Below are 55,821 nucleotides of genomic sequence, written 5' to 3'. Positions count from 1 at the left end.
AACAGTTGTTTTAGGAAATAAAATAACTAGTGCAGATACCTATACCCTTCAAGAAGGAGATTCATTTTTCAGTGTTGCTCAAAAATATAATATGGATGTTTATGAGCTAGCAGCACTTAATGGAAAAGATATTACTAGTCTAATTTTGCCGGGGCAAACCTTGACTGTTAATGGAACAACAGCACCTGACAATACTCAGGCAGCACCAGCAGATGGCAGTCAAAATCAGGCCACTACACAAGCAGCACCAGCTGATGGTAATACTTATCCCGTTGGTCAATGTACTTGGGGAGTAAAAGAAGTCGCAACTTGGGCTGGCGATTGGTGGGGCAATGGCGGTGACTGGGCTGCCAGCGCAGCAGCACAAGGTTATACTGTCGGCAACACGCCAGCCGTAGGATCAATCATGTGCTGGACAGATGGTGGTTATGGACACGTCGCTTATGTCACAGCTGTTGGCGAAGATGGTAAAGTTCAGGTGCTGGAATCAAATTATAAAGATCAGCAGTGGCTTGATAATTACCGCGGCTGGTTTGATCCAAATAACAGCGGAACGCCTGGTACTGTCAGCTATATTTATGCTAATTAATGATAAAAAAAGATTCAAGACAGTTCAATGTTGCTGAGCAGCTAAGAACTACTTGGATCTTTTGTTTTTATAAAACTGAAAAAACGAGGCTGAATAGACCTCGTTTTAAATTTAATGTTTGTCAGGAGTTAAAATCATAGGGATGATAATAGGTTCGCGCTCAGTCTTTTCATAAAGATAAGGTCTGAGTGCATTAACGATAGCTCCGTTGACGGATTGAATGCTGGCTTCTTTATTTTTTAAAGCGATACGAATAGCATTGAAAAGAATGCGTTGGCTGCTGCGAATAAGGTCGCCAGATTCCCGCATATAAATAAAGCCGCGGCTAAGAATATCTGGACCAGCCAAAATCATTTTAGTTTTGAAATCAACAGTGGCTACGGCTAAAACGACACCGTCTTCAGAGAGATCGCGGCGATCGCGCAGGACAGCTGCACCGATATCACCGATACCGTTTCCGTCAACATAAATGTCCTGAGCATTGAAATGCCCGGCTCTTCTGGCAGAATTTTTAGTTAAGGCCAGAACATCACCGTTTTCCATGATAAAGATATTATCCTTAGGGACACCTGTATCAATAGCCAGTCCAGCATGAACTTTCTGCATACGGTATTCTCCATGCACGGGCATGAAGTATTTTGGCTTGATAAGACGCAGCATTAACTTTTGTTCCTGTTGTCCGCCGTGTCCAGATGTGTGGATATTGTTGACTTTGCCATGGATGACTTCAACGCCAGCTTCTTGGATAGTATTGATCAGCTTATTGACGCTGGTTGTATTACCAGGAATAGGGCTGGATGAGAAAATGACAGTGTCACCGGGCTGCAGCTGAACCTGCCGGTGTGTACCATTAGCAATTCGCGACAGAGCTGCCATAGATTCTCCCTGGCTTCCTGTACACATAATCATAATCTCACTAGCATGGTATTCTTTGATTTCGTTAGGTTCTATGAAGGTTCCTTTAGGTACTTTTATGTAACCTAGTTCAATGCCGTTGACAATAGCTTTTTCCATAGAGCGGCCAAATACAGCAATTTTACGGCCTGTTTTTACAGCTGCTTCAGCGGCCTGCTGCAAACGGAAAATATTGGAGGCAAAAGACGCAAAAATAATCCGTCCATGAATCCCCTCAATGATATTCATAATAGACTGTCCAACAACTTTTTCAGAATTGGTAAAAGTTGGAACCTCAGCATTGGTTGAATCTGATAATAGGCAAAGAACTCCCTCTTCGCCAAGAGCTGCCATACGATGAATATCTGCTGGCTCACCAACTGGTGTGAAATCAAATTTGAAGTCTCCGGTACAGACAATTTTTCCTTGAGGGGTATGAATAACAACGCCTAAGGGCTCTGGTATGGAGTGAGTAGTCCTAAAGAAAGTAACACTGAGATTTTTAAAGGTCAATTCAGTATTGTGATTGATTTCGTACAATTTTGCATCGCGCAAAAGGCCGTGTTCTTCCAATTTTCCACGAATAAGCGCAAGCGCCAAAGGCCCCGCATAAATAGGAATATTGGCCTGTTTTAGAAGAAAGGGAATACCACCAATGTGGTCTTCATGGCCGTGGGTAATAACAAGAGCCTTGATGCGGTCAATGTTGTCTACAATATAAGAATAGTCGGGAATGACATAATCAATGCCAAGAAGATCTTCCTCAGGGAATTTTATTCCGGCATCAACAATAATAATTTCATCTTGATATTCAATTCCGTAAGTATTTTTACCAATCTCGCCTAATCCGCCGATAGCATAAACACCGACTTCTTCAGCTTTTAAATTAATATTTGCCATCTTAGAACTCCGTTAGCTCAAAGGCACCTGTTTCTTTTTCATATTCTAGGTGCTTATCGGAAAGAGGTTCTATGAGTTCAATGTTGTAAGCAGTATTTTCTTCAACTGCCTGACGAGCCTTAATGCGACCTTCAAGCTCATCCTTAGCGTCAATATCGAGATAGAGAGCTTTTGTCTGTTCACGACGTGGACTGCGATCTTTGGTTTCTTGATAAAAAACTTTGTAAATCATTTTATTCCTTTCTGTTATATCATGATTAATCCAAACTACAAAAAATCGGTCAAATATGAGACCTTGCTATATTTGACAAGAAACTATGAAATTTTTATGAGTAATAGATTTAACCTTGATTCGTTGCAATTATTAAGATTATACCATAATTTGAGACGTTAGTAAAAATATTGAGATAAATTGTTTGTGTCTGTAGATAACTTAGGCAGAAGTAGCTTAACAACTTATCTTTTTATAGTTAATTTGATATTTAAACAAAATACAGACACTAACTAAGCCTATCGCTGATTTCGCTTAATTTTTGCAGGTCAGCTTCTGTCAGCCTAAAGTTTTGTGCTTCAAGATTGCTTTGGGCTTGTTTGAGAGTGCTGGCACCAGAGATAGCAAAAACGGTGCTGCCATGTGCATGGATCGGCCAGTTAATTCCACCTTGCAAAGAAGCCTTAATGATATCATAAACCAAATGACTGCTAACAGATCTCCACCAGTTTTTGCCCTGATTGCTGAATTGCCAAGTTCCCAGTCCTATAGGAGATAAAAGAAGGTTTGAGTGTCCCAAAGGTCTTAAGTTTTCCATAGAAAAGCTCCTTTTAAATATTAGTTCAGATAGCCATGATTGCGGTACCAGCGGACAGTATCTAACAAAGTTTCTTCAAACGGTCTGAATTGTCCACCCAGTTCCTGTTCAGTTTTTTCATGGTTAAAATATGTCCGAAGATATTCTTCTGCTGTAATATCTACAACCTCCTTGCTGACTAGAACAGGTTTACCAGTAACTTTATGATAAAGCTCATTCCATTGTGCTAAGATTTGAACCAGAAAAATTGGGATATGGCGTTTGGGAGCAGGAATGCCTGTAGTTTCTTCCAAAGTTTTGACAATGGTTTCCATAGTCATATGACGGCCTGCTGCCAAATAGCGTTCGCCTCTGCGTCCGTATTTTAGGGCTAAAATATGAATGGCAGCAACATCTCTGGCATCAACGACACTATAACTAGCTTTGGTGATAATACCTGGTAATTTTTGCTGCATGTAATCCAAAATCAGCTGTCCGGTAGCTGTCGGTCCCATGTCCCCAGGACCATACATAGAACCAGGCAGAACATAGCAAATAAAAAGATTAGGATGCTTGTTTAGGAAGTCATCTACAGCCTTCTCACTTAAAATTTTGCTGCGGTAGTAATTAAGCTTGGTATCCGCATTTCGTGACATGGTCTCATTAATAAGCTGATTGCGCTCACCTTTTAGTACGGCAATAGATGAAGTATGAACTATTGATCTGATGCCGGCGTCATAAGCAGCCTGCATTAGATTAATAGTTCCTGTGATATTGGTATCGTAGAGTTCCTGCCAATGCTTTCCACCTTTATGGTTATCCCGGAAAAAAGCTGCCGTATGAAAAAGACTATCGCAGTCGGATAAGTAAGAACGATAGCTTTCCGGATCAAGAATGTCTCCTTTAACATATCGGATTGGCAAATCGCCAAATTGCAGCTTAGCTTTTTCTATGGAACGCACTAAAGCAGTGACTTTTATACCTTGCTCAAGTAAAGCACGAACAAGATTATTGCCTAAAAGACCAGTAGCACCGGTCACGAAAGCATGTTTAACAGTTCTTTGATTTTTTGATACAGCAGTTTCTGTCATGATAAGTTCCTTTTCTGATTTGAATAATTTAGAAAACGTAAAAAGGTCATTCAAAAATAGATGACATGTCATCTATTTTTGAAGTCATTTTATATTTTTAATAATTAATTGTCAACAATTTAGCCAAACTAGTGTAAAATAGAAAAGAGATTAATCTTATGTTTAAAAAGGAAATGCGTAATGTCATTAAAAGGTTCTCAGTTTAGGTACTTGTTTAGAAGTGCAGAAAGAAGTGCCATGAAAGAGTTAAGCAGGCTATTGGAGCCTTTGGGGATAACTCCTAATCAGGGAGAAGTCATTGTTGTATTAGGAAAACACGCCCCCTTGTCCTTGAAAGGATTAGGAAATCTTCTTATTTGCGAAGAAAAAAGTCCTAGTCGGCTGGTACAATCGCTTATTAAGAAAGGCTTGATCACTAAAGAAAGATCGGCTAATGACGGGCGCAGCTCCCTTCTTTCTTTAACAACAGCAGGTCAAGAATTACTTCCTAAGGTTGAAGAGTGCGAAAGTGCTTTTGACCAAAAACTAGAAAAGCAATACCCAGAAATTGAAATGCTCACCCAATCCTTGAAAGCTTATATCACAGGCAGCTCTTATGAAGAAAAGCTCAAGCGCCGTTCACTCTGGGATGAAAAGGAATGAAAGGAACCCTATGAAAGTTTTATCCTTTGACACATCAAGCAAGGCTCTGTCAGTTGCTCTTTTGGAAAACGAAAAGTGTTTGGCAGCTATGACCTTGAATATTAAGAAAAACCACAGTATCAGTTTGATGCCGACAATTGATTTTTTGATGCAATCCGTTAATCTGACGCCTCAGGATTTAGACAGGATTGTAGTTGCTGAGGGTCCCGGATCTTATACAGGTCTGCGCGTGGCTGTAGCAACAGCTAAGACTTTGGCTTATGCACTGGGGATTGATTTGGTAGGTGTCTCTAGTTTGAAATCACTCGCTCTTAGCGGTGCCTATGAAGGGCTGACTGTTTCTATTATGGATGCTAGACGGCATAATGTTTATGTTGGCTTTTATGAAAATGGCAGAGCTGTGGAAGCTGATAGACATGCTTCATTTCAGGATGTTTTAGAGCATTTGCAGGGAAGGCAAAAACTGACCTTTGTAGGAGAGGTGGCTGCTTTTCGTGAGGAAATTTTACAGAATTTTCCCCAAGCCCAGGTTCTGGAAGTTTTACCGTCTGCTGTTGAAATTGGTAAAGTCGGTCAGTATCTGCCGGCAGTTGATGTCAATGCCTTTGTTCCTAAATATCTTAAAAGAGTAGAAGCAGAGGAAAATTGGCTCAAGACTCATGAGGATTCTGATTCTTCTTATATCAAGCGGGTGTAATGATGAGAGATGAAAAGAATCAAGAAACAGCCGTTGCTGTCTTTACTATCTTAGAAGATGTTTACAAGATTTCTCCTTGGACCCAAAAACAGATTCTGGCAGATATGAACCGTCAGGATGCAGACTACTTTTTTGTTTATGATGATAAGGAAATTGTAGGCTTCTTATCCATTCAGCACTTAGTGGGAGAATTAGAGCTGACAAATTTGGCTGTTAAAAAGGCTTACCAGAAGCAGGGTTTAGGCAGTCAGCTTATGACTGCATTTATAAAAGATGAACAGCTTCCTGTCTTTTTGGAAGTCAGAGCTTCCAATCAAGCAGCTCAGGCTCTTTATCGAAAATTCGGTTTTCAGGCTGTTGCTAAAAGAAAGGATTATTATCACCATCCTAGAGAAGATGCTATTTTGATGAAACGTGAAGGTTTAGTAGGTTATTAAAGTAAAAAGAAAGAAAACTAATGACAGATACATATATTTTAGCTATTGAATCATCTTGTGATGAAACCAGTGTTGCTGTTTTGAAAAACGGCAACCAGCTTTTAAGCAATATTATTGCCAGTCAGGTAGAGAGCCACAAGCGCTTTGGCGGGGTAGTACCTGAAGTAGCCAGCCGTCATCATGTGGAGGTTATTACGCTGTGTATTCAGGATGCCTTAAAAGAAGCTGACATCAAGGCAGAAGATTTGTCAGCTGTTGCTGTGACTTATGGACCCGGCCTTGTAGGAGCCCTGCTGGTTGGAATGGCAGCTGCCAAGGCTTTTGCCTGGGCGTACGGGCTTCCTTTAATTCCGGTCAATCACATGGCTGGCCATCTCATGGCAGCGCAGAGTATTGCTGATTTACAATACCCGCTTTTGGCGCTTTTGGTATCAGGCGGTCACACTGAACTGGTTTATGTATCAGAAGCAGGACAGTATAAAATTATCGGTGAAACACGTGATGATGCAGTGGGAGAAGCTTATGACAAGGTAGGTCGTGTCATGGGACTGACTTACCCTGCCGGACGTGAGATTGACGAATTAGCTCACAAGGGACAAGATATTTACAATTTCCCGCGTGCTATGATTAAGGAAGATAATTTGGAATTTTCTTTTTCCGGACTGAAATCGGCCTTTATTAATCTTCATCACAATGCTCAGCAAAAAGGAGAAGAGCTGCCCGTGGAAGATTTATGTGCTTCATTTCAAGCAGCAGTTTTAGACATTCTTTTAACAAAAACGAAAAAAGCTTTGGAGCAATATCCTGTCAAAAACTTGGTGGTGGCAGGTGGTGTAGCCGCTAATCAGGGACTTCGAGAGCGTTTGAAAGAAGAAATAAAGGATGTAACTGTTCTGATTCCGACGCTTCGTCTTTGCGGAGACAATGCAGGCATGATTGCTTATGCGGGAGCTGTTGAGTATGCCAAAGGAAATTTTGCAAAACTGGATTTAAATGCTCAGCCAAGTTTGACTTTTGACAGCTTGCAATAAAATAATATTAAAATAGGGAGCCCAAATCACTATCGTTGATGAGTTGATTTTGGGCTGTTTTTATTTTTCTTTTAATACTCTTTAAAAATCATATAGGTTCTTGCCTTCACTTTGCCCTACCCTAGTACAGCCAGCAGCTTGTCGCCTAGTCTATTTTTTGAATAGGATTTGGCAAAATACGAAAATATTTGAAAAAATATTAAAAAAAATGACAAAAAATGATTGAAAACGTTTAATAAAAAGATTATAATGAACGTGTAGCTACATAGAAAGGAGATATGATGAAATTAGCCACACGTATCAATTCGTTTTTGCCAGTAAACAATAACGATATCAAGAAAGTTTTCAAACATTTCAGAAAGCTTGGTCTAGGATATGTAGACCTCAACTATCCAGAACATGTGAAAGGTTATGAGGCAAAAGAGATGAAGGCTCTGTTGGCTGACAATAATTTAAGGCTAAACGGGCTTGCCCTGCGTTTTAGAGAACAGTTTATTAATGGCGAATTAGGGAATGCCAACCCTCAGATTGCTCAAAAAGCTTTGCAGCTGTGCAAGGATGCTGCGGATTACTGCCGTCAAGCAGGAGGTAAAGTCATTACTATTTGGCTGGGCTTTGATGGATTTGATTACAGTTTTCAAATCAACTATCAAAAAGTTTGGCAGCAGCTGACAGCTGCCTATCAAGCGATTGCTGACTATGCTCCTGACTTGCAAGTCAGCATTGAATACAAGCCTTTCCAACCCCGGGCTTATGCTTTTATTGACAGCATGGGTGTGACGGGCATGATGCTGAACGATGTCAACAGAGAAAATGTCGGTGTGACACTGGACTATTGCCATATGCTGATGAAACATGAAAATCCAGCCTTTGCTGCGGATATTTTTGGCAGTCGAAAGAAACTCTACGGCATTCATCTCAATGATGGCTATGGTCTTAATGACGACGGGCTTATGATAGGAACCTCGACACCTTTTAAGACGCTGGAACTCTTATATTATTTGAAAAAGCACGACTTTGATGGGGTTATTTATTTTGATACCTTTCCTGTTATAGAGGATGCTTCAAAGGAATGTGAACAAAACATAAAGATGATTGAGCATTTTGAGCATTTAATCGATAAGATGGGGTTGGAATATATACAGTCTGTCATTGATAAGAATGATGCAGTGGCAGCAAGCCAGCTGATGTTTGATTTTTTTAAGGGAATTTAGCCTTTCCTTCAGATTAAAGGAGAAAAAGATGGTCGATTACAAAAAAACAGCTAGAGACATTTTAAGTCATATTGGCGGTCCTGAAAACATTTTGAACATGACACACTGTGCGACAAGGCTGCGTTTAAACTTAAAAGATAGTTCTAAAGCGGATGATGAAGCAATCAAAAATGTTGATGGAGTCGTGGATCTTATCAACAAGGCTGGCCAGTATCAGATTCTAATTGGAACGGAAGTTCCGCATGTTTATGATGAATTTGAAATCTTGGTCAAAGGAAATGACAATAATAGTCTCGATGAAGGAGGGGAAGAAGGAGGCAATCTTATCAGTAAGATTTTCGCGGCAATTTCTGGAATTTTTGCGCCTCTCTTGCCGGCCTTAGCTGGTTCTGGTATTTTAAGAGGTCTGCTTATTCTTGCAGTGCAACTGGGATGGGTGAGTGAAAAAAGTGGAACCTATACCATCTTATTTGCTGCGTCGATGAGTGTTTTCTACTTTCTGCCTGTTTTGCTGGCCTTTACTTCTGCCAGACGCTTTGGTGCCAGTCCTTATATTTCTGCCTTGATTGGTGCCGCCCTTTTGCATCCGGATTTTATTGCCCTGATGGGGAAAACAGGGAACGGTGCGATGACTGATTTCTTTGGAATTCCAGTTGTTCTGATGAATTATAATTCAACGGTTGTGCCTGTTATTTTAACCATCTGGGCTTATTCTTATCTTTACAAATGGCTGGATAAGCACATTCCTGAGACACTGAAATTAGTTATGGTGCCCTTGATTTCTCTATTAATCATGGTGCCCTTAACGGTAATTGTTATCGGACCTATGGGTGTGTATGGCGGTGAATTAATTGCTAATGGTGTGAACTGGCTGATTGAAAGAAGCGGCCTCTTAACAGGAGTTGTCATCGGCGGTGGCTGGAGTGTGCTGGTAAGTTTTGGTATTCACTGGGCAGTCAATCCGATTATGATTAATAATATCTCTCAAAACGGCTTTGATTATATTTGTCCTCTGACCTTTGCTTGTAACTTTGCCGTTATTGGAACAGCTATGGGTGTTTATCTCAAAGGAAAAGATAAAAATCTGAAAAATTTCGCCCTGACTGGTGCGGTAACCATAGCTTTATCAGCCATTATTGAGCCAACTTTGTTTGGTTTATTGGTAAAAAATAAGAAGCTGTTTCTGGCTCAAATTATTGGCGGTGCTGTTGGTGGAGCATATCTAGGCTTCACAAAGGTCGTAACAAATGCCTTTGTGTTTGGCAGCGTTACAACTTTCCCAGCTTTCATTGCTGGCAATGTGAATGTTATCAACGGCATTATTGGTCTTGGAATTTCAGTGATTGTTGGCGCCATTTTGGGTTACATTTTTACAGACAAAGAAGATAAGTTGGCGTAAATGAAAATGCCAAGCAATTGTGGTATCATTATTATTATGAGGTGAAGGTGACTGATAATGATACCATATGAAAGACAGCAAAAAATATTAGAAGTTATTGAAAATAAAGGAATTGTAAAAATTGATCAATTGCAAAAATGGATAAGCGGTGTGTCAATTTCAACTTTAAGACGGGATTTAAAAGAATTGGAAAAAGCTCGTAAGATTGAAGCTTTGTCAGGAGGAGCAGTCAAACTCAATTCGACAGTCAGGGAATTACCGATTTCACAAAAGACTACTTTAAACAGTGATAAAAAGGCTAAAATTGCTGAAATTGCTGCTAAAGAGATTGCAGACGGTGATATTATTTATCTTGATTCGGGTTCCACTTGCTCTGCTCTTTTTGAACAGATTTTTGACAGGAAAATAACGATTTATACGACCAACACGGATATTTTGGGCTTTCATGACTCGATTGCTGCCAAAATTATTCTGCTGGGAGGCGAATATAATCCTAAAACATCTTCCTTGAAAGGAAGTCTGACTGAGGAAAATTTAGGTGGTTTGTATTTTGATAAATCTTTCTTGGGTATAAATGGCTTGTCAAAAATCAGTGGTGGAACGACTCCAACATTGGCAGAAGCGGTTAAAAAAAGAATTGTCAAAGAGCACTCTAATCAGTTATTTCTCTTGTGTGACAGCTCGAAATTTCATAAAACCTCAAATGTTAAGGCATTTGATCTGAAACATCTTACTGTGATTTCTGACCGATTTGATCCCTTGATTGATGAGATTGTTTCTTTAAAAGTCAATTGATACCTGCTTATAATGATTAGAATCCAATTTCTGAAATTTTCAGGAGTTGGATTCTTTGCTTTAAAAGGGAGGAAAACTATGGCAAAATTACTGTGTCCCAGCATAATGTGCGCTGATTTCGGAAAACTCCGACAGGAAGTAAGAGAACTTGATCAGGCTGGTGTGGACATCTTTCACTGCGATGTGATGGATGGCAGTTTTGTCCCTAATATGGCAATGGGAATGATGGCTATTGAAACGGTTCGCCGAAATACTGACAAAATGGTGGACTGCCATCTCATGATTGAAAATCCCAGCAGCAAGATCGACTGGTTCATTGATGCCGGTGCTGATCTGATTTATATTCATCCTGAAAGTGAGCGCTATGTTTCAAAGACGCTGGCCTATATCAAAAGCCGAGGGAAGCTGGCCGGGCTGGCTGTTAATCCTGATACGGCTCCGATGGCTGTAGCAGAAGTCTTGCATCTGTGTGATTATCTGTTGATAATGACAGTAAATCCAGGCTTTGCTGGACAGCAATTCCTTGTGACAGTTAAAGAGAAGATTAAAATGTTTCTTGAAATGAAGAAGAAATACCATTACAAAGTCATTATTGACGGCGCCTGCAGTCCGCAAATAATAGCTGAACTGTCAAAAATGGGTTGTGATGGCTTTGTTTTGGGAACCAGTGCACTTTTTGGTAAAGAAAAAACTTATCATGAATTAATAAAGGAGCTGCGAAAATTATGAAAATAGGAATTGGCAATGACCATGTCGCTGTAGCTTATAAAAAAGCTATCAGCGATTATATCAGAGAAAAGTACGGTTATGAGGTCCTCAATTTTGGAACAGACAGTACAGAGCGTTTTGACTATCCTCTATCAGCTCAGGCAGTTGCTCAAGCTGTCGTCAGCGGTCAAGTTGACAAGGGCATTTTGATTTGCGGCACGGGAGTCGGTATCGGAATCTCAGCCAATAAAGTCAAAGGTGTTCGTTGTGTCATCTGTAGTGAACCTTATTCGGCTAAGCTTTCCCGCGAGCACAACAATAGTAATATTCTTGCTTTTGGAGCGCGTGTCGTAGGGCTTGAATTGGCCAAGATGATTGTAGACAGCTGGCTGAATGCAGAATACGAAGGCGGCCGCCATCAAAAAAGGCTGGATATGATTGAGGCAATAGAGGAAGATAAGCTCTAAAAGGAAGTAGGTGAAAATACTCTTGATTTCGTATTCAAGAGTATTTTTATGTGCTATAATGAAAAATATGAGATAAATTGTGAGGGATTTGATGCACGAAAAAGGATTTTGGGAAGGAATGAAGGCTGCTGCACCGACAGCACTAGGCTACATTTCAATAGGACTGGCCTTTGGGATTGTGGCAGCAGCTGCCGGTCTGTCTCCTTTAGAGGTTGGTTTGATGAGCCTCTTAGTTTATGGTGGTTCAGCCCAGTTTGCCATGGTTGCGATGTTTGTTTCAGGTGCAGATTTGGGAACGATTACTCTGACTGTTTTTTTGGTTAACTTGCGCAATATGCTTATGAGCCTGCATGCAACGACGATTTTTACCAAGTCCAGCCTTTGGCAGAATATTGCTATTGGCACCCTGATTACTGATGAAAGTTACGGTGTCTTGCTGGGAGAAAATGTCCACAATAAAAACATCCAAACAAGCTGGATGCATGGCAATAATCTTCTGAGCTATTCGGCCTGGGTGGGAGCCAGTATTGCAGGAACTTTACTGGGCAACACCATTCCCAACCCAGAAAATTTCGGTCTTGATTTTGCCTTGATTGCCATGTTTATCGGGCTTTTAGTCAGCCAGTTTGATGCTATGGTGCTGACAGACAGCGCCAAAAAGATTTTTCTTGTTTTGGCAAGTGTCGCAGTGAGTTTTGTGCTGCTTTCGATGCTGCTGTCAGAAGCCTTGGCAGTGCTGTGTTCAACTTTGGTTGGCTGCGGAGTGGGGGTAGTGCTGGATGAGTCTTGATTCTTATGTCTTAACTGCTGTTTTATTGGGATTTGCGGTCAGTTGGCTGCCTCGGATTGCGCCTTTTATTCTAGTCAAATATAAGGGGCTGCCGGATATTGCGGTGCGTTTTCTTAAGTACCTGCCTGTTTGTATCCTCTTTGCGCTGACTTTTTCTAGTCTTCTTGATGAAAAGGTCGGGCGCTTCCCGCAAGTGCACTGGCTGGAAGTCTTAGCCAGTCTGCCTGCTTTTTACATTGCCTATAAGTCCAAAAATTTACTCTATGCTGTCTTAACAGGAATTGCGGCCATGGCCGTTGTTCGTCTGCTGTTTTAAATAAATTGAAGCCATGTATCTATTATTTTTCATGTGAAAACATTAGTTGAGGTTTGTATGTTAAAAATTATTCAAGGGGATATTACCAAGGTCACAAACGTTGATGCTATCGTCAATGCAGCCAACCAAACATTGCTGGGCGGCGGCGGTGTAGATGGAGCGATTCATAGGGCTGCGGGCAAAGAACTGCTTGAAGAGTGCCGCAAGCTCGGAGGCTGTAAGACCGGTCAAGCAAAGCTGACCAAGGCCTATAAGCTTCCTTGCCGCTACGTTATTCACACTGTTGGTCCTGCATGGCAGGGAGGCGGAAAAAACGAAGCTGAACTGCTGGCCTCTTGCTATCGGGAATCGTTGAAGCTGGCGGCTCAGAATGGTATCCGCAAGATTGCTTTTCCTTCCATATCAACAGGCGTCTATCATTTTCCTCTTGATGAAGCGGCCAAAATTGCCTGTTCTGAAGTTAGATCCTATCTTAAGGAACATCCAGACACGTTTGACCTTATCGAATGGGTCTTGTTTGATGAAAAGACTTATGCTGCTTACGACACTTATCTGTGAAATAAATACCTGATAAGAAAAATGTTTGGCACTCATAAAAAGAAAGCGGGACAGATCTGTATGATGACATTTAGAAAGCCATCATGCAGGTCTGTCCCAATCTCTTTTTACTTTAAAAATGAAAAAATATGCTAGAATAATCTCATAAATATCTAGAAAAGGAAAAGTTATGACCTATCGTAAGCTCATATTCAATACAGCTATTGCCAGTCAGAAACCTAGCAACAAGGACGTTTGTCCTTTTTGCGACCAGACAGAGCTTGGCAAAATTTTAGATACGAAAAAAGACATGATTTGGGTTGAAAATAAATTTCCAGTTTTGCAGGACAGCTATCAGACCTTGATTATTGAGTCCAGTTGGCACGATGGTGACATTTCTGCTTATGATTTGACCGTTAACCATCAGCTTTTCACCTTTATGTTTGAAAAATGGGCAGAACTGGAAGCTTGTGGGAAATACCACAGTGTTGTTCTTTTCCGTAATTTTGGTCCCTTATCGGGCGGAAGTCTCAGACATCCGCATTCACAGATTGTAGGATTTAAGGATGTGGATGCTTATGCAGCTTTAGATAGAAGAACTTTTGACGGTTTGGAGATATGCGGAGAATCAGAAGAGGAAGCCAAAATAAGCATTTCCTTGTATCCTTTACAGGATTTCACAGAATTTAATGTCAGCATTTCTAACAGCAAGGGCCTAAACCGTCTAGCAGACAGTGTTCAGCTGCTCAGCGATTATGTGCTCAATGATTTTGCCCAAGGCCGCTGTAGTTCATACAATCTTTTCTTTTATCGCTTCGAAGAAGAAATCTGCTGCAAAGTTGTTCCGCGCTTTGTCACCTCGGCCTATGGTATTGCTTACGGTCTTCATCAAGTCAATCAACTAAAAAGACTGGAAGCTATTAGAGATGAAGTGAGGATTAAGCTGGCAAAAAAAGCTAAGCAGTAAACTTTATCTGGCATTTAGTAAAAACTGCAAAAGTTTGCTTGCTAGCTAGTTTTTGCTGCCCTGTTTTAATCACCAAGATGTGCTGCCAGCCACCCAGCCAGTACACAGGGCTGACGTGATGTTGAAACCACCTGTGTGAGCATTGATATCTAAGACCTCGCCAGCAAAGAAGAGATCTGGTACTTTTTTGCTTTCCAGTGTTTTAGGATTGATTTCTTTAAGATCGACTCCGCCTTTGGTAACAAAGGATTTGGCCAGAGACATTTTGCCGGTAATCTTGATAGGCAATTTTTTAAGCTTATCTGCAAGTTCTTGTGTTTGGGCTGGAGACAAATGTTTAATCTTGTCTGGCAGGTCTGCAGTCAGAAAGTCAGCCACGCGTTCGGGCACCAAACCCTTGAGAGCATTTTTGCAGGACTTTTCACGATTTTTCTGAAAATAGCTGAGCAGCTCAGCAGGCATCATCTGTGGTAAAAAGTCCAGATTAGCTGTCTCACCGCCGGAGACAAAGCTGGACAGGCGAAGTGCAGCAGGACCGGACAGACCAAAATGCGTAAAGAGCAGATCATGAGTTATACGGTGTTTGCCACAGCTAAGGGTGATGTCATCAAGTGAAATTCCCTGCAAGGCCTTATGGGGGAAGTCTGTCAGCAGCGGACTTTCAGCCGCTTCAAGGGAAGTCACTTCCAGCTTGAAATGGCGGGCAATTTCATAGCCAAATCCTGTTGAGCCGGTCGATGGATAAGATTTTCCGCCGGTTGTAACAATCAGTTTCTGACAGGTAAATGCTGCATCTTTTGATTTGACCTGAAAGAGACTGTCCTTTTTCTTGACTGAAGTGACTTCTGTATTAGTCAGAACAGTGCCGCCAGTTTCTTGGATTTTTGCTTCCAGAGCGCGGATAATAGTCTGTGATTTATCTGTCGTTGGGAAAACGCGCCCGTGATCTTCAGTTTTCAGGGCTACCCCATTTTCTTCAAAAAAATGGATAATGTCATGATTGTCAAACTGGGAAAAGACGCTGTAGAGAAAGCGTCCATTGCCAGGAATGCCTGCCATGAGGTCATCAAGAGTGCCGTTGTTTGTAACATTGCAGCGACCGCCGCCAGTGCCGGAGAGCTTTTTGCCCAACTTGCGGTTTTTCTCAATGAGGAGAACCTTTTGGCCGTAAAAACCGGCAGAGATGCTGGCCATCATACCGGCAGGACCGCCGCCGATAACAATAGTATCAAAATGTGTCATACATCCATTCTAGCATAATTTTACTGGCTTTGACAGATTCCTTAAAAGTGTTGGTTTTCCTGCCATAAATTGACAGATTAAGGGTGATGTGATACTATTTTCATAGTATAAATTCTGTAAAAATGAGGATATTATGGCAATTGAAAAGACAGTCAGCGAATTGGCTGAAATTCTGGGAGTGAGCCGACAAGCGGTTAATAACCGTGTTAAATCTTTTCCTGAAGAATACGTTGAAAAAAATGATAAGGGGGTTACGGTTGTTAATCGTGCAGGCCTTATCAAATTAGAGGAAATTTATAAAAAGACCATCTTTGAAGATGAGCCAGTCAGTGAAGAAGTTAAGCAGCGGGAATTTCTTGAAATTTTAATTGATGAAAAAAATACTGAAATTACACGCCTTTATGAGCAGCTGAAGGCCAAAGACAGCCAGCTGCAGTCAAAGGATGAGCAGCTGCGCATCAAGGATGTTCAGATTGCTGAAAAGGATAAACAAATTGATCAGCAGCAACAGCTGACCCTAACAGCTATGCAAGATAAGGAACAGCTGAAACTGGAGCTGGATGAGGCTAAGGCAGAAGTTGAAGAAATTCAAAATCAGCAGGAAGGCATCAAAAAAGGCTTTTTTGCGAGATTGTTTGGCAAATAAAAGAGGAGGCTGGGACAAAAAGTCCCGCCTCCTTTATACTCTTCAAAAATCAAAACTATAGGTTGTTGCCTTCACTTTGCTCTACCCTAGTACAGCATGCAGCCCGTCGCCTAGTCTATTTTTGATTTTTATTGAGTATTGACCCGATAGACCCAAGTAGTGGCAGATAAACAGTCACTGTCTTATTTTTCAAGCCCTATTTTGCCCAGTTGGCTGGGCTTTTTTTATACTATCTTTTTGACGAATTTTAAAATGGTAATTTTCCAGCAAAGGCGCCCATTGTTTTTTGTGTTGCCTCTTCAATTTGGCTGAGAGCATCATTGACAGCCTGAACTGTCATATCCTGTAGAGTCTCAATGTCCTCAGGATCAACAACGGCTTCTTTAAAGTCGATAGAAACAAGCTTCTTGTCACCTGTGAAGCTAGCTGTCACAAGTTCTTGGGCCGACTTACCAACAAAAGTAGTATCAGCTAATTCAGCTTGTTTTTTCTCCATTTGTTTTTGGAGTTTTTGCGCCTGTTTCATCATGTTTTGCATATTCATCATAAGATTTTTAAGATTCCTTTCGTATCAAGGGATTAGGCCTTGTTTGTAAATTTTCGTTGCCTTATTTCAAAAGCAGAGGCAACTTCTTGTTGTTGAGTTGGAAATAAATGTGAGTAAATATTTATTGAACGATGTTTAAATCTAAAGAAAATACAGTTCTTTTCAGTAGAGATAACAAGATAGGTTTATTATATCATTTTTTATATTGAATTCAAAACCATCTCTGATGAATTTTAGCTTTGAATTCTACCAGTTTCTTAAACTGAATTTAAATATTAAAAAAACATTTAAATTATGAAAAAATAAGCAAAAAACTGTTGACAAGTGATTTGATAAGGAATATAATCAAAAATGTAAACGATAACAAACAAAAAAGAACAACATTTTAAAACATTTTTAAACAATCTGCTGTTCTCACTTTGTAATTCAAAAAGAAAGGAGACAAAGTGTTTCGCAACATTTTATTAACAAAAGCAGAATCACAGAAAGCTTTGTTTGAAACAGTAGCCGACAAACTAAAATCAGAAGGCTATGTCACACAAGGATACTGTGAGGCGCTGAAGGAAAGGGAAAAGGAGTTTCCCACAGGATTGAAAATTGACTTAGGCGATGGCTCTGATATCTTGTATGCTGCTATTCCGCATACTGAGGTTGAGTATTGCTTGAGAACTCAAGTCGTTTACGTCAGAAATGAGTCTCGTCTAAACTTTAAACACATGATTAATCCTGAAGAGGAGTGTCAGGTCAGTGATTTCTTTTTTATCATCAACAACCGAAATGATGGTCAAACAGAAGTTCTTTCTCAATTGATGGATTTCTTTGTTACCAAAGGGAACTTGCCGCATCTGCAGGAATTAACTGATGAAGATGCTATTGAAAATTATTTAAAAGCAAAAGGAGTATTTTAACATGATTAAGATTTTAGCTGCCTGTGGTGCAGGCGTAAATTCAAGCCATCAAATTAAAGATGCTATTGAAAATCAGCTTGGGGAACGTGGCTATGATGTTCACTGTGATGCGGTTATGGTTAAGGACATCACTGAGGAAATGGTAAGTAAATATGATATTTTCACTCCGATTGCTAAAACGGATTTAGGCTTTACCTTACCGATTCCAGTTGTTGAAGCAGGACCGATTCTTTATCGGATTCCAGCTATGAGCGAGCCTGTATTTACAGAATTAGAACGCGTTATCAAGGAGAATCATCTTGCCTAAGATGGTTCTCTGTTTTAAAGAGCAGTCAATACTTGATACAAGTCAAAGCATTTATCAATGTTTTAAGTAAGCAGGTGGACAGTGTTCATTTTGACTGACAAATAGGATTGATTAGACAAAGAGAAGATTGAAGGAGTAAGTAGACATGCAGGGATTTCTTGATATAGTAAATCATATTTTCACCCCGATTATTCAAATGGGGTCTGGTGTTGTCATGCTGATTGTTATAACTGTTTTATCTATGGCTTTCGGTGTAAAATTTTCGAGAGCTTTAGAAGGGGGTATTAAACTTGCCATTGCCTTGACAGGGATTGGTGCTATTATTAACATTTTGACAAGTTCTTTTTCGGAATCGCTGCAAGATTTTGTTAAGCATACAGGCATTAGTTTGAATATTATTGATGTCGGTTGGGCTCCCTTGGCAACTATCACCTGGGGGTCGCCTTATACACTGTATTTCTTGCTGGTCATGCTGATTGTCAATATTGCCATGATCGTGCTAAATAAAACAAACACCCTCGATGTTGACATTTTTGATATTTGGCATCTATCCATTACAGGTCTGCTGATTATGTGGTATGCTAATCAAAACCATCTTCCAGCTGCTTTGTCTGTAGTGATTGCGACTCTTGCCATCATTTTAGTTGGGGTTTTAAAGATTATCAACTCAGATCTGATGAAACCGACCTTTGACGACTTGTTAGGTGCAGGATCAAACTCACCAATGACTTCCACGCATATGAACTATATGATGAATCCTATTATTATGGTTCTTGACAAGATTTTTGATAAATTTTTCCCAGGCCTCAATAAGTATGACTTTGATGCTGCCAAATTAAATAAGGCTATCGGCTTTTGGGGTTCGAAATTCTTTATTGGTATGCTGCTGGGATTTGTCATTGGCATCATGGGTGACCCGCATGTCAGTATTGAGTCTGTTAAAAATTGGTTCAGCTTAGGATTTACAGCTGGAGCCTGCTTAGAACTGTTCTCTTTAATTGGTTCTTGGTTTATTGCAGCTGTAGAACCTCTTTCTCAAGGAATTACTAATTTTGCCAATAAAAAAATGGCAGGCCGTCGCTTCAATATTGGACTTGACTGGCCTTTTATCGCCGGACGTGCAGAAATTTGGGCTTGTGCCAATATTCTTGCTCCCATCATGCTTTTAGAAGCTGTACTTTTATCAAAAGTTGGTAACGGAATTCTTCCTCTTGCAGGAATTATTGCAATGGGAGTTACGCCTGCGCTTTTAGTGGTCACGCGCGGCCGCTTGATTCGGATGATTATCTTTGGTACACTTCTTCTTCCTTTATTCCTTCTTTCTGGAACAATGATTGCACCGTTTGCTACTGAACTGGCTAAGAAAGTTGGAGCGTTTCCGGCTGGTGCTTCTGCCGGTTCGATGATTACGCATTCCACTCTAGAAGGCCCTATGGAAAAAATCTTTGGTTATGTGATTGGTCAGGCAACAACAGGACAGATTGCAGCCCTTATAACACTAGTTATTTTCACTGCTGTTTACCTTGCTCTGTTTGCTTGGTATGCAAAAGAAATGAAAAAGCGCAACCTTGCTTATCAAGCAAGTACAGATAAATAAAGAATTGCTTCAGCTCAATCAGTTTTCTGACTAGGCTGAAGCTTTTTTCTTATCATTGTATTTTTCATGGGATAGGGATATCAGGAAGCTTTCAATTTAACAGAAATTTTAGTATATTAGTATATTAAGAAGGTGAAGTAATGTCTGAAACAAGTACACAAGTAACTCCTAAGCCTATTGAATTAGGTGATTATAAATTTGGCTTTCATGATGATATCGAGCCTATTATTTCAACTGGAAAAGGTGCGACGGAAGCTGCCGTACGTGAACTTTCCCGAGCTAAGGGAGAGCCCGAATGGATGCTTGATTTTCGTCTTAAGGCTCTTGAGACCTTTCATAAAATGCCTATGCCGGATTGGGGACCGGATCTTTCTGAGCTTGATTTTGATGAAATTATTTATTATCAAAAGGCTTCAAAGCAGGCGGAATATCCTGATTTGTTTAAGAAGTATTTTGCGAAATTGGTGACGCCAGGAGACAATAAACTGTCAGCACTAAATGCTGCTTTTTGGTCAGGCGGTACCTTTATCTATGTTCCTAAAGGTGTCAAATGTGATATTCCTTTACAGACCTATTTTCGGATGAACCATGAAGAGACTGGGCAGTTTGAACGGACCTTGATTATTGTTGATGAGGGAGCCAGCGTCCATTATGTTGAAGGCTGTACGGCACCCATTTATTCTACTGCCAGTCTGCATGCTGCTATTGTTGAAGTTTATGCTCTGGAAGGTTCTTACATGCGCTATTCAACCATTCAAAATTGGTCGGATAATGTCTATAATTTGGTGACTAAGCGAGCCAAAGCTGATAGGAATGCCACAGTCGAATGGATTGATGGCAATTTAGGTTCCCATACGACGATGAAGTATCCGTCTGTTATTTTGGATGGAGAAGGTGCGCGTGGAACCATGCTGTCAATTGCTTTTGCTAATGGCAAACAAGTTCAGGATACTGGCGGCAAGATGATTCACAATGCTCCTCACACCAGCTCTTCAATTGTTTCCAAATCCATCTCCAAAGGAGGTGGAGAAGTTAATTATCGAGGTCAGGTGACCTTCGGCAGAAATTCTCAGAAATCTGTTAGTCACATTGAGTGTGATACTATTATTATGGATGAACTTTCTCGGTCTGATACCGTTCCTTTCAATGAAATTCACAATTCTCAGGTGGCCTTGGAGCATGAAGCCAAGGTGTCAAAAATTTCTGAAGAGCAGCTCTATTATTTAATGAGCCGCGGTTTGACAGAAAGTCAGGCTACCGAAATGATTGTCATGGGCTTTGTTGAACCCTTCACCAAGGAGCTGCCAATGGAATATGCGATTGAACTCAACCGCCTGATTTCTTATGAAATGGAAGGCTCTGTCGGCTGATAGTCTTCAAAAACTATAGACTGTTGCCTTCACTTTGCCGTGCTCAGTACAGCCTGCAGGAATCCTAAATTTTATTAACTGTAAAAGCGGTGAAGCAGTTGTCGGTTAAAAACCGATTGTTGCTTCACCGCTTTTGTCTGTTTGCAGTTTGAAAATATTTACTTTGAAAGTGGCGTATGCGGAATGTCCAGCGATGACTCGGCTAAGTCCACCGTCAGAGCGTAGTTGCTGTTGTCACGAATAGTATGTTCAAAGTCAGTGGTATAAAGAATGACCCTGAGCGTATCTCCTTTTTTGAGCTGGTAAATACTGGCTTGCAGCTTAAACTGCACAGTCATCCATTCTCTGGGGGTGATGTCCTCGATTTTTAACAGGTCTGTGCGGTTTTGTAAATTTAAAATGCCTTTAGTGATAACCCGGTAAGGTGTTTTCTTGTAGGGCAGTTCACGGAGAGCTTCAAGAGAGAAGTTCTGGCCATTATCGATGCTGTTAAGTTCGATAACACTTGGAGAATCAGCAAAACGTTTTTTCTGACCGAAATCTAAGACTTGGGCTGAGAGAATTCCCTTGTTGCTACTGGATTTGAATCTGGCATTTAAGGTGATTTGGCCGTTGATAAGGAGGTCTTCCTCAATCGGCAGATCAACAACAATTTCATTAGTCTTTTTAGTGAAAAGATCAGTTTTAAAGCAGTGATAGTCCTTGCTGTAACGTTTAAATTCAGCAGCAGGATAATGGTTGTCAATTAGCTGTTTACCCTGTCCCAAAGGAAAATGAGCTGTCTCTTGACTGCCAAAGTCTGTTAAATTCTGCCAGGTGTAGGGCTGTGAATTATTTTGCCAAATGATAGTTGGCAGCTGAAAATGATTAGAATAGCCCAGTAATTCCTTAGTCAAAAGGGCATTCATGCTTTCACGGAAATCAATAGACTGCCAATTGTGCATGTAGACATGCTCGCCATGGTGCAAAAAGGCATGCTTTTCTACATGAGAAGGCAAAGCATTTAAAATATCATAGACGTGATTGGGCTTGACATTCCAGTCCTGCAGGCCGTGTGTATACACCACATGTGCCTTGACTTTGTGCGCATAAGGTAAATAATTGCGATCCTGCCAAAATTGATTGTAGTCGCCGCTGGTACGGTCTATTTGTTGGGACTGTTCCTTGAGCATCTCTTGGTAATGGGCATTGTTTCTCAAATAATCACCGGCTGTTAAATTGCGCGAATAGGTCAGCTCGGTGAGCACATCCAAATCTTCGCCTGGATAACCGCCAGGACTACAGACTAGTCCATTTTCCCGGTAATAGCCATACCAGGAGGAAATGGCGGATTCTGCAATAATAACCTTAAGGCCGTCAACTCCTGTTGTCGCCAAGCCAGTAGACATGGTACCTAGATAAGATTTTCCACTTGTAGCAACCAGTCCGTTTGTCCAGTCGGCAGTCACCAGCCTATCACGATTGTGGTTGGTATAAGCAGCTGCTCTGCCATTTAACCAATCAATGACAGCTTTGAAAGATTCAATTTGAGCATAGTCGCCGCTGGTCATGAAGCCATCGGAGTCTTTGGTGCCGACACCGGACACGTAAATATTGGCAAAGCCGCGAGCCAGAAAATAATCATTGAGAGTATAGCTGCTAATGTGAGAGAAGCTCTCTTGAGCTGGACTTGTCGGCAGGTCAGGAAGGTTTGTTTCAAGCGGCTGAAAATCGTGTTGACTAACCTTGATAGACCCTGCCTGTTTGACAGTCAGCTCACCTTCCATTTGATGCAGCTTTTGGTCGGATTTCTTTTCATTTATACCTTGATGATAGGGGCTGGCGGTCATGATAACAGGAAGCCGTTCCTTGGTTTTAGGGCGGATAATATTGACCTTAATAAGGTCTAATTTCCCATCCTTATCTGTATCAATCGGTGCCTCAACATAAACAATTTCGCGAATCACATCAGCCGTATCAAAGGTTGCTAAGCTTTTGCCGTTAAAATAATGGTAACTATTGTCAGCTGAAAGAAAACTTTGGCTGACTAAGCGGTCAATGAGGGTCATGCCGTTTTTGGTGCGGGTTGCCAGCAGCTGATAGAGATTCAGCAGAAAACCATCAGAATCAAAAGTCAGCGGAAAATGGATTTCTTTGACAAAAGACTTGCTGTCTGTGAAATCAACATAGGGAACAAACTCTAAAAGCTGCAGAGCTATCATATAGAAAATATGATCTGTCAGTTCTTGAGAAGACTGCAGAAAAGCAGCAAAATCTGTCTCACTGTCTGTAATTAAGCTTTTAAAAACATAATTCTTATCTGGATTTTGGAAATAAAGGCAGCTAACAAACTGGGCTAAGTTTTCCTTATTTGTTTTATGTCGATCTATACCAAATCCAAGTTCTTGTAGTTCTTTTTCTGCTTGAGCGCTCGATGTCTGAATGTAACTGTATTGATTGTATTTCATAAGAACCTTTCAAAGTAAGCGTTTTTTATTTTCCGATAGGCTTTACATTATCTATTATACTTGATAAAATGGTACATGTCTAAAAAATTTTAATTCGGAGGAATACGAGACAAATGGATGTTACATGGACTGTGAAATATCTCACAGAATTTATTGGTACAGCTCTGCTTATTATTTTGGGGAATGGTGCCGTTGCAAATGTTGAATTAAAAGGAACAAAAGGTTATAAAAGCGGATGGGTCATCATCACTTTAGGATATGGTTTTGGTGTAATGCTACCTGCTTTGATGTTTGGCAATGTATCTGGTAACCATATCAACCCAGCTTTCACGCTAGGCTTAGCTGTTTCAGATCTTTTCCCATGGAAACAAGTTCTTCCTTATATCTTAGCTCAGTTTTTAGGAGCTATCTTTGGTCAATTGGTTGTTGTAGCAACCCATGCACCATACTACAGACAAACTGAAAATGCTAATGCTATTTTAGGAACTTTCTCAACAACATCAGCTGTTGATGATGATACAGATGCAACTAAGAAAGCATCGCTGATTAACGGTTTTCTCAATGAGTTTGCCGGTTCATTTGTCCTTTTCTTCGGAGCACTCGCTCTTACTAAAAACTATTTTGGCGGTGAGATTGTTCAGCAGTTAAATTCAATGGGAACAGATGTCGCTTCATCTTCCTTTAAATTTTCTCAAGTTGGTTTGACAGTTGGTGCTAATATCAATTCTGGTTTATCTGTTGCTCACTTAGCTTTAGGCTTCCTTGTGATGGCTCTTGTAGCAGCTTTAGGAGGACCTACAGGTCCTGCCCTTAACCCTGCACGTGACTTAGGTCCGCGTCTCCTTCACCATTTCTTACCAAAATCAGTTCTTGGTGAATCAAAAGGTGATTCAAAATGGTGGTATTCATGGGTGCCAGTTATCGCACCAATCCTTGCTGCTGTTGCAGGTGTAGCTTTGTTTAAATACTTATATCTGAAATAATTACTAAAGAAGCAGTTCAAAATCAATCTTTCATTAGAAACTGATTTTGAACTGCTTTTTCTACGTCCTTAAACAGAATTTCAATGAATATCAAAAACAAGTGTAAAAAGCAATATGGCAGGATTTAGCTTAATGAACAGACAACAGTTAATTTAGTGCTTATTGTCCTATGGTGGAAGAAAATTGTTTGATGGAGCATATAAATTCTTGTCAAATGGTCATATTTTGTCTAAAATGGAAATGTTAAGGGAGGATAGGGCAATGAGCTTATTTGAACAAATGGATTTTCATTCGCCGGTTTTACGGATTAATGACCGCGGCAAAAATATTGACTTTTATCAAAAGACCTTGGGTTTTAAATTATTTTCTGAGGAAAACACGCTGGCTATTTTTACAGATTGGTCTCAGTCTGGCAGCCATTTTATTATTGAAGAATCACCTGATTCTAGAATGGTTAAGGGCTTGAAAAAACTTCAAAAAATGGTTATCAAGGCGGACAAGGCAGATGAAATTGCTGCTTTGTTGGCAAACGGGGCTGAAGCGAGCAAGATTTTTAAAGGAGCAAATGGCTATGCTTTTGAAGCGCTATCGCCTGAAAATGATCTTTTTCTAATCCATGCTGAAGATGATTTGTCTACATTAAAAGAAGTAGAGCATGCGGACGTTCAGCCACGGGAAGATTTTAAAGGTCTGTCTGCTTATCAGGTAGAAAAGGTCGTTTTAAATGTGCCTGATAAAGGCAAATCACAGGGATTTTATCAGGAAGTCTTCCAAAATCAATTTCCGCTGTCTGTGGATTTTGTTGAGGCACAGGGAGAAGACTTGATGATCGAACCTCATGTCGCATGGGATCTTGAAATCTTAGAAGTTCGGATGCCTGTATCTTATGATTTGGCAGCTTTAAAAGATTATCTTGAAGAAAAGGGACAAAACGTCTATCTAGATAAAAAGGAAACTGTTCTGGTTCTTTCAGAACCTAGTCAAATTGAAATTTGGTTTCGTAAACTGCCATGACTATGAGTGAGCAAAAGATAATCGCAAAAATTCAGGATCAAATCAGTCAACGCATCTATTTAGGAGCTAGCCTAGCGCTCTATAGCGGTGAATGGCAGGAGTTTTATTTGGGAGAAACAGCTCTCACAGAAAAAACAAAGCCAGATCTCATCTACGATTTAGCCAGTGTTTCTAAGGTTGTTGGCGTAGGGACACTTTGTATTTTCATGATAAATGATGGCGTCTTAGAATTGGATCAGTCCCTGCAGTTTTACTACCCTGCTTTTCATGATAAGTCCGTTACACTGCGTCAGCTTCTGACACATACTAGTGGCATTGATCCTTATATTCCTAATCGTAACAGTTTATCAGCAGCTGAGCTGAAAGATGCTATCAACCACATCACGGTGACTGCCGACAAGTCTTTTAAATATACAGATATTAATTTTATTTTGCTTGGTTTTATGCTGGAAGAGCTGACTGGTCAGTCTTTAGAGAGTCTTTTTGATCAGGAAATTTTTACAGCTTGGAATATGAGTCAAACAACGTTTGGTCCGGTTCCCTCAGCTGTTCCGACAGTCAGAGGAATTCCAGCAGGAAGAGTTCACGATCCCAAGGCTCAGGTTTTAGGAGTCCATACGGGATCAGCTGGCTTATTTTCAACGCTTAAAGACTTGGAAATTTTTGTTAACCACTATTTGTCAGATGCATTTGCTAAAGACTTAAGTCAAAATTATTCTTTAGCTGCTAAAAAACGTAGCTTAGCCTGGGATTTGGAAGACGACTGGCTTTTGCATACTGGCTATACAGGGACTTTTGTTCTTATTAATATTGCCAAACAACGCGCAGCTATTTTTCTAAGCAACCGAACCTACGAAAAAGATGAGCGTGCCCAATGGATATTGGATCGCAATGAGCTGATAGCCTTGATCCAGCAAGAATTAGATTAATAAGCAAACAAAAAAGCAGATCCTTTGACCTGCTTTTAAGAATTAGCTAAAAGAGCTTGAAACTGCTCTGCTGATGGACATTTAGGCAGAGAGTTGTTTCAAGCTCTTTTGATTTTTATAGAAATTTTTCAACAGTGATATGTTCAATACCGGCCTCTAAAAATTGCTCACCTACTGGTGTATAGCCATTTTTAGCATAGAAGTTATAGGCGCTTATCTGTGCATGAAGGGTAACCTTTCTAAAGCCTTGCTCTTTAGCAAAATTTTCTGCTGCTTGCAGAATCTTACACCCTAAGCCCAACCCTTGGTGGGTATCAAGAACAGCCATCCGCTGTAGAGTCACAAAATCTTTTTGCTTGTTGGGCAGAAGCCGGCAGGTCGCAAGGGGGCTGTCATCATCATCATAAAGGACGAAATGAATACAGTGGGCCTCATTTTTATCGATTTCGATAGAAAGAGGAACTCCCTGTCCTTGAACAAAGATTGTGTTTCTGATTTTAACGGCATCAAGATAGACAGTTGATAAAGTATCGCGTGTTTGTTTTATTTTCATAGGCGTTATTGCTGGTTTTTATAGTAATCACTAAAAACGAGCTTGAGACATACTGTCCCAAACTCGTCTGCTAGCTTTTAAAGATTAAGCTTTTTGACCTGAAATAGCTTCAGCAGCATCGTCCATTGAAAGAACTTCGTGGAAGACACGTTGTGTCAATTCAGTCTTTTGTTCTGGTGTTAGGTATTTAGTGTTTACACAGTAACCAGAGATACGAACGATAACATCTTCACCACTCATAATCTTGTCATAAACATCTTTAAGGCTCATAACGTTCAAGTTAACGTGTTGACCACCGTTTTCGAAGTAACCATCAAGAATTGTTACCAAGTTGTCAACTTGTTCGTCAAATGTTTTACCAAGTGCTTTAGGTGAAACTTGTGTTGTCAGTGAGATACCATCAGCAGCATAAGCGAAGTCAAGGCTTGCAAGTGAATTAAGGTTTTGCAGCCATCCACCGCGAGCTTTGTTAGATGGGTTAGCACCTGGTGAGAAGAATTCAAGTTTAGACAGGTTCACGCTGCCATCTTCGTTGAGGTAAACACCTTTGTGAACTGGAGAGTTACCAGTTTGTTTAGAGTAAGCAACGTTTGAAGTGATGGTAAGAAGTGATACAGTAGCTTCTGCGTTCTTGTAGAGCTTGTGACGGCGAAGGCGAGTAGTATAAGCTTCGATCAACCATTCAGCCAATTCGTTTGAACGAGGGTCATCTTCACCCCAACGTGGGTATTCACCAGTTGTTTCGTAGTCATAGATATAACCATCTTCGTCACGGATAGGTTTAACAGTTGCGTACTTAATAGCTGACAAAGTATCAACAGTATTTGCGAAACCACAGATACCGAATCCCATGTTAGCGCGTTGTTTAGTCGGTAAGAAGGCCATTTGAACAGCTTCGTAGTTGTACTTATCAGTCATGTAGTGAATGATGTTAAGAGCATCTACATAAGTGTCAGTCAACCAGTCAAGAGATTTTTCAAAGTTATCTTTAACAGTATCAAAGTCAAGAACTTCATCACGGACAGGTTCGATGTCAAATACCTTATAGTCTTTATGAACATCATCGTAACCACCGTTCAGACCTGTAAGAAGGGCTTTAAGGACGTTTACACGAGCACCGAAGTATTGGATGTTGTGACGTTGTTCTTCATTTTCTGGGTCAAGCGGTGATACACAGCATGAGATACATGACATTTCACCGTAGCCATCCTTAGCCATTGTTGTTACACCTTCGTATTGGATTGAAGAGTGTTTGTGGCTCATTACCATACAGTAGCGGCGGAATGAATAAGGTAATTTGTCAGTCCAAAGAACAGTCAAGTTTGGTTCTGGAGCGTTACCGATATTGTCAAGAGTGTTCAAGAAACGGTAGTCCATCTTAGTTACACGGTGACGGCCATCGGCACCCATACCAGCCATAGAAGTTGTGATGAAGGTTGGGTCACCTGAATAAAGTTCGTCATAAGCTTTAGTACGTGCAAACTTAACTGTACGAAGTTTCATAACGAAGTCATCGACAAATTCTTGAATTTCACTTTCAGTGAATGTTCCGCGAGCAAGGTCACGTTCTGCAAAGATATCAAGAACGATTGGCACACGTCCAAGAGAAGTAGCAGCACCATTGATGACACGGCAGACAGCCATGAATGCGATGTTAACCCATTGGATAGCTTCTTTAACGTTCATAGCAGGTTTGCGAACGTCAACACCATAAAGATCACCCAATTTAACAACTTCACCAAGTGCTTGGTATTGCATGTTAACTTCTTCGCGAAGACGGATAGATTCTTCATCAATTTCAGTGATAGCATTCCAGTCGTTAACTTTTTCTTGCATCAAGTAGTCAGCACCGTAAAGGGCAAGACGTGCATAAACACCGATGATACGTCCACGTGAATAAGCGTCTGGCAGACCAGTTACAGTGTGAGCGTGACGGGCACGACGGATGTTAGAAGTGTAAGCACGGAAAATACCATCGTTAACAGTTGTAACATATTTAGTAAAGATTTCGTGAACAGCTGGGTCTGGTTCATAACCGTGTTCTTTCAGAGCTGTTTCAGCCATACGGATACCACCTTTTGGCATGAAGTTCAATTTGAACAGCTCATCGTTTTGGATACCGTAGATTAATTCATCATCTTTTGAAATGTAGCCGGCAGGGATGTCAGCAATTGATGTTGGACGAGTATCCATTGGGAAGCGGCCAGCTTCTTCATATTTAGCCTTAGTTTCTTCTACAATCTTTTTGATTTTCAAAGAACGTTCAGTTGGTCCTGCCAAGAAGCTTTCGTCACCATCATAAGGTGTGTAGTTAGCTTGTACAAAGCGGGCAATACTGGCTTTTTCTTTCCAATCAGTTCCTTTAAAGCCTTCCCAAGCTTTTTCAAAAACGTCAGTGTTAGTTTTAACAGTTGCCATAGTGAAATAACCTCTTTTTCTAGTAACAGTACATCTGTTACATTTTTCAGTTACATTCTATCATACAGTAACCGTTTTCACAACCAAAAAGCTTTAGTTGTAAACACTTTCTTTTATAATACAGTTTATTAAAACAAGCTTAACTGTATTATAAATGTCAAAAATATCTAAAAAGAGTATAATGATAATAGAATTATTAAAAATTTAAAGGAGACCTGTCTGCCATGAAACCAAAAAACAATGTTACAGGGTTTACTTTTCTATGGTTGGCCTTATATGCAGTGTCTACCTTTTGGTCAACAAAGATTATAAGAAAACCTTGATGATAGTAACGTGTTTGTTTATGCTTTGGGGTTCTGCTAAGGAGGTTTAATGTTAGTTTTTCCGTTGATTAATGACACATCACGAAAAATCATTCATATTGATATGGATGCCTTTTTTGCTGCGGTCGAAGAGCGAGACAATCCTAAGCTGCGAGGCAAGCCACTGGTTATTGGTGCTGATCCTCGTCAGACTGGCGGCCGCGGTGTGGTTTCGACCTGCAATTATGAAGCACGAAAATTTGGAATACATTCGGCCATGTCCTCCAAAGAAGCCTATGAACGCTGTCCACAGGCTATTTTTGTTAGGGGCAATCATGCTAAATACCGTGAAATTGGCATGCAGGTTCGGGATATTTTCAAACGTTACACGGATTTGGTAGAGCCTATGAGTATTGACGAGGCTTACTTAGATGTTACGGAGAATAAACTGGGGATTAGGTCTGCTGTTAAAATTGCCAAATTAATTCAGCATGATATTTGGAATGAGCTGCGTCTGACTTGTTCTGCTGGCGTTTCCTATAATAAATTTCTGGCTAAATTGGCCAGCGATTATGATAAGCCTCGCGGTCTGACAGTCATTCTGCCAGAAGATGCAGAAGATTTTTTAGCTGCTTTGCCAATTGAGAAATTTTACGGAGTAGGCAAAAAATCGGTCGAGAAGTTACATGAGCTTCATGTATTTACTGGCAAAGATTTGCAGCAAATACCAGAGATGACCTTGATTGATCTCTTCGGACGTTTTGGTTTTGATCTCTATCGAAAAGCACGTGGCATCAGCAATTCCCCGGTAAAAAATAATCGCATTCGCAAATCCATTGGTAGCGAGAGAACTTATGGAAAATTGCTTTACAACGATGATGATATTAAACTGGAGCTTTCCAAAAATGCAAGGCGGGTAGCTGACAGCCTCATTAAAAACGAGCGAAAAGGGAAAGTTATTGTCGTTAAAGTCCGTTATTCAGATTTTTCAACGCTCACTAAGCGTAAGACTCTGGATTTTCCAACACAGGACTTCGATACGATTGAGCGCTCTGCCCATCAAATTTTTGATAGTCTGACGGAAAATAATTCCGGTGTTCGTCTATTGGGCGTGACAGTCAGTGCACTAGAGGATAGCAATAGAGAAGAACTCTCGCTGACGGCAGATGATTTTTAAACTTAGTAGATCCAAAAAGTAGCTAAAATGATACCAAGAGCGCCAAGTCCAGCCAGAAAAAGGGTAAGAATAGCCCATCTCTTACGTTTTAAGCTCTCTGCCTGTTTTTTAGGTGGAAAGTCTTTGATAGGATAATCTTCCCGGTGTTTAAAATAGAGAATAAGACCAACAATATTTCCTCTGCCAGCGGCAGAAAGCCCCCAAAGTTCGGGGTTATTCAGTCCTCTAGCTCGTGCATCAAGTTCAACAATTTTAAAAATTTGATAGCTGGTTAAAATAGCACCTATCAAAAAGAGAAAAAGACTGATTATTAACATTATTTGTTGTAGCATCATTGCTATCATCTTCTAAATTCTTTTTATTATTTGGTAAAACAAAATAAGTAGACTAAAAATCATGACAAGACTAAAAAGCAATAAGAAATAATAGCTTTTTAGGAAAAACAATGACAAAAGCAACAAGCAGGTTATTATCAATAGATAACTTAGTAAAAAAGTCTGCAGTTTTTGATTGCTTTTAACAACATTTGTTGTTTTATCCAGATGTTTAATAATTTTTCCATCGCCTTTTAACAGTGTATCTAAACTAATCTGATAAAGATCGCTAAGCTTTATCAGGCTGACAATGTCTGGGTAAGATTTCTCATTTTCCCAATTGGAAATAGTCTGTCTTGAGACTGAGATTAAGTCAGCAACAGTTTCTTGAGTTAGATGTGATTGTTGGCGTGCAGTTTTAAGTTTGTCTCCAATTTTCATAGGTTACCCCTTTTGTCTTTATCTTATTCTTTTTTGGGAAAACCGTCTATCAAAAATATTTGACAAAAACATCAAAAAAGGTCTGTCAAAATAGTTTGACAAACCTTTGAGCTTTGAAATAACTCAATGGAGGAAAATATGCGAAGCGGACATGTCATATATAAAGTAAAAAATTTACAATCAGCAGTTGAAGAATGGAGAAAGAAAGGTTTTGTGGTTGAATATGGAAGAAAGAAAAATCCTATAAATGCTTTGATATATTTTAGTGAAGGTGCCTATATCGAGTTGCTGCAAAACACAGGAATGCCTAAAATAGTAATGTTACTCAGCATGGTATTTGGTGTGACCAAGAAAATAGAGAGATTTCATTATTGGGATACTTGTGATGAAGGCTTATGTGGTTTTTGTATAGAAAAGGACTTTGGCAGTTTGGATGAAGAAGTTGCCTTTCTAAAAAAGCAGGGAATTAAAGGGGTATTGTTTAATAATCTCAAGCGAGTTGATACAAAGGGCAGGCTTTTGCGCTACAGATGTTTTTTTCCAGAAGGAATTGATTTCCCCTTTCTAATGAGTTATTTTAGCATTGATCCGAAGCCCGTTCATTTTATTCATCCCAATGGCGTAAAGAGAATAAAGAAAATTGTTTTTAAAATTGATGAACATAAGGCAAATATCTTGAAGCAACTTATAGATGATGATGTGCTTGAAATCATAGCTGATGATAAAGAAAAGGGAATTGTTAGCATTGAATACGACAAGTAGATTTATATAATAGAAAAAAACTACTATAGAGATCACCATGAAACAGGAGGTTTTGATAGCAGTACTAGCAAATAACTGAATTATGGAAAAAATGAGAGTGGACAGGCAACAATCATTGCTGTCTGGCCACTCTCATCGTTTTTTATAAAAACAGTTTTTCTAATTCTTTAGCGACACCATCATGATCATTGTCAAACTGTGTCACCTTATCAGCATGGGGGAGCAGGACTTGGCTGGCATTTTTCATAGCGTAGCCAACCGAAGCGAATTCTAGCATCTGAGTATCATTGTGCTCATCACCGAAAGCAATTAAATCTTGCTTAGCGAGATTAAGTGTATTTAACAGATGATTAAGGGCGTAAGCCTTGTTAACGCCCTTGGGTGAAAATTCCAGAATATTCATAGGTCCACCCCAACTGCTGATTTCCATTTCATGATTGAAATGTTGGATCATTTCATCAGCAAGTGCATATTTGTCAGCCGCCCGTGTCTGCATAAGCAAAGCATGGGGATCTTGGGTGATTTTTTCTGGCTTGAGCTGCATTTTATCAGTTAGCTTGTCAACGCCGAAAATTTCTGGTTTGATAGCTTGACGGTGATTGAAAGTCAGGTAGAATTTGGTTCGATATTCACTGGCAATAAAATCTGCTTCAAATTCTTTCTCGTTTTTTAGAACGTCAAAGAGGTATTTGCGTTCAATTCTAACCTTATGCTCACCGGCCCATTTTTGTTCAGGGATATGTGTAAGTGAGCCGTTAAAATTGATCATTGGTGTTTTCAAACCGAGGATTCTGTAATATTCTAAGGCCATGCGATAAGGACGTCCGGTTGAGATAATAACCAGATGTCCTTGTTTCTGGATTTTTTTTATAGTAGCAATAGTGTAGTCTGAAATGGTTCCGTCACTTCTAAGAAGTGTCCCGTCCAAATCAAGAGCAATCATTTTTTTAGTCATAGAGCCATTATAGCAGAAAGTAAGGAAAATAAGCAAGAAAAGTCAGGAAGCTTGTTTTTTGTCCGAGAAGAATGTGGTATAATTTGTTTTCAGCAAATAAGGAGTCTGCTATGAAAAATAAGCTATTAATCAGTCATCTTTTCTTCTTTATCATTTCCGGAGCCATTGTCTATTTTCAAATAGAGGAGAGGTATTTGATTTGGAATATGTTTTTGGCACTTTTAGCCTTGGATTTTAGTTTTTGCTTAAACCGTTTTAAAAATTCTGTATTGGCCTTGCTTTTGGGGCTGCTCTGGTTTTTCTTTTATCCCAATACTTTTTACATGCTGACAGATATGGTTCATATGGACTTTGTGACCAGTGTTTTCAGTGATCCAAGGAGCCTTATCCTCTATTTCCTTTTTCTGGCTAGTATTTTGTTTGGCCTCTTGTGCGGTGCTGAGAGTATCAGTCAGGTTTTTAAACGTTTTAATGTTAAGGATTTTTATGTCAAACTAATTTTAATGCTGCTGCTTTCCTTTGTGTCTAGCGTGGCTATTCATCTGGGCCGTTATGCCAGACTTAATTCATGGGATATGGTGCTGCGCCCCATGCTTGTCATTGATGAGCTGACCAAGGTGTTTTCACAAAATGCTCTACCTTTTATTTTGGGATTTACCTTTTTACAGGTAATGGTTCTGATCTTTTTCAATCAGGAAAATACCAGATAAAGCTCTTGAATAGCGTCTAATCTTTAGCTATAATAAAACTATCGTTCATAAAAAGGAGAATTTATCTTTATAATGGAAAAGTTTTTTAAATTAAAAGAGAACAAAACAACTGTTCGTACCGAAGTGCTGGCTGGCTTCACTACTTTTTTTGCCATGAGTTACATTTTGTTTGTTAACCCATCGATTCTGAGCCAGACAGGAATGCCATCACAGGGTGTCTTTCTGGCTACAATTATCGGTTCTATTGCCGGAACCTTGATGATGGGGCTTTATGCCAATATTCCTTATGCTATGGCACCGGGTATGGGACTCAACGCTTTTTTCACCTATACGGTTGTCTTCTCGCTGGGCTACACCTGGCAGGAAGCTTTGGCTATGGTCTTTATCTGCGGTGTCATCTCTATTATTATTACGCTGACCAAGGTTCGCCGGATGATTATTGATGAAATTCCCGATAGTCTAAAGAAAGCTATCAGTGCTGGTATCGGCGTTTTCTTAACATATATTGGTCTGAAAAATGCTGGTCTTTTAAGCTTTGCCATTGATCCTGGGACTTATACGGTTTCTGGTAAGGGAGCAGCAAAGGGCTTAGCTACAATTACAGCTAATTCTTCAGCAACACCGTCACTGGTGAATTTCAACAATCCTGCAGTTGTTGTTGCTGTTATTGGGATTATTATAACGGCCTTTTTCATTATAAAAAATATCAAAGGCGGTGTTATTTTATCAATTATTCTTACTACTATTATTGCTGTTTTAGTTGGTATTGTTGATTTATCAGCTATTGACTTTTCAGCCAATAATCCGGCGGCTGCCATTAAGGATCTGGGAACTATTTTTGGAGCAGCTCTTGGAAGCAAAGGTTTGGGAGCCCTGTTTTCAGATGCTGGCCGCATTCCTGAAGTGTTGATGACTATTTTAGCTTTTGCTTTGACGGATATTTTTGACAATGTTGGTACGCTTATTGGTACAGGGGCTAAGGCTGGTATTTTTAATGTGACAGATAATTCTCAATCGAGCGGTTTGAAAAACAAGATGGATAAAGCCTTGTTTTCAGATATGGTTGGGACTACTGTCGGTGCCATTGCCGGAACCTCAAATGTCACTACCTTTGTTGAATCAGCGGCAGGTATCGGCGCTGGCGGCCGCACAGGTTTGACAGCCGTTGTAGTAGCAGCCTTGTTTGCTGTTTCAAGTTTCTTCAGTCCTCTTCTTGCCATCGTTCCAACTCAGGCAACAGCCGCCGTGCTTTTGATTGTAGGAATTATGATGCTGTCAAGTTTGAAGGATATCGAATGGTCTGATATGAGCGAGGCTATCCCAGCCTTCTTTGCGACAATCTTTATGGGGCTTGCTTATAGCATTACACAGGGAATTGCAACTGGTTTTCTCTTTTATACCTTTTCCAAAGTGATTAAAAAAGAAGCAAAAGATATCCATCCGATCATTTGGGTTCTTGATTGTCTCTTTGTTTTGAATTTCATCAGTTTAGCCATTTTGTAATTGACATTTAAGGTTGTCAACTGGCTGTAAACTTAAGTGCAGCATGGTTTTATAGGAATAAAAAGGACAGGATTCAAGCGTATTTCAGCAGAATGTTGTCCTTATTTTTTCTGCCTGTTTTGTTTGAAGAATGGGCAAAATCTTCTTTCTTTTTCGGAAAAATAGTTGGAAGAGGTCAAACATTTTGATATAATATGTCTATGTTTTACAGCCAAAATGAAAAGCAGCTGCTGGCCTTTGGTGAGAAGATTGGTCAGAAACTTAAAGCTCAGGATGTTCTTATTTTGACAGGCGATTTAGGTGCCGGCAAGACTACCCTTACAAAAGGAATTGCCAAGGGTTTGGGCATTAAGCAAATGATTAAAAGTCCTACCTACACAATTGTTCGTGAATATGAGGGACGGCTGCCGTTTTACCATTTGGATGTCTATCGAATTGGTGATGATCCTGATTCTATTGACTTGGATGACTTTCTTTTTGGTGATGGTGTGACAGTTATTGAATGGGGAGAACTTCTGGATGCTAGTCTTTTGGATGATTACTTGACCATTCGTTTGGACAAAAAGGAGGATGGCAGGCAATTGACTTTTATCCCACATGGATCGCGCAGCCAAGAGCTGGCAGAGGAGCTTGACTATGACTGAGCAGGAAGTTATTGTTCGTGAGGTGCTGCCTGAAGATGCAGCAGGTTTAGCAGCTACTCTAAAACAGCTGACAACAGAAACGGATTTTATTACGCGGGATGAGGACAGCCCTCATATGAGTGCTCAGGAAATGGCTGTTTTCATTGAGCAAAAAGCACAGTCGTTTAATGAAATCTGTCTTGTTGCTAAAATTGGAGACAATGTTGCAGGTGTCCTGATGATTTCTGCCCACAGCCACACTCGCATTAATCATATTGGAGAGATTTTCCTAGCAGTCTTAAAAGATTATTGGGGTTATGGATTGGGGCAGCTTTTGATGACTGCGGCAATTGACTGGGCTGAACACAGCGGTGTTATTCGCAGGCTGGAATTGACTGTTCAGCGGCGCAATGCTAAGGCTGTACATATTTATGAAAAGTTTGGTTTTAAAATTGAAGGCATCAAGAAACGTGGTGCAAAAACAAAAAATGGAGAATTTCTTGATGTTTACCTGATGGGAAAACTGATAGATTAACGAAAAACAGATGAAAATTGGTAAAAAAATTTTAATTATGCTTGTGACGATAGTTCTTACAAGCTTTCTTGCCTTGGGAGTCTACGCGACAAGTATCTACAATTTTTCTTTGGGTGAGTTTTCAAAGACATTTAAAGATTATGGAACAGGATCAAAAAAAGATGTGTTTGCTGATGAAAAGCCTTTTAGCATTCTTTTGATGGGAGTGGATACCGGTTCAGCACATAGAAGGTCTAAATGGGAAGGCAACAGCGATTCCATGATTTTGGTAACCATTAATCCAAAGACCAAAAAAACAACCATGACTAGCTTAGAACGGGATATTTTAATCAAATTGTCCGGTCCCAAAAATAATGATCAAGCAGGCTATGATGCTAAGCTGAATGCTGCTTATGCTGCTGGTGGTGCTAAAATGGCTATCATGACTGTTCAGGACATGCTTGATATTACGATTGATAAGTATGTTCAGATCAACATGAAAGGTCTGGTTCAGCTGGTAGATGCTGTGGGAGGAATCACGGTAACCAACCACTTTGATTTTCCTATTTCTATAGAAGAACACGAACCTGAGTTTACAGCGTCTGTAGAACCCGGCCGCCACAAGATTAACGGTGAGCAGGCTCTTGTTTATTCTCGGATGCGCTATGATGATCCTGATGGTGATTACGGTCGACAAAGACGGCAGCGCGAAGTTATCAGCAAGGTCTTAAAAAAGATTTTAGCTCTGGACAGTGTCAGCAAGTATCGTAAAATTCTGTCTGCTGTCAGCAAGAATATGCAGACTAATATTGAAATTTCCAGCTCTACTATTCCTAATCTTCTGGGTTACAGCGATGCTCTTAAAAATGTTAAATCTTATCAGCTTAAAGGAGAAGGAGCAACTATTGACGGTACTTCTTATCAGTTGGTAACGGCCAAGGAAATGCTCAAGGTGCAAAATCGTATCAAGGAGCAGCTGGGACAGAAAAAATCGACTGCGGAAAGCTTAAAAACAACTGTCAGTCTTTATGAAAATCTATACGGTGATACCAGCGTTTATGACAGCAGCTCGAGTAGCTCAGATTACAGCAGTAGTGATTACTCAGGATCGAGTGGCTATTCTGACTACAGCTATGGCACTAATGGCAGTTATGGTTCTGATTCAAGTTCTGGTGCTAATTATGGTTCTAATTCATCATCTAATTCGAGCAGCTATTACGGTCAGGGAGCTTATCAGCAGCCTGCTGCAGGTTCAGGCTCCGGCTATTAATTGAGCAATAGAAAAGAGAGGTCAGCACCTACTGTGCTTTCCTCTCTTATTTTATGCTGTAAAGGGATTTAATCTTTAGAAGCGTACTTTTGAACTGTCTTTTTAATTTCTGCTAAGTGAGGCTGGCTTTCTTGCTGAAAAAGTCGAAGCTTGTAAGATAAATCCTGACTGATGGCAGCTAGGTTTTCCTTTTGCTGACTGATTACGGTTAGATTGCTTTGAATATTGTCAGCATCAGCTTTTACTCTGTCAAAGTGTTCCTTTGTTTCTAAAAATGAATCTTTGAGAGAATCACGTTTTTTATACAATTGATAAAGTCCAGCTCCAAGAATGCTTGAGATAATAAAGGTTTTGACTTTCATGCCTCAATCTCCTCATGAATTTTCTCTGCCAACTGAGCAAGAGCAGGAAAGTCTGGTTCATGTTCTACAAAATGAATGGCAAATTCGTCTGAGTCCACAAAACGGGGAACCAAGTGCACGTGGGCATGAAAAACGGTCTGTCCGGCTGCTTCTTCATTGTTATTAATGATATTAAGTCCGTCGGCCTTAGTTGCTTTTTTCAGGGCGCGAGCAATTTTAGGAATCCTAGCAAACACTTTAGTCGCACTCTTTTCATCCATTTCCAGAGCATTTCGGACATGTTCTTTGGGAATGACCAAAGTATGGCCTACAGTAGCCTGTGAAATATCCAGAAAGGCCAAAACGTCTTCATCCTCGTAGACTTTTGATGAAGGAATGTCACCCGCTATAATCTTGCAAAAAATACAATTGTCCATTAAAAATCACCTTCTTAGCTTGTTTTTGTTATAATATAGTATATCAAAGTTAGAAAGAAACGTCATGTTAAAAATCGAAAATCTGACTGGCGGGTATGTTAATATCCCTGTCTTAAAAAATATTAGTTTTCAAGTAGACGACGGCGAATTAGTCGGTCTTATCGGACTCAATGGTGCTGGTAAATCAACAACGATTAATGAAATTATCGGCCTTCTGACTCCTTATGAAGGAAAGATCAGCATTGATGGGCTGACTCTGTCTGAGCAGGAGGAAGCTTACCGCAAGAAAATCGGTTTTATCCCTGAGACCCCCAGTCTTTATGAGGAACTAACGCTGAAAGAGCATATTGAAACCATGGCCATGGCCTATGATATTGAACAGGAAGAAGTAATGAACCGAGCTCAAAAGCTTTTGGAGTTGTTCAGGCTGGAAGATAAGCTCGATTGGTTCCCAAGCCATTTTTCTAAGGGCATGAAACAAAAGGTAATGATTATCTGTGCTTTTATTGTTGATCCTAGTCTTTTTATTATTGACGAGCCTTTCTTGGGCCTGGATCCTGTAGCTATTGCGGACTTGACCAAGCTCTTGGCGGCTGAAAAAGCTAAGGGAAAATCTATTCTCATGTCTACTCATGTTCTTGATTCGGCAGAAAAAATGTGCGATCGTTTTGTTATTCTGCATGCTGGGCAGATCAGAGCTCAAGGCAGGCTGGACGACTTACGGGTAGATTTCGGCAATCCTCAAGCCAGTCTCAATGACATTTATATGGCTTTGACCAAAGAGGCGTGATTATGAAAACAGTATTTAGCAAAAGACGCCTCGCTTTTCTCAAACAAAGCAGCAAATACCTGCGCTATGTGTTTAATGACCATTTTGTTTTGGTGCTCATTTTTCTGTTGGGCTTTCTCATGGTGCAGTACAGTCAGTTATTAAAGCATTTCCCAACCAATCATTTGCCTATTATAATCATTTTATCTTTGACGGTTGTAGCCTTATTGTTTTGGGGGAATAGCGCGACTTATCTGGAAGCTGCTGATCAGCACTTCCTTTTGCCAAAAGAAAGTGATGTCATCTGTCTCATTCGACAGGCTCAAAAGTGCGCCTTCCTCTTTTGGGGAGTTTTGCAGATTGTTTTTCTGCTAATTTTAGCCCCCTTATTTTTGCGCTTGGGAATGTCTCCTGTTTCTTTTGCCCTCTTTTTGTTGACTTTTCTTGCTTTAAAGTGGCTGATTATAGCTAGAAAAAATCGTGCTTTTCTGCGCCAAGGCAAGTTGGACTGGACTAAGGCGATTAGTCAAGAAAGAAGACGGCAGCAGGCAATTTTAAAATTTTTCTCCCTATTCACTAATGTTAAGGGGATTTCCGCCAGTGTTAAACGGCGTGCTTATCTGGATTTTGTGATGGGTTTTCTATCACGAAAGCACAGCCATACTTGGGGCCATCTCTATTTACGTGCATTTTTGCGGAGCGGTGATTATCTGGGTCTTACGCTGCGTTTGAGCATTTTAAGTCTACTGAGCCTTATTTTTATTGCCAATCCTTTAATATCAGCAGGTTTGGCGGTGCTCTTTAATTACCTGCTGCTGTTTCAGCTGCTGGCCCTGTACAAACACTATGATTATCAGTATCTGACACAGCTTTTTCCAATTGATAGTAAGAGCAAGAAGACTGATCTTAAGCAATTTCTGCGGCTTATTCTCTACCTGCTGACTGCTGTTGAAATATGTTTTGCTCTGTCTTGGCAGAAGGCACTTTTTCTTGCAGCAGGAGCAGTTATTCTAAATGAAATCTATCTGTCTTATAAAATAAAGAAGATAATTGACTAAGCTCTATAAAACAAGTAAAATAGGACTAGTGATTCGAGATGAAAAGGAGGGGAGAGTGTGATGCAATCAGATAAAGATTTAACCTTAACACCCTTAAAAGGGAAAAGCGGTCAGGCCTATATTGGCACTTATCCCAATGGCGATAAGATTTTTGTGAAAATCAATACGACACCGATTTTAGCAGCCCTGGCCAAAGAACAAATCGCACCGCAGCTCCTGTGGGCCAAACGTCTGGGCAACGGTGATATGATGAGCGCTCAGGAATGGCTGGACGGCAGACTCCTAACGAGAGCTGATATGAACAGTAAGCAGATTATCCAGATTCTGCTGCAAATGCACAAATCCAAACCCTTGGTAAACCAGCTGCTGCAACTAAATTATAAGATAGAAGAGCCGTTGGACTTACTGCTGTCTTGGGAGCGCAGTGCGCCTTATCAAATTGCAGAAAATGCCTATTTGCAGTCTGTAGTTGCAGAAATGAAGCGCAATCTGCCTGATTTTAAGAAGGACTATGCGACCATTGTTCATGGAGATGTCAGACACAGCAATTGGGTAGTGACCACCAGTGGCTTGATTTACTTAGTGGATTGGGATTCTGTCCGTGTGACAGACCGTATGTATGATGTGGCGCATATTTTAAGCCATTATATTCCGCATACTCGCTGGCCAGAATGGCTGACTTATTACGGTTATAAGAAAAATGAAAAAGTCTTTCAAAAGATTAAATGGTACGGTCAGCTTTCTTACCTGTCACAGATTTTAAAATATTATGAAAACCGCGACATGGAAAATGTCAATCAGGAAATCTATGAACTTCGCAAGTTCAGAGAATCCTTTTAGAAAGAAAGCATGAGAGTTAGAAGACGTAAAGGTGCCGAAGAGCATCTGAAAAATAATCCTCACTATGTTATTTTAAAACCAGAAGAAGTCAAGGGACACTGGCAGGAAGTTTTTGGTAACAATAACCCTATTCACATTGAAATTGGAAGCGGCAAAGGACGCTTTATTACGGGCATGGCTGCTCAGAATCCTCAAATTAATTATATTGGGATTGATTTGCAGGTTTCTGTCCTCAGCCATGCTTTGGATAAGGTTTTAGAAAGCCAGCTTCCCAATGTTCGGCTGCTTTTGGCAAATGGCTCCAGTCTTAGCGATTATTTTGCTGATCATGAGGTTGGTTTGATTTACTTAAACTTCAGTGATCCTTGGCCCAAAAAGCGCCATGAAAAGCGGCGCTTGACCTATAAAAACTTTTTAGAGGTCTATCAAAGGATTTTGCCGGAGCAGGGTCAGATTCATTTTAAGACAGATAATCGCAAACTTTTCGAATATAGCTTGGCAAGTTTCTCACAATATGGTATGATTTTAGAGCAGGTATGGTTAGATTTGCATGCCAGTGATTATGATAATAATGTAATGACCGAGTATGAAGAGAAATTTTCGCAGAAAGGTCAGCCTATCTATCGTGTTGAAGCGAGGTTTTAGTCTCGCTCTTTACGGAGAGGTCGCATAGTGGCCGAGTGCGCACGCTTGGAAAGCGTGTAGTCCTTAACGGGGCTCGGGGGTTCGAATCCCCTCCTCTCCTTATGTTATGCTGAAAGAGATAGCCTTTAAAAGTTCAAGTCAAGCTGTCTGTCAACGATAAAAATAGCCTGAACAGCAGAAATACCAACTGTTGGGGCTTGCATTATTCTTAATTTATGTTATAATGTTAACAAATAATACAGAAAGGAGCGAAGTTGTGACTTCGCTCCTTGTGTGTGTAAGGAGGGAAATGCAATCGCAACGATTATTGATATAGTGACACAGGCAGTAAGGCCTGTTATTGCTGAGCCCTTTGAGCTGGTTGATGTCGAGTATGAAAAAATGGGGAGCGATTATGTTCTCAGTATTTTGGTAGATAAACCAGGGGGCATTACCGTCGAAGACACGGCAGAACTGACAGACATCATCAGTCCTCTGCTGGATACCATAAAACCAGATCCCTTTCCAGATCAGTACATGCTGGAAGTATCCAGTCCCGGCCTTGAACGTCCGTTAAAAACTGCTGAAAGTCTGACAAATGCTGTCGGTCAATATGTCAATGTCAGCCTCTATCAGGCTATTGACAAGGTAAAGGTTTTTGAAGGTGATTTGCTTGCTTTTGATGGTGAAACACTGACAATTTCCTATATGGATAAAACACGTCAAAAAACAGTTATGATTCCCTACAAGATGGTTGCAAAAGCCCGTCTCGCTGTAAAACTTTAGAAAGGAAAATCCTTGTTGGGCAAGGATGAAGACTATGAGCAAAGAAATGCTAGAAGCCTTCCGTATTTTGGAAGAAGAAAAACACATTAACAAAGATGATATTATTGATGCGGTTAAAGAATCTCTGAAGTCAGCTTATAAGCGCCGTTACGGTCAGTCCGAAAGTGCTGAAATTGAATTTAATGAAAAAACAGGCGATTTTAAGGTTTATACTGTGCGCGAAGTTGTCGAGGAAGTTTTTGACAGCCGCCTTGAAATCAGCCTCAAAGATGCTCTTGCGATTAGCACAGCTTATGAACTGGGCGATAAGATTCGCTTTGAAGAAAGTCCTAAAGAATTCGGCCGTGTAGCTGCTCAGTCGGCTAAGCAGACCATCATGGAAAAAATGCGCCGTCAAATGCGCGAAGTGACTTTCAATGAATACAAAGAACATGAAAGAGAAATCATGACAGGAACGGTTGAGCGTTTTGATGACCGCTTTATCTATGTCAACTTAGGAACTATTGAAGCCCAGCTGTCCCGTCAGGATCAAATTCCGGGAGAAACCTTTGCTTCTCATGACCGCATTGAGGTGTATGTCTACAAGGTTGAAAACAATCCTAAAGGGGTAAATGTTTTCGTCAGCCGCAGCCATCCGGAATTCATCAAGCGCATCATGGAACAGGAAATTCCGGAAGTCTTTGACGGAACGGTTGAAATCATGAGTGTGGCACGTGAAGCTGGTGATCGGACTAAGGTTGCTGTCCGTAGCCACAATCCTAATGTCGATGCTATCGGAACTATTGTCGGCCGTAAGGGTGCCAACATCAAAAAAGTTACCAGCAAATTCCATCCTAAACGTTTAGATCAAAAGTCTGGGCTTTGGGTGCCTGTTGAGGAAAACATCGATGTCATTGAGTGGGTTGATGATCCGGCTGAATTTATCTACAATGCCATTGCACCTGCTGAGGTCGATCAGGTTCTCTTTGATGAAGAAGATGAAAAGCATGCCACTGTTGTTGTCCCTGATAACAAGCTGTCACTTGCTATCGGCCGCCGCGGGCAGAATGTTCGCTTGGCAGCGCATTTGACAGGCTACCGCATTGATATTAAATCGGCTAGTGAATTTGAAGAAATGGAAGTTGAATGGGCACAGGAAGACGAGTCTTTTGAAGATGCTCCTGCCAATGAAACGGATGCTGAAGAGGCTGTTGAGGCTGATTTTGCTCAGGAACTTGTGGCAGACGATATTGAGTAGAGAATTTGGAGGTGTTTGATGGCAAAGACAAGAAAGATACCTTTAAGAAAGTCTCTTGTTTCGGGGGAAATCATTGATAAGCGTGATCTGCTCCGCGTTGTCAAAACCAAGGAAGGCCAGATTTTTATTGATCCTACCGGCAAGAAAAACGGCCGGGGCGCCTACATCAAGATTGACAACGACGAGGCCTTGAAAGCTAAGGAAAGAAGGGTTTTTAACCGCAGCTTTTCCATGGACGTTCCCGAGAGCTTTTATGATGAATTGATTGCCTTCGTTGATCATAAGGTGAAAAGAAGAGAGTTAGGCCTTGAGTAATTTAGAAAAACTGTCACAGTTATTGGGCTTGGCCCAGCGGGCAGGACGTGTTATTTCCGGCGAGGAATTAGTTATTAAGGCTATCCAGACCAGAAAAGCTAAGCTCATTTTCCTGGCCAAGGATGCCAGAGCCAATCTAACCAAACAAGTGACTGATAAAAGCAACTATTATGATATAGAAGTCTCCACAGTGTTTTCAACACTGGAATTAAGTGCCGCTATTGGCAAAAGCAGAAAGGTGCTTGCAATTACGGACACTGGATTTTCAAAGAAAATGAGGACTCTTATGGATTAGAAGAATAGGAGGACAAGATTTGTCTAAGAAAAGATTATACGAAATTGCCAAGGAAATTGGCAAAGGAAGTAAAGAAGTTGTCGAAAAGGCAAAATCATTGGGCCTAGAAGTGAAAAGCCATGCTTCGAGCGTGGATGATCAGGATGCTAAGCGCATTGCAGAAAGTTTTGCGGCTCCGCAAAAACCAAAAGCTGCAGAAGCTCCGAAAGAGGCGGCAAAACCGCAGGATAAGCAGCCATCTGCTGAAGCTAAAACAGAAGCTAAGCCAGCTCGTCCAAGACCGCAAAACCGGAATTTTAAGGCAGAACGCGAGGCGCGTGCTAAGGCAGAGGCAGAACGCCGGGCTAGCGGCGGCAATCGCAATGAAGGCCGAAATAACCGCGGCAATGACCGACGCAACGATAATCGCCATCAAAACCGTCAGGATAATCGTCGAGGGGACAACCGCAATCGCCGACAGAATGATAATCGCCGCGACAATCGTAATCAAGCTGCTTCAAGAGGCAATCAGGCAGGACCACGCATGGACTTTAAAGCGCGGGCAGCTGCTTTAAAAGCTGAGCAAAATGCGGAATATTCCCGCCAAAGTGAAGCCCGCTTCCATGAGGCTGAGAAAGCTAAGCGTCAGGCAGCACAAAATCAAGAAAAGGCCAGAAAGGCTAAAAAGGAAGAACAAAAAGCAGCTAAAGCCTCTGCTCAAGTTGCACAGCCTCTGCCAAGTCAGCCTGCTGCACCAGCCCCTGCTCCAGTTGCGGTGGATAAACGCCGTAAGAAGCAAGCTCGTCCAGATAAGTCACGTGACTTTTCACATGAAAATGAAGACGGACCAAAACAAAATAAAAACAAGAAAAATCGGAATAAGCAAAACCAAGTGAGAAATCAAAGAAACAGTAATTGGAACAAGAAAAATAAAAAAGGTAAACATAATCGCAATCAAGACAGCAGTCCAAAACCTGTGACTGAGCGTAAGTTCCATGAATTACCTAAAGAATTTGAATATACAGAAGGCATGACCGTTGCTGAGATTGCAAAACGTATCAAGCGTGAGCCGGCAGAAATTGTTAAAAAACTCTTTATGATGGGAGTTATGGCAACGCAAAACCAATCTTTAGATGGGGATACCATTGAACTTTTAATGGTGGATTATGGTATTGAAGCCCATAAGAAGGTTGAAATTGATACGGCCGATATTGAGCGTTTCTTTGTTGAGGATGATTACCTTAATCCAGAAAACATGGTTGAGCGTGCACCTGTTGTAACAATCATGGGGCATGTTGACCACGGGAAAACAACGCTCCTTGATACGCTTCGCAATTCACGTGTTGCTACAGGTGAAGCAGGTGGGATCACTCAGCATATTGGTGCCTATCAGATTGAAGAAGCCGGCAAGAAAATCACTTTCTTGGACACACCGGGACATGCAGCCTTTACCAGTATGCGTGCACGCGGAGCTTCTGTTACGGATATCACTATTCTTATTGTAGCAGCTGATGATGGGGTTATGCCTCAAACGATAGAAGCCATCAACCACTCAAAAGCAGCTGATGTCCCAATTATTGTTGCCATTAACAAGATTGATAAGCCTGGTGCCAATCCGGAGCGTGTCATTGGGGAATTGGCAGAGCATGGAGTTATTTCAACAGCTTGGGGTGGAGACTCTGAATTTGTTGAAATCTCAGCAAAATTTGGTCAAAATATTGAAGAACTGCTGGAAACGGTGCTTCTAGTTGCAGAAATTCAAGAGCTCAAAGCAGATCCGACAGTCCGTGCTATTGGTACCGTTATCGAAGCTCGCCTAGATAAAGGTAAGGGAGCTATTGCCACACTTTTGGTTCAGCAGGGAACCCTGCATGTTCAGGATCCTATTGTTGTTGGCAATACTTTCGGCCGTGTGCGTGCCATGACCAATGATCTCGGCCGCCGCGTCAAAACAGCCTTGCCTTCTACACCAGTTTCCATTACCGGCCTGAATGAGACACCTATGGCAGGGGATCATTTCGCGGTTTATGAAGATGAAAAAGCTGCCCGTGCAGCTGGGGAAGAACGTGCTAAACGTGCCCTGATGAAACAGCGGCAATTGACTCACCGTGTTAGTCTTGATAATCTCTTTGACACACTGAAAGCCGGAGAAGTCAAATCAGTTAATGTCATCATCAAGGCCGACGTTCAGGGTTCTGTTGAGGCTTTGTCTTCTTCTCTGCTCAAGATTGATGTTGAAGGTGTGAAGGTCAATGTTGTCCATTCGGCTGTCGGTGCTATTAATGAATCCGATGTTACCTTGGCTGAGGCTTCCAATGCTGTTATTATTGGCTTTAATGTTCGTCCAACTCCGCAAGCTCGTCAGCAGGCTGAAGCTGATGATGTTGAAATCCGTCTGCACTCAATTATTTACAAAGTCATTGAAGAAGTTGAAGATGCCATGAAAGGTATGCTGGATCCTGAATTTGAAGAAAAAATCGTCGGTGAAGCCCTTATTCGTGAAACCTTTAAGGTTTCTAAAATGGGAACAATTGGCGGCTTCATGGTTACCAGCGGTAAAGTTACGCGTGATTCCAGCGTTCGTGTTATTCGTGACGGAGTGGTCGTCTTTGATGGTAAATTAGCCAGCCTGAAACACTATAAAGACGATGTGAAAGAAGTCGGTAACGGTCAAGAAGGCGGCTTGATGATCGAAAACTATAATGACATCAAAGTTGATGATGCGATTGAAGCTTACATCATGGAAGAAATCAAGAGATAATAATAGTTAGTTATTCCTTTGTTACCACTCCTAGCCGTACGCAAGTACAGCCGTCGTGGTGCCTGGGATTAAGGTCATCTTATTCCTCTTGAAATCAAAAAGGAACAATATAAAGCGGTTGGACAAAAACTCCTCTAATATTCCTATTTTGGAATAAGCTCTTGACGCAGTGGCAGTGGTGGCTGGCTTTCCTTTTGCCACAAGGCCAAAGCGGAAAACCTAAACAAATGTGATGAACATCGTTCATCTTATTTCCAACCTCAAAAGGTCCCCCAGACCTTTTGAGCTGTGCGGGGGTGGGTTAAAAAGGTCTGGGAGACCTGTTTAATCGGGAAATGAAGCTTGCAAAGCAAGTGTCAAAAACGGTCTGGGGAGAGACCGTTTCAGGTCACCGCCTAGAAATTAGGGAGTGGTGAGAACCAAAATTTTCAATTTTTGGGTTGATCCCACTCCCTTTTTCAAAAGATTATCATCACAGAATTTTTGAAATATTAGGTTCAAAATTAGTAATAAAAGAAAGGAAAAAACAATGTCTAATCATCGCATTGACCGTGTGGGCATGGAAATCAAGCGTGAAGTTAACGAGATTCTACAAAAAAAGGTTCGTGATCCGCGCGTTCAAGGAGTCACCATAACAGATGTTCAAATGCTGGGCGATTTGTCTTTGGCTAAAGTTTTTTATACTTTTATGAGCGATCTGGCTTCAGACAGACAAAAAGCACAGCTGGGACTTGAAAAGGCCACGGGAACTATCAAGCGTGAATTAGGGAAAAACCTGACCATGTACAAGATTCCAGATCTTCGCTTCATCAGAGATGAGTCCATCGAATACGGCAATAAAATTGACCAAATGCTGCGAGATTTGGAAAGCAAAAAATAAAAAAATGAAATACTGTTGGGACAGATAACCGTAATTGCCTAGACACTAGGGTTGTCTGTTCTTTTTTTGAGCTTTTATTGTTGACATCTGTAGACGACAGTGCTATAATCTATCTACAAACGTAAACGAAAGGAGTGCAGTCATGACGATTTCAAATGCGGAATGGGAAATCATGCGGGTGGTTTGGACCAAAGGTCAGACGACCAGTGCAGAGATTATAGATGTCCTGAGCCAAAAGACGGAATGGACAGCGTCAACTGTCAAGACCCTCCTCAAACGTCTAGTGGACAAGGGATATTTGAAAACAAAGAAAAATGGACGGCAGTTTCTGTATTCGGCTTCCTTCAGTGAAGAAGAAAGCATCAACAAGCAGGCTGATGATCTCTTTGCCAAATTTTGCCAGCGCAAGCATGCGGCAATCTTGGAGCATCTGCTGGCTGAAACGCCAATGACAGCAGAAGATGTCAGTCAGCTGCAAGCTCTGCTGTTGGCCAAAGAAACGGTCGATCAGGTGCCCTGCAACTGTATCCCAGGGCAGTGCCGCTGTCAAGAACATGTGGGGGTAAGAAAATGAAGGAAGAAACATTTGTTATTGAAGGCATGACCTGTGCTTCCTGTGCACTGACCGTTGAGAATGCAGTCAAAAAGCTGGATAACGTGGACGCTGCCGTAGTTAATCTGACTACGGAGAAGATGACGGTTGATTATGATCCTGCCAAGATTTCTGAAGCAGAGATTGAAAAAGCTGTCGCTGATGCGGGTTATGGGGCCAGCGTCTTTGACCCAGCTACAGCCAAGTCTCAGGAAGAGCGCCAAGGTGAAGTGACACACACCATGTGGCACAAATTCCTCTGGTCGGCACTTTTCGCTGTGCCTCTGCTTTATCTGTCCATGGGCTCTATGCTGGGCATGTGGGTGCCTAGTATCTTGGACATGTCCCGCCACCCTATGATTTATGCACTGGTACAGCTGGCTCTGACCCTGCCTGTCATGTACTTTGGTCGCCGTTATTATGACAATGGCTTTCGCTCACTCTTTAAAGGGCATCCCAACATGGATTCGCTTGTTGCTTTAGCGACAGCAGCGGCTTTCCTTTACAGCCTTTACGGAACCTATCATGTTTATCTGGGGCATGTTCATCATGTCCACCATCTCTACTATGAATCGGTAGCTGTTATTTTGACCTTGATTACCTTAGGTAAGTATTTTGAAACGCTATCTAAGGGACGGACATCAGATGCTATCAAAAAGCTAATGCATTTATCGGCAAAAGAAGCAATCGTTCTTCGCGATGGCGAGGAAGTCCGCATTCCGATTGAAGATGTCGAGATTGGCGATCATATCCTGGTTAAACCGGGAGAGAAGATTCCGGTTGACGGCCGCGTGCTTTCTGGCCATTCTGCTATTGATGAGTCCATGTTGACGGGAGAATCGCTTCCTATCGAAAAAACAGCGGATAGTCCAGTTTATGCTGGCTCCATCAACGGTCAGGGGAGCTTGGTGTTTGAAGCCCAAAAGGTTGGCAGTGAAACCTTACTGTCTCAGATTATTAAACTGGTTGAAGATGCCCAGCAGACAAAAGCGCCTATTGCTAAGATTGCGGATAAGATCTCGGCAGTTTTTGTCCCAGTTATTATCGTAATCGCCCTGCTGACAGGCCTCTTCTGGTATTTTGTGATGGGAGAGGATTTCACTTTTTCAATGACAGTCAGCGTAGCTGTTCTTGTTATTGCCTGTCCTTGCGCCTTGGGCTTAGCAACGCCGACCGCTATTATGGTGGGCACAGGCCGGGCTGCTGAAAATGGGATTCTTTATAAGCGCGGGGATGTACTGGAATTAGCCCATCAAGTTGATACAATCGTTTTTGATAAGACAGGTACCATCACTCGGGGCAAGCCGGAAGTTATCAGCTATTTTTCTTATAATCCTGATCAGTCTGTGCTGCAGCTGGCAGCTTCCTTGGAAGCCCTGTCTGAGCATCCTTTAAGCCAAGCGGTTGTGGACTATGCCCGAAAGGAAGGCAATACCTTGCTTGACGCTGAGGATTTCACTTCGTTAACAGGCTTTGGACTCAAGGGCCGCGTAGCTGGCATAGAGTTTCTGGTGGGCAATGATAAGCTTATGCTGCAGAATCATATTTCTCTTGAACAGGCCCAAAGTGATTTCAAAGGAGCAACTGCCAAGGGACAAACGCCGATTTTTGTTGCAGGTGATGGTCAGCTTTTGGGTTTGATTGCCATTGCGGATAAGGTCAAGCCTGACAGTAAGCAGACTGTCAAAACTTTGCAGGATATGGGAATTGACGTGGTCATGCTGACTGGTGACAATGAAGAGACCGCTAAGGCGATTGCCAAAGAGGTCGGTATTACTTCCGTAATCAGTCAGGTTCTACCGCAGGAAAAAACGCAGGCCATTCTTGATTTGCAGGCCAAAGGCAAGAAGGTTGCCATGGTTGGAGATGGTATCAATGACGCTCCGGCACTTGCGACAGCGGATATTGGGATTTCAATGGGTTCTGGAACAGACATTGCCATGGAATCCGCAGATATTGTCCTGATGAAACCAGCTATGCTTGATATTGTCAAGGCGCTCAAAATCAGCCGAGCGACCATTATCAATATCAAAGAAAATTTATTCTGGGCTTTTATTTACAATATTTTATCCATTCCGATAGCGATGGGTGTGCTTTACCTCTTTGGCGGACCGCTGCTTGATCCTATGATTGCGGGTCTGGCTATGAGTTTTAGTTCAGTTTCTGTTGTTTTAAATGCCCTGCGTCTTAAAATCGTAAAATTGTAAAAGGAGAATTATCATGGAAAAAACATATCATATCAATGGTTTAAAATGCCAAGGCTGTGCTGACAATGTCACCAAACGTTTTTCAGAGCTTAAAAAGGTAGACAGTGTCACAGTTGACCTTGATAAAAAAGAAGTTACCATAACAGGCAACCCCAGCAAATGGTCTTTAAAACGTGCTCTTAAAGGAACAAAGTATGAATTAGGAGCCGAAGTTTAGCGGTTTTAAGGAATGATTTAACAAAAAAAGAAAGCGAGAAAGTAGGCTGTTGCTGCAGAAAATTTTCTCGCTTAATTTTATGCTTGAAAATAATGAATAAATAGCTGTATTATGGGGCTGTACTATTTACTTAAATATGGTAAACTAAAGGGTAGATTGATTTAGAAAAGGTCGTAACTATTTTGCTTAAATTAATTGCTATTGACATGGATGGAACGCTTTTAGACAGTCAGAAGAAACTTCCTCAAGAAAACATTGATGTCATTCAAGAAGCAGCCCAAGCTGGGCATAAGATTGTTATTTGCACTGGCCGCATTCAAAGTGGTGTGGAGCCTTATTTTGAACAATTGGGGCTCAAGGCCGAGGAAGAATATGCCATTTTAAATAATGGCTGCTCTCTTCACACGATTCGTGAGGAATGGCAGTTATTAAGCTACCATGAACTAAACTTTCAGGATGTGCAGTATCTTTACAGCCTGCTGGATGATTATCCTGAGGTTTATCTGACCTTGATTGCTAATGAGGATTATTTGGTACTTGCTGAGGATGTACCGGACTTGGTTGCCTATGATGCCAGCTTAGTTTTCATAGAGCCCAAGCCAGTTTCTCTGGCAGAGGTCAAAGCAACGGCAGAGCCGGTTTTTCAGGCTATGTATATGGGAGAACCTGAACAGATCAATGCTTTTCAAGCGGATTTTGAAGCAGAATTGTCTGAAAAATTCAGTATGGTCAGAAGTCAGTCCTATCTTTTTGAAGCCATGCCCAAGGGCATTACTAAGGCGAGCGGTTTAAAAGAATTGGCCCAAAAATTAAAGATAGAGCTAAAGGATGTTGTGGCTGTGGGTGATGCAGCTAACGATCTTGAAATGATGAAGGCGGCAGGTTTCAGTGTTGCTATGGGAAATGCTGCTGAGGATGTTAAAGAAATTGCAGATGCCCTAACGAGCTCAAATGATGAAGCTGGTGTAGCAGAAGCCATTACAAAATATGTCTTGCAAGCAGCGAAAGATTAACAAAAAAACAGTCTGAATTTCATTTGCACATTACTGCTGAACAATTTGTACTAAAAAAGAGTAGGAGTGAAAGATCTGGAGAGAGACCGTTTCACTCCTACTCTTTTTTTATAAGTTTTGAGAATCTTTTCGGTGTTTATAGACTGCAAGCAAGGTTGACAGACTGATGAAAATGTCCATACATACTGCTGGATAGGCTTTGATAGTGATGTCGTAGACCAGCCATAGCAGCATATTTTCGATGATCAGCCAGCGTAAAATCTGCATTTTAGAAGTTAAAAAGGTTGTCAAGGTATAAGACACAGAGGAGATGATGGGCAAATAGCCAATCAAGCCTAAATTATTGACCCAACTTCCCAGAGTGATTTGAATTAAGACTAGGCAGATGGTAATCCATTTGCTATTTTTTTGCTTAATGATGAGCAGGTTTCTGATAATGGAAACACTGATCGTCAGGGCGCCTGTATAACCGCCTAGAAGGAGATTGGCTGTAATGGTAAAAATATAGTCGCTGACTTGCCAAATCAGCATCTGTTGTTTGTTTTTAGCAAAAGAAGAGTAGGCCAGGCAAAAAGCACCCAAACCGGAAAATATCATTGCTATGGGAAGTTTCATTGATAATCACCATTTTGTATTTGATATGAGCAAAGGGGGGAATCCTAATGCATCAGCACTCTTTATTATAAGGGAAAGCCTGAAAAAAGCCAATGCCTTTATCCGCAGACGCCCTTTGTATCTTGAACTTAGGTATAAAATTCCAAAGGAAGTTGCTACCTAAGGAAAGTATCATAACACAATAGTTCTTTTTGATAAAAATTGACTTTTTCTTCAGTATCATTTCATTTCTCTTATTTAACGTCTTATCCCTGCATTTTCACCTCTTGTCCAAAAAGCTGAGATTTTTGACTTATCTTTTGTTAGACTACAGGCAGATAGTATAAGAAAGGAAGTTAACATTATGATTCTCAAAACGCAAGGTCTGGTTAAGACCTACGGCCAGCATGTTGCTGTCAATAATTTGAATATTACTATTGAAAAGGGAAGTTTTACGGCTGTTTTAGGACCCAACGGCGCTGGAAAATCTTCTACTATTCAAATGCTCATCGGTCTATCCAGGCCTGATGCCGGCAGAGTTGTTTACGCTCAGGAAGCAAAAATTGGCGTAGTTTTTCAAAACAGCGTCTTAGATGATATGCTGACAGTTAAGGAAAATTTATCCATTCGGGCTCGCCAGTATAAAAATGTCTCTCCTCAAAAGATAGAAGAACTTGCAGAAAAATTAGGTCTGACTAATTTTATGCAGCAGACTTATGGGAGTCTTTCAGGAGGGCAAAAACGGCGTGTTGACATTGCCCGTGCCCTACTGAACAGTCCTGATATTCTCTTTTTGGATGAGCCGACAACAGGTCTTGACATTCAAACCAGACAGGCCATCTGGAATTTGCTGAATCAGCTGCAGCAGGAGCAAAAAATGACAGTTGTTCTGACAACCCACTATCTGGATGAAGCAGACAGTGCTGATCAAGTTTATATCGTTGATCATGGTCGAGTGATTGCTGAGGGAACTGCTGATGGCATCAAGAAAAAATATGCCCAAAATATTCTCAAACTGCAAACAAAAAATACAGATGATTTACTTAATCATCTAAGGGATCATTCCTTGATCGAAAAGGTCAGGGAAGGAGAAGTTATTTTAAGGCCTGCAACAGCTCATTTGGCCTTAGACATTATTAATCATTGTCAAGAGCTGATTGACCATTTTGAATTTCGTTCGGGCACAATGGATGATGCCTTTATAGCTTTAACTGGACGGGAGGTACGTTAAATGTTGACTTTAGTTAAACGCAATTGCCTGCTTTATTTCCGCAATCGCAGCGGTGTGATTTTCTCATTGCTGGGTGCTTTGATTTCCTTTATTCTTTATCTAATTTTTCTAAAAGATAATCTTGAATCGTCTTGGTCTCAGGTTGAAAATGGCAATCAGCTTTTGGATACTTGGCTTATTGGAGGGACTTTGGCCATCACAGGAATTACTACCACCTTAGCCAGCCTTTCGCAGCTGACAAAAGACAAAGAAAGTCATGTTCGCCAAGACTTATTAATTACGGACTTGGGTTACTGGCCTTTATCCTTTAGTTATATTATCAGCGCTGCTCTTATTGGTTTTATCATGCAGCTTATCATGCTGTTGATTATGGCAAGTTATTTCTACTTTATGGATAAGGTAACATTTTCTTGGACCATTCTTCCACAGCTTATCCTTATCATGATCTTAAATGCTCTTATCTCAACCCTCATTAATGCCCTGATTGCAAATCGTATTCAATCGGTTGACAATCTTGGAAAATTGGCAACTATTTTTGGGGCGGCTTCTGGTTTTCTTGTTGGTACTTATGTTCCCATTGGTGCTCTGCCAGATGCTGCTCAAACCATCATGAAGCTGACACCGGGTGCTTATATTGCTTCTTTATTTAGACAAACGTTAATGTCAGATGCTCTTAAAGATAATTTCAGTCAGGAAAATGCTAGGGAGCATTTTGAGAAAATGATGGGCATTCGTTTGGATTGGCAGGATTTATTGACAAATACTGATACTTACTATATAGTGGTAGGTATCTTAGTGGCGGGTGTCCTTCTCTTTAGTCTGCAAAACGCCTTGAGACAGCGCCGCGCCCTTGTTTAGAGAGGAAAAATAGGTGATAAAAAGTCAATTTGAACCGGATGCGCACATACCGGCTGACAGCCCCCTTGTTTTAATAAAGGCAGCAGAAAAAACAGACGATATTCAGCGCCTGCTTGATTACATTGATAATTATCAGCTGACTGCAAGCAGTGCTATTCCTATCAAGAGTATGGATAAAATCATCATGCTCAAGCTCAGTGATATCATATTGGCCGATGTCAACCAAACTACTTTGAAAATTTATACCTTAAAGGGTGTCTATACAACAACAGAAACATTGGTTCATTTTTCGAACCGGCTAAATAAATCTAATTTTATTCAAATTTCCAAGCATGCCCTGATTAACCTTGACCATCTGGAATCGCTGTCAGACAGCTTTTCAGGCAATATGATGGCCAAGCTAAGCAATAATATCAAATCCAGTGTCAGTCGTAAGTATGTCAAACTTTTGATGACTCAGCTGGGACTTTAGAAAGGAGACTGAAATGAAAAAGGTATTTAGCGCTATGCTATCGGGGCTTCGTACTGGTAGTTTGGCTTATTTATTTGTGCTGCTCTTTAATATTCAAAAATCTCCAGTTACTAAGTGGAATATCATCAGTGTTCTTATTATGAGTGCCTGTATTGGTCTTGTTAGTCTGATTTTTAAAAGTGACCGCTTCTCCTTTTTAAAGCTATTGATGATTCATTTTTTGCTGACCTTAGGTTTGGTAGCTGCTATGATGATTTCTAATGACTGGGGGAACATTCTACTACTGCCTAGCTTTTGGATTGATTTTCTCCTTATTTATATTATTATTTGGGGAAGCGTCCGTTTAGATGTTTATTTAAAGACGCAAAAAATTAATCAAGCTTTATCCAAACGCCATAAAAGAGAGTAGGACAGGCAGCCATGATTGCTGTGCACTTTCTTTTTGCTGAATTCAGGAGTTGAAGAAAAAGTCAATTTTTATCAAAAGAATTATTGTGTTATGATACTTTCCTTAGGTAGCA

Annotated in this window: 60 protein-coding genes, 1 tRNA gene and 4 pseudogenes (1 of these 65 only partly in view); 49 read left to right on the top strand and 16 right to left on the bottom strand. The window is 40.9% G+C overall.

Annotated features, from left to right (window positions below):
- Window positions 1–589, top strand: partial view of a COG3942 and LysM peptidoglycan-binding domain-containing protein gene (locus tag SCSH_RS00505; RefSeq protein ID WP_057489953.1) — the 3' portion only. Its footprint begins 53 nt before the window's first position; only the last 589 of its 642 coding nucleotides appear in the window; its start codon lies off the left edge, out of view; it ends in the stop codon at window positions 587–589.
- Window positions 590–700: 111 nt separating this feature from the next.
- Here the strand turns inward: SCSH_RS00505 and rnjA are convergent, their stop codons facing one another.
- From rnjA to SCSH_RS00485, 5 genes and pseudogenes are all read right to left on the bottom strand, one after another.
- Window positions 701–2,383, bottom strand: coding sequence for a ribonuclease J1 (gene rnjA / locus SCSH_RS00500; RefSeq protein ID WP_057489952.1), 1,683 nt, complete (start codon window positions 2,381–2,383; stop codon window positions 701–703).
- A gap of 1 nt (window position 2,384) precedes the next feature.
- Window positions 2,385–2,615 (bottom strand): DNA-dependent RNA polymerase subunit epsilon, encoded by a 231-nt coding sequence (locus SCSH_RS00495; RefSeq protein ID WP_057489951.1) that lies wholly within the window; start codon window positions 2,613–2,615, stop codon window positions 2,385–2,387.
- 268 nt (window positions 2,616–2,883) lie between these two features.
- Window positions 2,884–3,042 (bottom strand): annotated as a pseudogene (locus tag SCSH_RS11435) (aldo/keto reductase); the annotation flags it as partial.
- Window positions 3,031–3,192 (bottom strand): annotated as a pseudogene (locus tag SCSH_RS11195) (aldo/keto reductase); the annotation flags it as partial. The pseudogenes SCSH_RS11435 and SCSH_RS11195, both read right to left, overlap by 12 nt.
- Before the next feature lie 20 nt (window positions 3,193–3,212).
- Window positions 3,213–4,262 carry an SDR family oxidoreductase gene (locus tag SCSH_RS00485; RefSeq protein WP_057489949.1) on the bottom strand — a complete coding sequence of 350 codons (1,050 nt, stop codon included), beginning with the start codon at window positions 4,260–4,262 and terminating at the stop codon, window positions 3,213–3,215.
- Window positions 4,263–4,442: 180 nt separating this feature from the next.
- Between SCSH_RS00485 and SCSH_RS00480 the strand changes: the two genes are divergently transcribed.
- The 13 genes from SCSH_RS00480 (at window position 4,443) to SCSH_RS00420 (ending at window position 14,262) form a co-directional block, all read left to right on the top strand.
- Window positions 4,443–4,904: a MarR family winged helix-turn-helix transcriptional regulator gene (locus SCSH_RS00480; RefSeq protein WP_057489948.1), complete on the top strand. Its 462-nt coding sequence runs from the start codon at window positions 4,443–4,445 to the stop codon at window positions 4,902–4,904.
- 10 nt (window positions 4,905–4,914) lie between these two features.
- Window positions 4,915–5,601 (top strand): tRNA (adenosine(37)-N6)-threonylcarbamoyltransferase complex dimerization subunit type 1 TsaB, encoded by a 687-nt coding sequence (tsaB, locus tag SCSH_RS00475; protein ID WP_057489947.1) that lies wholly within the window; start codon window positions 4,915–4,917, stop codon window positions 5,599–5,601.
- On the top strand, window positions 5,601–6,038 hold the full coding sequence (rimI, locus tag SCSH_RS00470) for a ribosomal protein S18-alanine N-acetyltransferase (RefSeq protein ID WP_057489946.1): 438 nt from the start codon (window positions 5,601–5,603) through the stop codon (window positions 6,036–6,038). Before tsaB ends, rimI begins: the two co-directional genes overlap by 1 nt.
- Window positions 6,039–6,058: 20 nt before the next feature.
- Entirely contained in the window at window positions 6,059–7,069 is a 1,011-nt protein-coding gene (gene tsaD / locus SCSH_RS00465) for a tRNA (adenosine(37)-N6)-threonylcarbamoyltransferase complex transferase subunit TsaD (RefSeq protein ID WP_057489945.1), read from the top strand.
- A gap of 281 nt (window positions 7,070–7,350) precedes the next feature.
- On the top strand, window positions 7,351–8,283 hold the full coding sequence (locus SCSH_RS00460) for a sugar phosphate isomerase/epimerase family protein (RefSeq protein ID WP_057489944.1): 933 nt from the start codon (window positions 7,351–7,353) through the stop codon (window positions 8,281–8,283).
- A 28-nt stretch (window positions 8,284–8,311) separates the two neighbouring features.
- The gene (locus SCSH_RS00455; protein WP_057489943.1) at window positions 8,312–9,682 is read left to right on the top strand and encodes a PTS transporter subunit EIIC; all 1,371 of its coding nucleotides are present in this window, start codon (window positions 8,312–8,314) and stop codon (window positions 9,680–9,682) included.
- A 57-nt stretch (window positions 9,683–9,739) separates the two neighbouring features.
- Window positions 9,740–10,477, top strand: a complete 738-nt coding sequence (locus tag SCSH_RS00450) for a DeoR/GlpR family DNA-binding transcription regulator (protein WP_057489942.1) — start codon at window positions 9,740–9,742, stop codon at window positions 10,475–10,477.
- A 78-nt stretch (window positions 10,478–10,555) separates the two neighbouring features.
- Window positions 10,556–11,206, top strand: a complete 651-nt coding sequence (rpe, locus tag SCSH_RS00445; protein WP_057489941.1) for a ribulose-phosphate 3-epimerase — start codon at window positions 10,556–10,558, stop codon at window positions 11,204–11,206.
- Window positions 11,203–11,652: a ribose 5-phosphate isomerase B gene (gene rpiB / locus SCSH_RS00440; RefSeq protein ID WP_057489940.1), complete on the top strand. Its 450-nt coding sequence runs from the start codon at window positions 11,203–11,205 to the stop codon at window positions 11,650–11,652. The genes rpe and rpiB overlap by 4 nt, the downstream gene beginning before the upstream one ends.
- Window positions 11,653–11,743: 91 nt before the next feature.
- The gene (locus tag SCSH_RS00435; RefSeq protein WP_057489939.1) at window positions 11,744–12,442 is read left to right on the top strand and encodes an AzlC family ABC transporter permease; all 699 of its coding nucleotides are present in this window, start codon (window positions 11,744–11,746) and stop codon (window positions 12,440–12,442) included.
- A complete protein-coding gene (locus SCSH_RS00430) occupies window positions 12,432–12,758 on the top strand; it encodes an AzlD domain-containing protein (protein WP_057489938.1) in 327 nt (108 codons plus the stop codon). Before SCSH_RS00435 ends, SCSH_RS00430 begins: the two co-directional genes overlap by 11 nt.
- 57 nt (window positions 12,759–12,815) lie before the next feature.
- On the top strand, window positions 12,816–13,316 hold the full coding sequence (locus tag SCSH_RS00425) for an O-acetyl-ADP-ribose deacetylase (protein WP_057489937.1): 501 nt from the start codon (window positions 12,816–12,818) through the stop codon (window positions 13,314–13,316).
- A 169-nt stretch (window positions 13,317–13,485) separates the two neighbouring features.
- A complete protein-coding gene (locus SCSH_RS00420) occupies window positions 13,486–14,262 on the top strand; it encodes a DUF4931 domain-containing protein (RefSeq protein ID WP_057489936.1) in 777 nt (258 codons plus the stop codon).
- A gap of 69 nt (window positions 14,263–14,331) precedes the next feature.
- Here SCSH_RS00420 and aao read toward each other — a convergent pair whose 3' ends face one another.
- The gene (gene aao / locus SCSH_RS00415) at window positions 14,332–15,504 is read right to left on the bottom strand and encodes an aminoacetone oxidase (protein WP_057489935.1); all 1,173 of its coding nucleotides are present in this window, start codon (window positions 15,502–15,504) and stop codon (window positions 14,332–14,334) included.
- Window positions 15,505–15,637: 133 nt separating this feature from the next.
- On the opposite strand from aao, the gene SCSH_RS00410 reads away from it, so the two are divergent.
- On the top strand, window positions 15,638–16,150 hold the full coding sequence (locus SCSH_RS00410; protein WP_057489934.1) for a DUF536 domain-containing protein: 513 nt from the start codon (window positions 15,638–15,640) through the stop codon (window positions 16,148–16,150).
- Window positions 16,151–16,397: 247 nt separating this feature from the next.
- Here the strand turns inward: SCSH_RS00410 and SCSH_RS00405 are convergent, their stop codons facing one another.
- Complete coding sequence (locus SCSH_RS00405) at window positions 16,398–16,697, bottom strand: YbaB/EbfC family nucleoid-associated protein (protein WP_057489933.1); 300 nt, start codon at window positions 16,695–16,697, stop codon at window positions 16,398–16,400.
- Between the two features lie 446 nt (window positions 16,698–17,143).
- Here SCSH_RS00405 and SCSH_RS00400 point away from each other — a divergent pair, with 446 nt between their 5' ends.
- The 4 genes from SCSH_RS00400 to sufB all read left to right on the top strand — a co-directional run bounded on the left by SCSH_RS00400 (window position 17,144) and on the right by sufB (window position 20,879).
- A complete protein-coding gene (locus tag SCSH_RS00400) occupies window positions 17,144–17,605 on the top strand; it encodes a PTS sugar transporter subunit IIA (RefSeq protein WP_057489932.1) in 462 nt (153 codons plus the stop codon).
- A 1-nt stretch (window position 17,606) separates the two neighbouring features.
- A complete protein-coding gene (locus SCSH_RS00395; protein ID WP_057489931.1) occupies window positions 17,607–17,912 on the top strand; it encodes a PTS sugar transporter subunit IIB in 306 nt (101 codons plus the stop codon).
- A gap of 145 nt (window positions 17,913–18,057) precedes the next feature.
- Window positions 18,058–19,509 (top strand): PTS galactitol transporter subunit IIC, encoded by a 1,452-nt coding sequence (locus SCSH_RS00390; protein ID WP_057489930.1) that lies wholly within the window; start codon window positions 18,058–18,060, stop codon window positions 19,507–19,509.
- A 140-nt stretch (window positions 19,510–19,649) separates the two neighbouring features.
- Window positions 19,650–20,879, top strand: a complete 1,230-nt coding sequence (gene sufB / locus SCSH_RS00385; protein WP_057489929.1) for a Fe-S cluster assembly protein SufB — start codon at window positions 19,650–19,652, stop codon at window positions 20,877–20,879.
- A gap of 158 nt (window positions 20,880–21,037) precedes the next feature.
- Here the strand turns inward: sufB and SCSH_RS00380 are convergent, their stop codons facing one another.
- The gene (locus SCSH_RS00380; RefSeq protein WP_057489928.1) at window positions 21,038–23,326 is read right to left on the bottom strand and encodes a Xaa-Pro dipeptidyl-peptidase; all 2,289 of its coding nucleotides are present in this window, start codon (window positions 23,324–23,326) and stop codon (window positions 21,038–21,040) included.
- A 113-nt stretch (window positions 23,327–23,439) separates the two neighbouring features.
- On the opposite strand from SCSH_RS00380, the gene gla reads away from it, so the two are divergent.
- The 3 genes from gla (at window position 23,440) to SCSH_RS00365 (ending at window position 26,252) form a co-directional block, all read left to right on the top strand.
- Entirely contained in the window at window positions 23,440–24,309 is an 870-nt protein-coding gene (gla, locus tag SCSH_RS00375; RefSeq protein ID WP_057489927.1) for an aquaglyceroporin Gla, read from the top strand.
- A 261-nt stretch (window positions 24,310–24,570) separates the two neighbouring features.
- Complete coding sequence (locus tag SCSH_RS00370; protein ID WP_057489926.1) at window positions 24,571–25,323, top strand: CppA family protein; 753 nt, start codon at window positions 24,571–24,573, stop codon at window positions 25,321–25,323.
- Window positions 25,324–25,325: 2 nt separating this feature from the next.
- On the top strand, window positions 25,326–26,252 hold the full coding sequence (locus SCSH_RS00365; RefSeq protein ID WP_057489925.1) for a serine hydrolase domain-containing protein: 927 nt from the start codon (window positions 25,326–25,328) through the stop codon (window positions 26,250–26,252).
- Window positions 26,253–26,367: 115 nt separating this feature from the next.
- On the opposite strand, the gene SCSH_RS00360 is transcribed toward SCSH_RS00365, so the two are convergent.
- On the bottom strand, window positions 26,368–26,805 hold the full coding sequence (locus tag SCSH_RS00360) for a GNAT family N-acetyltransferase (protein WP_057489924.1): 438 nt from the start codon (window positions 26,803–26,805) through the stop codon (window positions 26,368–26,370).
- An 84-nt stretch (window positions 26,806–26,889) separates the two neighbouring features.
- Complete coding sequence (gene pflB, locus SCSH_RS00355) at window positions 26,890–29,223, bottom strand: formate C-acetyltransferase (RefSeq protein WP_057489923.1); 2,334 nt, start codon at window positions 29,221–29,223, stop codon at window positions 26,890–26,892.
- Window positions 29,224–29,595: 372 nt separating this feature from the next.
- Between pflB and dinB the strand changes: the two genes are divergently transcribed.
- Window positions 29,596–30,702, top strand: coding sequence for a DNA polymerase IV (dinB, locus tag SCSH_RS00350; RefSeq protein WP_057489922.1), 1,107 nt, complete (start codon window positions 29,596–29,598; stop codon window positions 30,700–30,702).
- A 2-nt stretch (window positions 30,703–30,704) separates the two neighbouring features.
- Here the strand turns inward: dinB and SCSH_RS00345 are convergent, their stop codons facing one another.
- Both SCSH_RS00345 and SCSH_RS00340 read right to left on the bottom strand, forming a co-directional pair.
- Window positions 30,705–31,037, bottom strand: a complete 333-nt coding sequence (locus SCSH_RS00345; protein ID WP_057489921.1) for a hypothetical protein — start codon at window positions 31,035–31,037, stop codon at window positions 30,705–30,707.
- A gap of 12 nt (window positions 31,038–31,049) precedes the next feature.
- On the bottom strand, window positions 31,050–31,457 hold the full coding sequence (locus tag SCSH_RS00340) for a helix-turn-helix domain-containing protein (RefSeq protein WP_057489920.1): 408 nt from the start codon (window positions 31,455–31,457) through the stop codon (window positions 31,050–31,052).
- A 138-nt stretch (window positions 31,458–31,595) separates the two neighbouring features.
- Here SCSH_RS00340 and SCSH_RS00335 point away from each other — a divergent pair, with 138 nt between their 5' ends.
- Complete coding sequence (locus SCSH_RS00335) at window positions 31,596–32,219, top strand: VOC family protein (protein ID WP_057489919.1); 624 nt, start codon at window positions 31,596–31,598, stop codon at window positions 32,217–32,219.
- A gap of 142 nt (window positions 32,220–32,361) precedes the next feature.
- Here the strand turns inward: SCSH_RS00335 and SCSH_RS00330 are convergent, their stop codons facing one another.
- Entirely contained in the window at window positions 32,362–33,174 is an 813-nt protein-coding gene (locus SCSH_RS00330) for a Cof-type HAD-IIB family hydrolase (protein WP_057489918.1), read from the bottom strand.
- A gap of 110 nt (window positions 33,175–33,284) precedes the next feature.
- On the opposite strand from SCSH_RS00330, the gene SCSH_RS00325 reads away from it, so the two are divergent.
- The 5 genes from SCSH_RS00325 to lytR all read left to right on the top strand — a co-directional run bounded on the left by SCSH_RS00325 (window position 33,285) and on the right by lytR (window position 37,794).
- Entirely contained in the window at window positions 33,285–33,884 is a 600-nt protein-coding gene (locus SCSH_RS00325; RefSeq protein WP_057489917.1) for a DUF1361 domain-containing protein, read from the top strand.
- A gap of 72 nt (window positions 33,885–33,956) precedes the next feature.
- Complete coding sequence (locus SCSH_RS00320; protein ID WP_057489916.1) at window positions 33,957–35,387, top strand: NCS2 family permease; 1,431 nt, start codon at window positions 33,957–33,959, stop codon at window positions 35,385–35,387.
- A gap of 200 nt (window positions 35,388–35,587) precedes the next feature.
- Complete coding sequence (gene tsaE / locus SCSH_RS00315) at window positions 35,588–36,031, top strand: tRNA (adenosine(37)-N6)-threonylcarbamoyltransferase complex ATPase subunit type 1 TsaE (protein WP_057489915.1); 444 nt, start codon at window positions 35,588–35,590, stop codon at window positions 36,029–36,031.
- Window positions 36,024–36,545 carry a GNAT family N-acetyltransferase gene (locus tag SCSH_RS00310; RefSeq protein WP_057489914.1) on the top strand — a complete coding sequence of 174 codons (522 nt, stop codon included), beginning with the start codon at window positions 36,024–36,026 and terminating at the stop codon, window positions 36,543–36,545. Before tsaE ends, SCSH_RS00310 begins: the two co-directional genes overlap by 8 nt.
- A 10-nt stretch (window positions 36,546–36,555) precedes the next feature.
- On the top strand, window positions 36,556–37,794 hold the full coding sequence (lytR, locus tag SCSH_RS00305; protein WP_057489913.1) for a glycopolymer--peptidoglycan transferase LytR: 1,239 nt from the start codon (window positions 36,556–36,558) through the stop codon (window positions 37,792–37,794).
- A 68-nt stretch (window positions 37,795–37,862) separates the two neighbouring features.
- Here lytR and SCSH_RS00300 read toward each other — a convergent pair whose 3' ends face one another.
- Both SCSH_RS00300 and SCSH_RS00295 read right to left on the bottom strand, forming a co-directional pair.
- Window positions 37,863–38,156 (bottom strand): hypothetical protein, encoded by a 294-nt coding sequence (locus tag SCSH_RS00300; RefSeq protein ID WP_057489912.1) that lies wholly within the window; start codon window positions 38,154–38,156, stop codon window positions 37,863–37,865.
- Window positions 38,153–38,572, bottom strand: a complete 420-nt coding sequence (locus SCSH_RS00295; RefSeq protein WP_057489911.1) for an HIT family protein — start codon at window positions 38,570–38,572, stop codon at window positions 38,153–38,155. Before SCSH_RS00295 ends, SCSH_RS00300 begins: the two co-directional genes overlap by 4 nt.
- 64 nt (window positions 38,573–38,636) lie before the next feature.
- Here SCSH_RS00295 and SCSH_RS00290 point away from each other — a divergent pair, with 64 nt between their 5' ends.
- The 16 genes and pseudogenes from SCSH_RS00290 (at window position 38,637) to SCSH_RS00220 (ending at window position 52,145) form a co-directional block, all read left to right on the top strand.
- A complete protein-coding gene (locus tag SCSH_RS00290) occupies window positions 38,637–39,362 on the top strand; it encodes an ABC transporter ATP-binding protein (protein WP_057489910.1) in 726 nt (241 codons plus the stop codon).
- Between the two features lie 2 nt (window positions 39,363–39,364).
- Window positions 39,365–40,399, top strand: coding sequence for an ABC transporter permease (locus SCSH_RS00285; protein ID WP_057489909.1), 1,035 nt, complete (start codon window positions 39,365–39,367; stop codon window positions 40,397–40,399).
- Between the two features lie 57 nt (window positions 40,400–40,456).
- Window positions 40,457–41,239, top strand: a complete 783-nt coding sequence (ccrZ, locus tag SCSH_RS00280; RefSeq protein WP_057489908.1) for a cell cycle regulator CcrZ — start codon at window positions 40,457–40,459, stop codon at window positions 41,237–41,239.
- A 9-nt stretch (window positions 41,240–41,248) separates the two neighbouring features.
- Window positions 41,249–41,884 carry a tRNA (guanosine(46)-N7)-methyltransferase TrmB gene (trmB, locus tag SCSH_RS00275; RefSeq protein WP_057489907.1) on the top strand — a complete coding sequence of 212 codons (636 nt, stop codon included), beginning with the start codon at window positions 41,249–41,251 and terminating at the stop codon, window positions 41,882–41,884.
- A 13-nt stretch (window positions 41,885–41,897) separates the two neighbouring features.
- Window positions 41,898–41,984, top strand: a tRNA-Ser gene (locus SCSH_RS00270).
- Window positions 41,985–42,157: 173 nt separating this feature from the next.
- On the top strand, window positions 42,158–42,649 hold the full coding sequence (gene rimP / locus SCSH_RS00265) for a ribosome maturation factor RimP (RefSeq protein WP_057489906.1): 492 nt from the start codon (window positions 42,158–42,160) through the stop codon (window positions 42,647–42,649).
- A 34-nt stretch (window positions 42,650–42,683) separates the two neighbouring features.
- Complete coding sequence (nusA, locus tag SCSH_RS00260) at window positions 42,684–43,886, top strand: transcription termination factor NusA (protein WP_057489905.1); 1,203 nt, start codon at window positions 42,684–42,686, stop codon at window positions 43,884–43,886.
- 18 nt (window positions 43,887–43,904) lie between these two features.
- The gene (gene rnpM / locus SCSH_RS00255; RefSeq protein ID WP_057489904.1) at window positions 43,905–44,201 is read left to right on the top strand and encodes an RNase P modulator RnpM; all 297 of its coding nucleotides are present in this window, start codon (window positions 43,905–43,907) and stop codon (window positions 44,199–44,201) included.
- Entirely contained in the window at window positions 44,194–44,496 is a 303-nt protein-coding gene (locus SCSH_RS00250; protein ID WP_057489903.1) for a YlxQ-related RNA-binding protein, read from the top strand. Before rnpM ends, SCSH_RS00250 begins: the two co-directional genes overlap by 8 nt.
- 19 nt (window positions 44,497–44,515) lie before the next feature.
- Window positions 44,516–44,888, top strand: a pseudogene (locus tag SCSH_RS11450) (translation initiation factor IF-2 N-terminal domain-containing protein); the annotation flags it as partial.
- Between the two features lie 353 nt (window positions 44,889–45,241).
- A pseudogene (infB, locus tag SCSH_RS00245) lies at window positions 45,242–47,236 on the top strand (translation initiation factor IF-2); the annotation flags it as partial.
- Between the two features lie 529 nt (window positions 47,237–47,765).
- A complete protein-coding gene (rbfA, locus tag SCSH_RS00240; protein ID WP_057489901.1) occupies window positions 47,766–48,116 on the top strand; it encodes a 30S ribosome-binding factor RbfA in 351 nt (116 codons plus the stop codon).
- A gap of 142 nt (window positions 48,117–48,258) precedes the next feature.
- On the top strand, window positions 48,259–48,690 hold the full coding sequence (locus tag SCSH_RS00235; protein WP_057489900.1) for a CopY/TcrY family copper transport repressor: 432 nt from the start codon (window positions 48,259–48,261) through the stop codon (window positions 48,688–48,690).
- On the top strand, window positions 48,687–50,915 hold the full coding sequence (locus SCSH_RS00230) for a heavy metal translocating P-type ATPase (RefSeq protein ID WP_057489899.1): 2,229 nt from the start codon (window positions 48,687–48,689) through the stop codon (window positions 50,913–50,915). The genes SCSH_RS00235 and SCSH_RS00230 overlap by 4 nt, the downstream gene beginning before the upstream one ends.
- 13 nt (window positions 50,916–50,928) lie before the next feature.
- Window positions 50,929–51,132 carry a copper chaperone CopZ gene (gene copZ, locus SCSH_RS00225; RefSeq protein WP_057489898.1) on the top strand — a complete coding sequence of 68 codons (204 nt, stop codon included), beginning with the start codon at window positions 50,929–50,931 and terminating at the stop codon, window positions 51,130–51,132.
- 182 nt (window positions 51,133–51,314) lie between these two features.
- A complete protein-coding gene (locus SCSH_RS00220; RefSeq protein WP_057489897.1) occupies window positions 51,315–52,145 on the top strand; it encodes a Cof-type HAD-IIB family hydrolase in 831 nt (276 codons plus the stop codon).
- Window positions 52,146–52,253: 108 nt separating this feature from the next.
- Here SCSH_RS00220 and SCSH_RS00215 read toward each other — a convergent pair whose 3' ends face one another.
- Window positions 52,254–52,760 carry a YgjV family protein gene (locus SCSH_RS00215; protein ID WP_238581351.1) on the bottom strand — a complete coding sequence of 169 codons (507 nt, stop codon included), beginning with the start codon at window positions 52,758–52,760 and terminating at the stop codon, window positions 52,254–52,256.
- A 343-nt stretch (window positions 52,761–53,103) separates the two neighbouring features.
- On the opposite strand from SCSH_RS00215, the gene SCSH_RS00210 reads away from it, so the two are divergent.
- Genes SCSH_RS00210 through SCSH_RS00195 form a run of 4 tightly spaced genes read left to right on the top strand, consistent with a single transcriptional unit; the run spans window position 53,104 to window position 55,709 of the window.
- The gene (locus SCSH_RS00210; RefSeq protein ID WP_057489896.1) at window positions 53,104–53,970 is read left to right on the top strand and encodes an ABC transporter ATP-binding protein; all 867 of its coding nucleotides are present in this window, start codon (window positions 53,104–53,106) and stop codon (window positions 53,968–53,970) included.
- Window positions 53,971–54,828, top strand: coding sequence for an ABC transporter permease (locus SCSH_RS00205; protein ID WP_057489895.1), 858 nt, complete (start codon window positions 53,971–53,973; stop codon window positions 54,826–54,828).
- A gap of 13 nt (window positions 54,829–54,841) precedes the next feature.
- On the top strand, window positions 54,842–55,300 hold the full coding sequence (locus tag SCSH_RS00200; protein ID WP_057489894.1) for a LytTR family DNA-binding domain-containing protein: 459 nt from the start codon (window positions 54,842–54,844) through the stop codon (window positions 55,298–55,300).
- Between the two features lie 13 nt (window positions 55,301–55,313).
- On the top strand, window positions 55,314–55,709 hold the full coding sequence (locus SCSH_RS00195) for a DUF3021 domain-containing protein (protein WP_057489893.1): 396 nt from the start codon (window positions 55,314–55,316) through the stop codon (window positions 55,707–55,709).
- The last annotated feature ends 112 nt before the right edge of the window (window positions 55,710–55,821 follow it).

Source organism: Streptococcus orisasini, from assembly GCF_001431045.1.
Taxonomy (GTDB): domain Bacteria; phylum Bacillota; class Bacilli; order Lactobacillales; family Streptococcaceae; genus Streptococcus; species Streptococcus orisasini.
The sequence above is the reverse complement of the archived record's forward strand: the minus strand, read 5'-3'. Positions and strand labels throughout refer to the sequence as shown.

Bases quoted from the DNA above. Each gene is read 5' to 3' on its own strand.
- rnjA (WP_057489952.1), bottom strand. From the start codon at position 2,383: ATGGCAAATATTAATTTAAAAGCTGAAGAAGTCGGTGTTTATGCTATC.
- SCSH_RS00495 (WP_057489951.1), bottom strand. From the start codon at position 2,615: ATGATTTACAAAGTTTTTTATCAAGAAACCAAAGATCGCAGTCCACGT.
- SCSH_RS00485 (WP_057489949.1), bottom strand. From the start codon at position 4,262: ATGACAGAAACTGCTGTATCAAAAAATCAAAGAACTGTTAAACATGCT.
- SCSH_RS00480 (WP_057489948.1), top strand. From the start codon at position 4,443: ATGTCATTAAAAGGTTCTCAGTTTAGGTACTTGTTTAGAAGTGCAGAA.
- tsaB (WP_057489947.1), top strand. From the start codon at position 4,915: ATGAAAGTTTTATCCTTTGACACATCAAGCAAGGCTCTGTCAGTTGCT.
- rimI (WP_057489946.1), top strand. From the start codon at position 5,601: ATGATGAGAGATGAAAAGAATCAAGAAACAGCCGTTGCTGTCTTTACT.
- tsaD (WP_057489945.1), top strand. From the start codon at position 6,059: ATGACAGATACATATATTTTAGCTATTGAATCATCTTGTGATGAAACC.
- SCSH_RS00460 (WP_057489944.1), top strand. From the start codon at position 7,351: ATGAAATTAGCCACACGTATCAATTCGTTTTTGCCAGTAAACAATAAC.
- SCSH_RS00455 (WP_057489943.1), top strand. From the start codon at position 8,312: ATGGTCGATTACAAAAAAACAGCTAGAGACATTTTAAGTCATATTGGC.
- SCSH_RS00450 (WP_057489942.1), top strand. From the start codon at position 9,740: ATGATACCATATGAAAGACAGCAAAAAATATTAGAAGTTATTGAAAAT.
- rpe (WP_057489941.1), top strand. From the start codon at position 10,556: ATGGCAAAATTACTGTGTCCCAGCATAATGTGCGCTGATTTCGGAAAA.
- rpiB (WP_057489940.1), top strand. From the start codon at position 11,203: ATGAAAATAGGAATTGGCAATGACCATGTCGCTGTAGCTTATAAAAAA.
- SCSH_RS00435 (WP_057489939.1), top strand. From the start codon at position 11,744: ATGCACGAAAAAGGATTTTGGGAAGGAATGAAGGCTGCTGCACCGACA.
- SCSH_RS00430 (WP_057489938.1), top strand. From the start codon at position 12,432: ATGAGTCTTGATTCTTATGTCTTAACTGCTGTTTTATTGGGATTTGCG.
- SCSH_RS00425 (WP_057489937.1), top strand. From the start codon at position 12,816: ATGTTAAAAATTATTCAAGGGGATATTACCAAGGTCACAAACGTTGAT.
- SCSH_RS00420 (WP_057489936.1), top strand. From the start codon at position 13,486: ATGACCTATCGTAAGCTCATATTCAATACAGCTATTGCCAGTCAGAAA.
- aao (WP_057489935.1), bottom strand. From the start codon at position 15,504: ATGACACATTTTGATACTATTGTTATCGGCGGCGGTCCTGCCGGTATG.
- SCSH_RS00410 (WP_057489934.1), top strand. From the start codon at position 15,638: ATGGCAATTGAAAAGACAGTCAGCGAATTGGCTGAAATTCTGGGAGTG.
- SCSH_RS00405 (WP_057489933.1), bottom strand. From the start codon at position 16,697: ATGATGAATATGCAAAACATGATGAAACAGGCGCAAAAACTCCAAAAA.
- SCSH_RS00395 (WP_057489931.1), top strand. From the start codon at position 17,607: ATGATTAAGATTTTAGCTGCCTGTGGTGCAGGCGTAAATTCAAGCCAT.
- SCSH_RS00390 (WP_057489930.1), top strand. From the start codon at position 18,058: ATGCAGGGATTTCTTGATATAGTAAATCATATTTTCACCCCGATTATT.
- sufB (WP_057489929.1), top strand. From the start codon at position 19,650: ATGTCTGAAACAAGTACACAAGTAACTCCTAAGCCTATTGAATTAGGT.
- SCSH_RS00380 (WP_057489928.1), bottom strand. From the start codon at position 23,326: ATGAAATACAATCAATACAGTTACATTCAGACATCGAGCGCTCAAGCA.
- gla (WP_057489927.1), top strand. From the start codon at position 23,440: ATGGATGTTACATGGACTGTGAAATATCTCACAGAATTTATTGGTACA.
- SCSH_RS00370 (WP_057489926.1), top strand. From the start codon at position 24,571: ATGAGCTTATTTGAACAAATGGATTTTCATTCGCCGGTTTTACGGATT.
- SCSH_RS00365 (WP_057489925.1), top strand. From the start codon at position 25,326: ATGAGTGAGCAAAAGATAATCGCAAAAATTCAGGATCAAATCAGTCAA.
- SCSH_RS00360 (WP_057489924.1), bottom strand. From the start codon at position 26,805: ATGAAAATAAAACAAACACGCGATACTTTATCAACTGTCTATCTTGAT.
- pflB (WP_057489923.1), bottom strand. From the start codon at position 29,223: ATGGCAACTGTTAAAACTAACACTGACGTTTTTGAAAAAGCTTGGGAA.
- dinB (WP_057489922.1), top strand. From the start codon at position 29,596: ATGTTAGTTTTTCCGTTGATTAATGACACATCACGAAAAATCATTCAT.
- SCSH_RS00345 (WP_057489921.1), bottom strand. From the start codon at position 31,037: ATGATGCTACAACAAATAATGTTAATAATCAGTCTTTTTCTCTTTTTG.
- SCSH_RS00340 (WP_057489920.1), bottom strand. From the start codon at position 31,457: ATGAAAATTGGAGACAAACTTAAAACTGCACGCCAACAATCACATCTA.
- SCSH_RS00335 (WP_057489919.1), top strand. From the start codon at position 31,596: ATGCGAAGCGGACATGTCATATATAAAGTAAAAAATTTACAATCAGCA.
- SCSH_RS00330 (WP_057489918.1), bottom strand. From the start codon at position 33,174: ATGACTAAAAAAATGATTGCTCTTGATTTGGACGGGACACTTCTTAGA.
- SCSH_RS00325 (WP_057489917.1), top strand. From the start codon at position 33,285: ATGAAAAATAAGCTATTAATCAGTCATCTTTTCTTCTTTATCATTTCC.
- SCSH_RS00320 (WP_057489916.1), top strand. From the start codon at position 33,957: ATGGAAAAGTTTTTTAAATTAAAAGAGAACAAAACAACTGTTCGTACC.
- tsaE (WP_057489915.1), top strand. From the start codon at position 35,588: ATGTTTTACAGCCAAAATGAAAAGCAGCTGCTGGCCTTTGGTGAGAAG.
- SCSH_RS00310 (WP_057489914.1), top strand. From the start codon at position 36,024: ATGACTGAGCAGGAAGTTATTGTTCGTGAGGTGCTGCCTGAAGATGCA.
- lytR (WP_057489913.1), top strand. From the start codon at position 36,556: ATGAAAATTGGTAAAAAAATTTTAATTATGCTTGTGACGATAGTTCTT.
- SCSH_RS00300 (WP_057489912.1), bottom strand. From the start codon at position 38,156: ATGAAAGTCAAAACCTTTATTATCTCAAGCATTCTTGGAGCTGGACTT.
- SCSH_RS00295 (WP_057489911.1), bottom strand. From the start codon at position 38,572: ATGGACAATTGTATTTTTTGCAAGATTATAGCGGGTGACATTCCTTCA.
- SCSH_RS00290 (WP_057489910.1), top strand. From the start codon at position 38,637: ATGTTAAAAATCGAAAATCTGACTGGCGGGTATGTTAATATCCCTGTC.
- SCSH_RS00285 (WP_057489909.1), top strand. From the start codon at position 39,365: ATGAAAACAGTATTTAGCAAAAGACGCCTCGCTTTTCTCAAACAAAGC.
- trmB (WP_057489907.1), top strand. From the start codon at position 41,249: ATGAGAGTTAGAAGACGTAAAGGTGCCGAAGAGCATCTGAAAAATAAT.
- nusA (WP_057489905.1), top strand. From the start codon at position 42,684: ATGAGCAAAGAAATGCTAGAAGCCTTCCGTATTTTGGAAGAAGAAAAA.
- rnpM (WP_057489904.1), top strand. From the start codon at position 43,905: ATGGCAAAGACAAGAAAGATACCTTTAAGAAAGTCTCTTGTTTCGGGG.
- rbfA (WP_057489901.1), top strand. From the start codon at position 47,766: ATGTCTAATCATCGCATTGACCGTGTGGGCATGGAAATCAAGCGTGAA.
- SCSH_RS00235 (WP_057489900.1), top strand. From the start codon at position 48,259: ATGACGATTTCAAATGCGGAATGGGAAATCATGCGGGTGGTTTGGACC.
- SCSH_RS00230 (WP_057489899.1), top strand. From the start codon at position 48,687: ATGAAGGAAGAAACATTTGTTATTGAAGGCATGACCTGTGCTTCCTGT.
- copZ (WP_057489898.1), top strand. From the start codon at position 50,929: ATGGAAAAAACATATCATATCAATGGTTTAAAATGCCAAGGCTGTGCT.
- SCSH_RS00215 (WP_238581351.1), bottom strand. From the start codon at position 52,760: ATGAAACTTCCCATAGCAATGATATTTTCCGGTTTGGGTGCTTTTTGC.
- SCSH_RS00210 (WP_057489896.1), top strand. From the start codon at position 53,104: ATGATTCTCAAAACGCAAGGTCTGGTTAAGACCTACGGCCAGCATGTT.
- SCSH_RS00205 (WP_057489895.1), top strand. From the start codon at position 53,971: ATGTTGACTTTAGTTAAACGCAATTGCCTGCTTTATTTCCGCAATCGC.
- SCSH_RS00195 (WP_057489893.1), top strand. From the start codon at position 55,314: ATGAAAAAGGTATTTAGCGCTATGCTATCGGGGCTTCGTACTGGTAGT.